This is a genomic window from Citrobacter sp. Cpo089, from assembly GCF_030332695.1.
Taxonomy (GTDB): Bacteria; Pseudomonadota; Gammaproteobacteria; order Enterobacterales; family Enterobacteriaceae; genus Citrobacter; species Citrobacter portucalensis.
In genome coordinates this window covers 1-51,736 of the sequence record NZ_JAOWHJ010000034.1, presented here as the reverse complement: position 1 = coordinate 51,736, position 51,736 = coordinate 1, and the positions used below count along the sequence as shown (strand labels likewise).

Annotated in this window: 41 protein-coding genes and 2 pseudogenes; 30 read left to right on the top strand and 13 right to left on the bottom strand. The window is 54.0% G+C overall.

Annotated elements, in window-relative coordinates:
* The first annotated feature begins 104 nt into the window (after positions 1-104).
* On the top strand, positions 105-1,136 hold the full coding sequence (locus OGX92_RS05510; protein ID WP_001395480.1) for an IS630-like element ISEc33 family transposase: 1,032 nt from the start codon (positions 105-107) through the stop codon (positions 1,134-1,136).
* A gap of 17 nt (positions 1,137-1,153) precedes the next feature.
* Here OGX92_RS05510 and OGX92_RS05505 read toward each other — a convergent pair.
* Both OGX92_RS05505 and OGX92_RS05500 read right to left on the bottom strand, forming a co-directional pair.
* Positions 1,154-1,696: pseudogene (locus tag OGX92_RS05505) on the bottom strand (fimbrial biogenesis chaperone); the annotation flags it as partial.
* Positions 1,697-1,779: 83 nt separating this feature from the next.
* Positions 1,780-2,358 carry a fimbrial protein gene (locus OGX92_RS05500; protein WP_003835260.1) on the bottom strand — a complete coding sequence of 193 codons (579 nt, stop codon included), beginning with the start codon at positions 2,356-2,358 and terminating at the stop codon, positions 1,780-1,782.
* A gap of 493 nt (positions 2,359-2,851) precedes the next feature.
* On the opposite strand from OGX92_RS05500, the gene OGX92_RS05495 reads away from it, so the two are divergent.
* Positions 2,852-4,000: a 3-phenylpropionate MFS transporter gene (locus OGX92_RS05495; protein ID WP_125112739.1), complete on the top strand. Its 1,149-nt coding sequence runs from the start codon at positions 2,852-2,854 to the stop codon at positions 3,998-4,000.
* Here the strand turns inward: OGX92_RS05495 and csiE are convergent.
* From csiE to OGX92_RS05460, 7 genes are all read right to left on the bottom strand, one after another.
* Positions 3,995-5,272, bottom strand: a complete 1,278-nt coding sequence (csiE, locus tag OGX92_RS05490) for a stationary phase inducible protein CsiE (RefSeq protein ID WP_286586311.1) — start codon at positions 5,270-5,272, stop codon at positions 3,995-3,997. The genes OGX92_RS05495 and csiE overlap by 6 nt on opposite strands.
* Positions 5,273-6,178: 906 nt before the next feature.
* Positions 6,179-6,778 (bottom strand): KpsF/GutQ family sugar-phosphate isomerase, encoded by a 600-nt coding sequence (locus OGX92_RS05485; RefSeq protein ID WP_286586309.1) that lies wholly within the window; start codon positions 6,776-6,778, stop codon positions 6,179-6,181.
* Positions 6,775-8,412 carry an FGGY-family carbohydrate kinase gene (locus OGX92_RS05480; RefSeq protein ID WP_003835250.1) on the bottom strand — a complete coding sequence of 546 codons (1,638 nt, stop codon included), beginning with the start codon at positions 8,410-8,412 and terminating at the stop codon, positions 6,775-6,777. Before OGX92_RS05480 ends, OGX92_RS05485 begins: the two co-directional genes overlap by 4 nt.
* Before the next feature lie 17 nt (positions 8,413-8,429).
* Positions 8,430-9,383, bottom strand: coding sequence for an ABC transporter permease (locus tag OGX92_RS05475; RefSeq protein WP_286586308.1), 954 nt, complete (start codon positions 9,381-9,383; stop codon positions 8,430-8,432).
* A 1-nt stretch (position 9,384) separates the two neighbouring features.
* Positions 9,385-10,374, bottom strand: a complete 990-nt coding sequence (locus OGX92_RS05470; protein WP_286586307.1) for an ABC transporter permease — start codon at positions 10,372-10,374, stop codon at positions 9,385-9,387.
* On the bottom strand, positions 10,367-11,875 hold the full coding sequence (locus tag OGX92_RS05465) for a sugar ABC transporter ATP-binding protein (RefSeq protein ID WP_008785466.1): 1,509 nt from the start codon (positions 11,873-11,875) through the stop codon (positions 10,367-10,369). The genes OGX92_RS05470 and OGX92_RS05465 overlap by 8 nt, the downstream gene beginning before the upstream one ends.
* A 103-nt stretch (positions 11,876-11,978) precedes the next feature.
* Entirely contained in the window at positions 11,979-12,962 is a 984-nt protein-coding gene (locus OGX92_RS05460; protein WP_003037665.1) for an autoinducer 2 ABC transporter substrate-binding protein, read from the bottom strand.
* A 420-nt stretch (positions 12,963-13,382) separates the two neighbouring features.
* Here OGX92_RS05460 and OGX92_RS05455 point away from each other — a divergent pair, with 420 nt between their 5' ends.
* The gene (locus tag OGX92_RS05455) at positions 13,383-14,021 is read left to right on the top strand and encodes a DUF1007 family protein (RefSeq protein WP_003835241.1); all 639 of its coding nucleotides are present in this window, start codon (positions 13,383-13,385) and stop codon (positions 14,019-14,021) included.
* Complete coding sequence (locus OGX92_RS05450) at positions 14,012-14,992, top strand: nickel/cobalt transporter (protein WP_003835239.1); 981 nt, start codon at positions 14,012-14,014, stop codon at positions 14,990-14,992. The genes OGX92_RS05455 and OGX92_RS05450 overlap by 10 nt, the downstream gene beginning before the upstream one ends.
* A gap of 103 nt (positions 14,993-15,095) precedes the next feature.
* On the opposite strand, the gene suhB is transcribed toward OGX92_RS05450, so the two are convergent.
* Positions 15,096-15,899, bottom strand: a complete 804-nt coding sequence (gene suhB / locus OGX92_RS05445) for an inositol-1-monophosphatase (protein WP_003835237.1) — start codon at positions 15,897-15,899, stop codon at positions 15,096-15,098.
* Positions 15,900-16,017: 118 nt separating this feature from the next.
* Between suhB and trmJ the strand changes: the two genes are divergently transcribed.
* The 11 genes from trmJ to sseB all read left to right on the top strand — a co-directional run bounded on the left by trmJ (position 16,018) and on the right by sseB (position 24,794).
* The gene (gene trmJ, locus OGX92_RS05440; RefSeq protein WP_003835235.1) at positions 16,018-16,749 is read left to right on the top strand and encodes a tRNA (cytosine(32)/uridine(32)-2'-O)-methyltransferase TrmJ; all 732 of its coding nucleotides are present in this window, start codon (positions 16,018-16,020) and stop codon (positions 16,747-16,749) included.
* A gap of 239 nt (positions 16,750-16,988) precedes the next feature.
* A complete protein-coding gene (iscR, locus tag OGX92_RS05435; RefSeq protein WP_003037674.1) occupies positions 16,989-17,480 on the top strand; it encodes a Fe-S cluster assembly transcriptional regulator IscR in 492 nt (163 codons plus the stop codon).
* 112 nt (positions 17,481-17,592) lie between these two features.
* On the top strand, positions 17,593-18,807 hold the full coding sequence (gene iscS / locus OGX92_RS05430; RefSeq protein WP_003835233.1) for a cysteine desulfurase: 1,215 nt from the start codon (positions 17,593-17,595) through the stop codon (positions 18,805-18,807).
* Positions 18,808-18,832: 25 nt separating this feature from the next.
* The gene (gene iscU / locus OGX92_RS05425; protein ID WP_002913991.1) at positions 18,833-19,219 is read left to right on the top strand and encodes a Fe-S cluster assembly scaffold IscU; all 387 of its coding nucleotides are present in this window, start codon (positions 18,833-18,835) and stop codon (positions 19,217-19,219) included.
* A 20-nt stretch (positions 19,220-19,239) separates the two neighbouring features.
* A complete protein-coding gene (gene iscA / locus OGX92_RS05420; protein WP_003835203.1) occupies positions 19,240-19,563 on the top strand; it encodes an iron-sulfur cluster assembly protein IscA in 324 nt (107 codons plus the stop codon).
* Between the two features lie 108 nt (positions 19,564-19,671).
* Positions 19,672-20,187, top strand: a complete 516-nt coding sequence (gene hscB, locus OGX92_RS05415; protein WP_003835201.1) for a co-chaperone HscB — start codon at positions 19,672-19,674, stop codon at positions 20,185-20,187.
* Between the two features lie 15 nt (positions 20,188-20,202).
* Complete coding sequence (hscA, locus tag OGX92_RS05410) at positions 20,203-22,053, top strand: Fe-S protein assembly chaperone HscA (RefSeq protein WP_125112734.1); 1,851 nt, start codon at positions 20,203-20,205, stop codon at positions 22,051-22,053.
* Position 22,054: 1 nt separating this feature from the next.
* Entirely contained in the window at positions 22,055-22,390 is a 336-nt protein-coding gene (gene fdx, locus OGX92_RS05405) for an ISC system 2Fe-2S type ferredoxin (RefSeq protein ID WP_003037690.1), read from the top strand.
* Between the two features lie 11 nt (positions 22,391-22,401).
* Positions 22,402-22,602: a Fe-S cluster assembly protein IscX gene (gene iscX, locus OGX92_RS05400; RefSeq protein ID WP_003037694.1), complete on the top strand. Its 201-nt coding sequence runs from the start codon at positions 22,402-22,404 to the stop codon at positions 22,600-22,602.
* 61 nt (positions 22,603-22,663) lie between these two features.
* The gene (pepB, locus tag OGX92_RS05395; protein ID WP_008785461.1) at positions 22,664-23,947 is read left to right on the top strand and encodes an aminopeptidase PepB; all 1,284 of its coding nucleotides are present in this window, start codon (positions 22,664-22,666) and stop codon (positions 23,945-23,947) included.
* Between the two features lie 70 nt (positions 23,948-24,017).
* The gene (sseB, locus tag OGX92_RS05390) at positions 24,018-24,794 is read left to right on the top strand and encodes an enhanced serine sensitivity protein SseB (RefSeq protein WP_063941713.1); all 777 of its coding nucleotides are present in this window, start codon (positions 24,018-24,020) and stop codon (positions 24,792-24,794) included.
* Positions 24,795-24,837: 43 nt separating this feature from the next.
* Here the strand turns inward: sseB and sseA are convergent, their stop codons facing one another.
* The gene (gene sseA, locus OGX92_RS05385; protein WP_063941712.1) at positions 24,838-25,683 is read right to left on the bottom strand and encodes a 3-mercaptopyruvate sulfurtransferase; all 846 of its coding nucleotides are present in this window, start codon (positions 25,681-25,683) and stop codon (positions 24,838-24,840) included.
* Between the two features lie 206 nt (positions 25,684-25,889).
* Here sseA and OGX92_RS05380 point away from each other — a divergent pair, with 206 nt between their 5' ends.
* From OGX92_RS05380 to OGX92_RS05320, 13 genes and pseudogenes are all read left to right on the top strand, one after another.
* Complete coding sequence (locus tag OGX92_RS05380; RefSeq protein ID WP_267391171.1) at positions 25,890-30,824, top strand: alpha-2-macroglobulin family protein; 4,935 nt, start codon at positions 25,890-25,892, stop codon at positions 30,822-30,824.
* The gene (pbpC, locus tag OGX92_RS05375; RefSeq protein WP_149281453.1) at positions 30,825-33,137 is read left to right on the top strand and encodes a peptidoglycan glycosyltransferase PbpC; all 2,313 of its coding nucleotides are present in this window, start codon (positions 30,825-30,827) and stop codon (positions 33,135-33,137) included.
* Positions 33,138-33,285: 148 nt separating this feature from the next.
* On the top strand, positions 33,286-33,717 hold the full coding sequence (gene ndk / locus OGX92_RS05370) for a nucleoside-diphosphate kinase (protein ID WP_003037710.1): 432 nt from the start codon (positions 33,286-33,288) through the stop codon (positions 33,715-33,717).
* 251 nt (positions 33,718-33,968) lie between these two features.
* A complete protein-coding gene (rlmN, locus tag OGX92_RS05365; RefSeq protein WP_286586306.1) occupies positions 33,969-35,135 on the top strand; it encodes a dual-specificity RNA methyltransferase RlmN in 1,167 nt (388 codons plus the stop codon).
* A gap of 283 nt (positions 35,136-35,418) precedes the next feature.
* The gene (gene rodZ, locus OGX92_RS05360; RefSeq protein WP_125112731.1) at positions 35,419-36,405 is read left to right on the top strand and encodes a cytoskeleton protein RodZ; all 987 of its coding nucleotides are present in this window, start codon (positions 35,419-35,421) and stop codon (positions 36,403-36,405) included.
* A 26-nt stretch (positions 36,406-36,431) separates the two neighbouring features.
* Positions 36,432-37,550 carry a flavodoxin-dependent (E)-4-hydroxy-3-methylbut-2-enyl-diphosphate synthase gene (gene ispG, locus OGX92_RS05355; RefSeq protein WP_003037720.1) on the top strand — a complete coding sequence of 373 codons (1,119 nt, stop codon included), beginning with the start codon at positions 36,432-36,434 and terminating at the stop codon, positions 37,548-37,550.
* Between the two features lie 110 nt (positions 37,551-37,660).
* Positions 37,661-38,935: a histidine--tRNA ligase gene (hisS, locus tag OGX92_RS05350; protein ID WP_003835173.1), complete on the top strand. Its 1,275-nt coding sequence runs from the start codon at positions 37,661-37,663 to the stop codon at positions 38,933-38,935.
* Between the two features lie 13 nt (positions 38,936-38,948).
* On the top strand, positions 38,949-39,569 hold the full coding sequence (locus OGX92_RS05345) for a YfgM family protein (protein WP_003835172.1): 621 nt from the start codon (positions 38,949-38,951) through the stop codon (positions 39,567-39,569).
* A gap of 10 nt (positions 39,570-39,579) precedes the next feature.
* The gene (gene bamB / locus OGX92_RS05340) at positions 39,580-40,758 is read left to right on the top strand and encodes an outer membrane protein assembly factor BamB (protein ID WP_008785453.1); all 1,179 of its coding nucleotides are present in this window, start codon (positions 39,580-39,582) and stop codon (positions 40,756-40,758) included.
* Between the two features lie 117 nt (positions 40,759-40,875).
* Positions 40,876-42,348 carry a ribosome biogenesis GTPase Der gene (der, locus tag OGX92_RS05335; RefSeq protein ID WP_063941707.1) on the top strand — a complete coding sequence of 491 codons (1,473 nt, stop codon included), beginning with the start codon at positions 40,876-40,878 and terminating at the stop codon, positions 42,346-42,348.
* A gap of 300 nt (positions 42,349-42,648) precedes the next feature.
* Positions 42,649-44,190: a peptide MFS transporter gene (locus tag OGX92_RS05330; RefSeq protein ID WP_003835166.1), complete on the top strand. Its 1,542-nt coding sequence runs from the start codon at positions 42,649-42,651 to the stop codon at positions 44,188-44,190.
* 63 nt (positions 44,191-44,253) lie between these two features.
* Positions 44,254-45,335: pseudogene (locus OGX92_RS05325) on the top strand (Gfo/Idh/MocA family oxidoreductase).
* A gap of 52 nt (positions 45,336-45,387) precedes the next feature.
* A complete protein-coding gene (locus tag OGX92_RS05320; RefSeq protein ID WP_003835160.1) occupies positions 45,388-45,603 on the top strand; it encodes a zinc ribbon domain-containing protein in 216 nt (71 codons plus the stop codon).
* On the opposite strand, the gene xseA is transcribed toward OGX92_RS05320, so the two are convergent.
* Positions 45,600-46,973, bottom strand: a complete 1,374-nt coding sequence (gene xseA, locus OGX92_RS05315; RefSeq protein WP_125112728.1) for an exodeoxyribonuclease VII large subunit — start codon at positions 46,971-46,973, stop codon at positions 45,600-45,602. The two genes, OGX92_RS05320 and xseA, sit on opposite strands and share 4 nt — an antisense overlap.
* Positions 46,974-47,133: 160 nt before the next feature.
* On the opposite strand from xseA, the gene guaB reads away from it, so the two are divergent.
* On the top strand, positions 47,134-48,600 hold the full coding sequence (gene guaB, locus OGX92_RS05310) for an IMP dehydrogenase (protein ID WP_003037756.1): 1,467 nt from the start codon (positions 47,134-47,136) through the stop codon (positions 48,598-48,600).
* Between the two features lie 63 nt (positions 48,601-48,663).
* On the top strand, positions 48,664-50,241 hold the full coding sequence (guaA, locus tag OGX92_RS05305) for a glutamine-hydrolyzing GMP synthase (protein ID WP_003835152.1): 1,578 nt from the start codon (positions 48,664-48,666) through the stop codon (positions 50,239-50,241).
* Positions 50,242-50,329: 88 nt separating this feature from the next.
* Here guaA and OGX92_RS05300 read toward each other — a convergent pair.
* Positions 50,330-51,687, bottom strand: a protein-coding gene (locus OGX92_RS05300; protein WP_174785198.1) for an IS3 family transposase whose coding sequence is annotated in 2 segments (ribosomal slippage) — positions 50,330-51,225 and positions 51,225-51,687 — 1,359 coding nt in all. Because the reading frame shifts where the segments join, the coding sequence is not laid out codon by codon here.
* Positions 51,688-51,736: the final 49 nt, after the last annotated feature.

Here is a 51,736-nt window from a genome sequence, read left to right as displayed (position 1 = left end):
CTAAATAGCTGCGCGGAATAGTAGATCACTGAAAGGGAACTCAGCCCGGATTGTGCGATCTGATCAATCGCCAAACCAACCAAAATCACCAACCGGACTGAGCGATGCCGATCATAGTACCAATACCCCGTGGCGAACGACGCCTGATGCAGAAAGCTATTCATAAAACGCGTGATAAAAATCATGCCCGCAGACTCACGGCCATGCTGATGCTTCATCGGGGTGAACGGGTCAGCGATGTTGCCAGAACTCTCTGTTGTGCCCGTTCATCCGTTGGTCGCTGGATTAACTGGTTTACGCACTCAGGTATTGAAGGCCTGAAATCCTTACCCGCAGGGCGCTCCCGACGCTGGCCTTTTGAACATATCTGCACCCTGTTACGTGAGCTGATAAAGCATTCTCCCGGCGATTTTGGTTATCAACGTTCACGCTGGAGCACCGAATTACTGGCAATAAAAATCAATGAGATAACCGGTTGCCAGTTACATGCAGGAACCGTTCGCCGCTGGTTGCCATCTGCGGGGCTTGTATGGCGCAGGGCCGCGCCAACTCTGCGTATCCGTGACCCACATAAAGATGAAAAGATGGCGGTAATCCACAAAGCGCTGGATGAATGCAGCGCAGAGCATCCGGTATTTTATGAAGATGAAGTGGATATCCACCTTAATCCTAAAATCGGTGCGGACTGGCAGTTGCGCGGACAGCAGAAACGGGTAGTGACGCCGGGGCAGAACGAAAAATACTATTTGGCCGGCGCACTGCACAGTGGCACGGGTAAAGTCAGCTACGTGGGCGGCAACAGCAAAAGTTCAGCGCTGTTTATCGCTCTGCTGAAGCACCTGAAAGCCACTTACCGGCGGGCGAAAACAATCACGCTGATCGTTGATAACTACATTATCCATAAAAGCCGCGAAACACAGCGCTGGTTGAAAGCAAATCCCAAGTTCAGGGTAATTTACCAGCCGGTTTACTCGCCGTGGGTGAATCATGTGGAACGGCTATGGCAGGCACTTCATGACACGATAACCCGTAATCATCAGTGCCGCTCAATGTGGCAGTTACTGAAAAAGGTCCGCCATTTTATGGAAACCGCCAGCCCATTCCCCGGAGGAAAACATGGTCAGGCAAAAGTGTAGCGGTATTAGGCGCAGCTATTTAGCGCAAGACCGGCGAATACGACGTGATAAGCCGATGGGTTATATATATCTAACTCATTATTGCTATATTTATATTCAAGAGATTTATAAGCGTCGTAAGGCTTGCCGACTAAATTTGTCGGGCGATAAAATAGTTTTATTCGTGTTTTAAATACCAGCGTTAGCGTATTATTATTCGCATCGGTGGTTTGGTTTTTGGCAGGAATAGCGCGCACATTAATAAAGAACAACGATTCTTTATCGTTAGCAATGTTTTCAGATGATTTTATAATTCGTAATGATGAATTGTTATCAGCATCGAGGCGAAAAAGCGGCGGCGTAATAATAAAGGGGCCTCGTGCGGTTCCCTGTGCATTGTCGACCCACGACTGCAATAAATAAGGCAGACCTTCACTGCGGTTAGCCACCGGCAGCGCGGCCTCTTTTTTCCCGGCATCGTAGATGACACGGGTTCTCTGTAGCACAATACCGCCAGCGAGGCTTTGGCTGACCCAACTGCCCAGCACCAATGCCAAAGCGAGCGCGGTGTTTTTTTTCATCGCTGTAATCCTTAACCTGATGTCAAAAAACGTCTCTTTCCATCTCAGCGGGAAGAAGGGATGGAAAGAGACGGTATACGGGATTAGCGGTAGTCGATGGTGACGTCAACGCTGGCGTTGGCTTCGCCTGGGGAGATCTCTTTAGAATCTACAGTGGAGACGTAATAGGCTTGTAGCCCTACGATAGTGGTGCCATCGGCTTCCGGGGCAAAGCTGATTTTTGAATCAGCCGCGGGCAGCTTATTCAGGACCATCGTTGCGTTGTCGCTGGCTCTTGCGATACGGATGCCCACGCCGGTTGCGGCGGTATCCATGCTGCTAACGGCGACCAGATCGTCGTGATCGGCTACGGTGCCGCCAGCGCGCGTTTCCAGCCACAGTTGGAACGAGTTGTCCGTTGTGCCATCAACGTGCTCCCACGGGGTGGCTGGGCAGTTTTCCAACGGAATATTAACCGGAATCGCCGGGCTGGTATCACCGACAGTTTTAAACTGCGCGGCGGCGTAATGACCCAGTTCCACGTTGATGACGTCACCATCGGCGAATTCACAGGTGCTGGTTAGAATTTCACCCGTAAATTCAATTTTACCGTCCGTCGCCCATGCGCTTCCCGCAGAAAGCGCCAGCAAGCTAACCGCTATAGATTTTGCAATTTTGTTCATTAAAGTCCCTCTTATTTGATAAACCTGTTAGCAATTAAATTAATGAAAAGACAAAGAGCAAAATTAATTGCTGGGCAATGGTATTCGATATGCGCTGGCAGTCATATTAATAAGCGAGATTTTCAGATTATATTTATTAAAAATGAACGAGCTAACTGCTATTACATTTAAATAATTTTAAATTGGTGGGGAGTCAAAATATTGTAATCACGAATATTGGCTGTTAAGTGATATACTTGCGATGATATTAAGGCTTTTGTTATTCATCTGAGTATTTTTCGCAAAATCCATTCAATTACTTGCATTACTGTTTATTCATCCCAGCATGTTCTCTGCTGTAAAATCATACAGATGTAAACGATTGCGGATGCGGATGACCAATCGTGTTGGTTAAAGGTGATGTTTGTCACAATTATTTCGTAAATGTGAACGGTAGTACTCTTCAGAATGTGGTTTGAGTCATTAGACTAGGGCTTCCAAAACAGGAGGACCCATGGCTTTGCATTCCACGCGCTGGCTGGCGCTCGGTTATTTCACCTATTTCTTTAGCTACGGTATCTTTCTGCCTTTCTGGAGCGTCTGGCTCGAAGGGTTAGGGCTGACGCCGGAAACCATCGGTTTACTGCTGGGCGCGGGGCTGATTGCCCGTTTTCTCGGTAGTTTGCTGATTGCGCCGCGTGTGAGCGATCCCTCCCGGCTGATCTCAGCGTTACGTATTCTGGCTCTGTTGACGCTGGTGTTTGCGCTGGCCTTCTGGGCGGGAACCAACGTGGCGTGGCTGATGGTGGTGATGATCGGCTTTAACCTTTTTTTCTCACCGCTGGTACCGCTGACCGACGCGCTGGCCAACACCTGGCAGAAACAAATCACCATGGATTACGGTCGGGTACGACTATGGGGATCCGTGGCTTTTGTGATCGGCTCCGCGTTAACCGGCAAACTGGTGAGCCTGTTTGACTATCGGGTGATCCTGGTCCTGCTATCGCTTGGCGTCGCCTCGATGCTGCTGGGCATGATGATTCGCCCGAGCGTGCAGCCAGCGGGTGAAAACCGTCAGCAGGAGAGTGCGGGATGGCCCGCCTGGCGCGCGCTGATAACCCAGAGCTGGCGTTTTCTTGCTTGCGTGAGTCTGCTACAGGGGGCGCATGCTGCGTATTATGGTTTCAGCGCCATCTATTGGCAGTCTGCTGGATATTCCGCTTCGGCGGTGGGCTATTTATGGTCACTAGGTGTGGTGGCGGAGGTGATTATTTTCGCGCTTAGTCACAAGCTGTTCCGTCGCTTTAGCGCCCGCGATCTGCTGCTGCTTTCCGCCGTTTGCGGGGTGGCGCGTTGGGGATTGATGGGCTGGAGCACCGAGCTGCCGTGGCTGATCGTGGTGCAAATCCTCCATTGCGGAACCTTTACCGTCTGCCACCTGGCGGCAATGCGTTATATCGCGGCACGCCAGGGGAGCGAAGTTATTCGTTTGCAGGCGGTGTATTCCGCGATAGCGATGGGCGGCAGTATCGCCATCATGACCGTATTCGCGGGCTATCTGTACCAGAATCTGGGCAGCGGCGTGTTCTGGGTGATGGCGCTGGTGGCGCTCCCGGCAATCGTTCTGCGCCCGAAGGTGGTCGCGCAGCCTGCAACGTTATGATTCGAGAATTTTGCGGATCTGCTGCTGCTGATGCGGCGTAAGCGCCAGATCCGCATGAATCAACGGGGGTGAAAATAGCGGTAGTGGCGTGGTGTACGGCGTAATAATCAGCGTTACACCGCGCGGAGCACCCTCTTTTTGAAAGTCCTGCATCGGCATATGTTTTACGTTGAGCGGCAGCAGCGTCAGTTCGCGTAGCTGTTGCTCTATTTGCACTTCAAGTTGTTCATTACTACCGGTCAGCAGGATTATCTGCTTTTCGTGTAAATCCTTCTCCTGCATCAGCCAGGCGCCGAAAATAACGGCCACCAGCCCGATCTCTTCTTCGGAAAATTGCACATCGTATTCGGCCTCGAAGCCGTGAATCGCCTCGCGGGTAGTACGAACCAGCCGGGGATAAAGGCGGCTGAACTCCTCCGGCAGCGTGTTATCAATGCCGATGGCAAACACGCTGCGGTTCAGTGCCTGAGCCAGGTGGATATACAACTGGTCATTTAGCCCTTGCTCATCGCTGAAGCGCACATTGCCATACTCGCGAAAACGTAGCACCAGCCGCGCAATAGCAAGACGCAGGCGGCGATCCTGATTGTGATTATCGCGAATCGGGTCGGGGATACGAAGCATTGAGAACAGCAACGCCATAAACAGCGATTCGCCCAGTGGTGCACTCTGCATGACGTGGCGCTGCCAGTGACGGCCAATTTCCTCTGCGAGCGGATATTCCGCGCAGGATTGCGCCCAGCGTTGCTGGAGTGGGTTAAACTCCGGGGTGATCCCCGCGTGGTGCTGTAGCAGGCAATACTGTAAATACAGACGCAGGAACTGGATGTCACGACACTCAAACGGTTTCTGCAAGCGCCGGGAACACAGATTAATGAGCGCATGCAGATTGGTGTCGTCATACAGCGTACGTGCGATCCCCCTTTGTTTAAGTTCTGCTTTTAACGCCGGGGTAAACTGCTGAGCGATAAAGGCAGGGCAAATCCGCAGGCCACGGCGCAGCCACTGCAACAGACACAGACGTTGATTTAGCGGGGTTCCTTCGATCGTATAGCCACCATTCTGCGCGGTGGCTATCGCGAGCCGGTGATAGCGCTGGATTTCGAGTCCTGCGCCAATAATATCTTCCTGAACCGTGGCATCATCGACGCCGTTGAGGCTGCTGAAGGTTTGTGTAGTCGCGATTTGCCCCGGCAGGAAAAGCGTCAGCAGCACCTGGCAACGGCGCTGGGGAGCGGAAAGTACAGATGGTGGGGCAAGCGTTGACATCATCTGTAGGATCTCCCGTGAGTATGTTTGATAAGAATAGCTAAAGTTTGCTCATAGATTTTGAGAATGGAATGCTTTCCACCAGGAATGCTGGAGAGCGTCACAGAATTTTTAACGTGCGGAACAGATAGCGGTAGTGGAACGCAGCGCGTTAATCCGCTTTTTCACTGTTTTATCTTTAGTTGGGATATAAAAAATGCCAGAGGGGGGAATGCTGGCGGAGGGAGGTATAAACATGCTATCGCAGAGAAAGGGTTCCGTTCACCTCATGTTCATCGTTTCTCTGTACACTGAACGCCAGTGAACGTGTTAAGGGTGCTATCGCGCACCCTTAACAATCCCGGCTCCCGGCGGGAAAATTGCCGCTCCGCGGTGCCCTCCGCTTATTCCTCCAGGCTACCGGGCCGGGCGCGATGTAACGTCCCTGTAAAGCGCGCCCTGAGCCAGCATCCATGCTGGCTCTCCCAGCCTTACGGAAACACGTCGGCAATTTTCAGCCGGACCAGCCGCGCCTGACCATCTGTATTTTTATTTGAACATGTTTGAACAGCAAAACAGATTTAACTGAAAATCAGAGAGTTGAAGCGATACCCTCCGGTCCGGCTGAAAATCGATGAGGCGTTGACGGCTGACCGGGTCTGCCTGCATGGATGCAGGCTCGGCCCCGGCCCGACAGGCAGACGGAATAAGACGAATAACTCGCGTAGCGACGATTTTCCCGCCGGGAGCCTGGGTTGCAAGGGAGGCGGCGGTGAGCCTCCCTTGCACGTTCACGTGTATAGCGATATCAGAGAAGCGATGCACATAAGGTGAACGGAAACTTATTCAGAGTAAAACGTTCTCCCTACATGTTTAACTGACCGCCATTACACCTGCAAATAGGGGGGTTAAAAAGAGCGTTGTCTGGCGTTACTTACCACCGCTCAGCGTTAATCCCACATCACCACCTGGATGCACAGACAACAGCGTCTCCTTTGAGTAACCGCTTTCGCTCATCAGGCAGGCGCAGGCGGCGTCAAAGATAGCCAGCACCAGTAAAATAGAGGTGGTGGCTAACATGTTCAGCGGGTCGGCCTCACGCTGGACGCCGGTGGAAATCACCAATCTCGACGCTTTAGCAATGGCTGAATCGGCGTTTTCAGTCACGCTCAGAATCGGCACATTTCGCGCATTCAGCCCGGGCAACAGCCGGGTGAGTTCGTCCGAATTCCCCCCACGCGACAGCATAATCACCAGGTCGTTGTCGCGTAAAAAACCGAGATCGCCATGCGCCGCGTCCGTCGCGTTGAGGTAGATCGCCGGGCGTTCCACGCACGCAAGCATATGCGCCACTTTACGCGCCGCAATGCCGGAGGTACCGACGCCAGTGACAACGATTTTGCCCCGGCAACCGCGCAGCTCCGCCATTAGCGACTGCCAGAGCGGTTCAGTCAGATGCTGCCCCAGACCCGCCAGGGCATCGCTATAGAGCTGAAATACGCCGGTAGCCTGAGACCAGGAGTTACTCATGCTTCCTCCTGCATCAACTGGCGATATTTCATATGATCCTGATACATCTCGTGGAATACCCGATATTTGCGATCGTAGTACTGCTTAATGCGATTTGTTTGCGGGGTAACCGTTTTACCAATCCGACTCATCGCCGACATCGCTTCCGGGAAGGTTTCGAATACGCCCGCGGCGATAGTTCCCATCATGGCGCCACCCAGCAGCATGGCCTCGCTCTCTTCAGGCAGCAGCATGGCGCAGCCGGTGGCGTTGGCATGTTCCTGAACGAAGATCGGGTTTTTCGTCCCGCCGCCGCTGGCCATTATCGTATCGATGGTGTAGCCGCTTTGATTCATCGTTTCAATGATATGGCGGGTTCCCAGCGCAATGGCCTGGATGGTCGCAAGGTACTGTAGCGCCATATCTTCCGGCGTACGTGACAGCTTCAGTCCGGTGATTGCGCCCGTGAGCGTTGGGTTAGCGCGCGGCGAGCGGTTGCCGTGGAAATAGGGCAGGATGTGCATGTCGCGGGTTAAAAACGCGATATCTTCCGGCTCACCGGCCATTTTACGCAACAGCGCATTCAGCACTTCGTAAATGGTTTGCCCCTGAGATTTAGCCTGTGCCAGCAGGGTTTCGTAGCAAGGATGCGACTGAATAACGTGGTCGATTAACGCCCCGGTTGCCGACTGCCCACCTTCGTTAAGCCAGTATTCTGGCAGTACGGCTGAGTAGTAAGGACCCCAGACGCCGCCGATAAAACGTGGCTCTTTGGAAATTGCCATGTGTCCGGTAGAGGTGCCGCCAATCAGCGCGATACGACGGTCAAAATCCGCCACCTCGCCGGAAACACCGCTTGCCCCGAGCGTGCCGAGGGTACCGGCGTGGGCATCGATGATCGAGACGCTGACAGCTGTCCCCGGAATCAGCCCCATTTCGCTGGCGGCGCGCGCAGACAGCCCGTGACCGAGCGGTTCGCCCATGGTTTTCACGTAGCGACCAATTTTGGCGGCATCATGCTCCAGCAAATCTTCCAGCCCAATCTGGCGGAAATAGCTGGCATCCCATTTGTCTTCATGGCCCATATAGGTCCATTTACACACCGTCGAACACAATGAGCGCGTGTCATCGCCCGTTGCGCGCCAGGTCAGGAAATCGGGCAGGTCAAAGTAGTATCCCGCATTGGCCCAGGTGTTGGGCATATGTTGCTTCAGCCATAGCAGTTTTGGCGTCTGCATTTCCGGGGAGATAATGCCGCCAACGTAGTCCAGCACCCGATGATGCAGGGCGTTGATGCGCTCGGCCTGAGTAATGGCGCGGTGATCCATCCACACAATGATGTTCTGTTCGCTGCGCCCGGACGGGCTAATGGTCAGCGGTTTACCTTCTTTGTCCAGCACCACCAGTGAACAGGTCGCGTCAAAGCCCAGACCTTTCACCTGGATAGGGTTGATATCCGACTGGTTAATCGCATCGCGAACCGCGTTACACACCGCCTGCCAGATGTTATCGGAAGACTGCTCAACAAAATCGGCCTGCGGGCGGTAAATCTCGATGGCCCGACTGGCCTGACCGACCATTCTGCCGTTGAGATCAAACACGCCAGCACGGGCGCTTCCGGTTCCGACATCCACACCAATAAAGTAACTTGCCATAATTTTTTCTCCTGAAATCAGGCTTTACGATTCTGTAATGCGATAAAGAGGATCAGCACCGCGCCCCACAGCGCCATCGTCAGATAGCTGCTGACCCCCAGCAAGTTAAGGCCGCTTTCCAGCATTTGCAGCACAATCAGTGCCAGCACCAGGCCGATAATGCGCCCGAAGCCGCCATCCGGGTTGATACCGCCGAGGACGGAGGCAAGGATGGTGACCAGCAGGTAGGATTCACCGTATCCGGCTTTAGCTGAGTTGAATTTCGCCATCATCAAAATGGCGGCGACCCAGCCGAGCAGGGCAGAAATCACGTACACCGAAATTTGTACCCTCACGGTATTCACGCCGCTGTAGCGGGTAGCCTGTTCATTGGAACCAACGAGATACAGGCTGCGCCCAAGCGTGGTGTGTTCCAGCAGTACCCACAGCAGGATTGCCACCAGGAAAAAGAGCAGTAGCGCCACCGGAACACCGGCAATCGTGGCGTTACCAAGGTACTGAATGGCGGTCGGGAAACCGGAAATCACCGTCCCGTTGGAAAGCAGAATATTCAGCCCGGAGATAAGCGTCATCGTGCCGAGCGTGGCGAGAATAGGCGAGACCCCGACCCAGGCAATCAGCACACCGTTGAGCGTGCCGATAGCCACCGCCACGGCAGCGCCTGCCAGCAGCGCCAGCACCAGAAACAGCGGGTTATCCGGATGGGTGACGATAATCGCCGCCATCACCAGCGAGCAGGCGTTCGCCCCGGCAATAATCGACAAGTTAATGCCGCCGGTCAGCATGGTCATGCCCATCCCGAGGGCCAGCATGCCGAGGATTGGTAGCTGTGAGCCAATCGACTGGAAGTTAGCGACGCTAAAGAAACGGCTGCCGAGCAGGGCCGAGAAGACCAGGGCGACGACCACAATAATCACGCATTGCAGACGAATGATGGCATCACCGGGTAAAAATCTGGCGATTGTTTTCATCTCAAAGCTCCCTTGCCAGTTTGCGTTTTTCGTTCCAGGCCGTGGCGCTAATGCTGACCAGGATAATGGCGCCGCTGAACACGGTGTGCCAGTAAGAGGAGACGCTGAGCAGCGTCAGGCCATTTTGTAAGAAGGCCAGCAGAACCACGCCGAGCAGGGTTCCGGTCAACGTACCGCGCCCGCCGCTCATGCTGGTTCCGCCGAGTACTACCGCCGCCAGCACCGTCAGCTCAAAGCCGAGCAGTGAATTGGGCGCAACTGACTGGGTGATTTGTGCCTGAACCACGGCGGCAATGCCTGCCAGAATGCCCATGTAGCCATAGACGTAAAAATGCAGCTTCAGCAGATTCAGCCCAAGGCGCGAGGCCGCGTCGCGGTTGCCGCCCATGGCGTAAACCTGACGGCCAAGACGGGTATAGTTCATCAGCACGGCGGTAAAGATGATCACCGCCGCCAGGCACAGCAGGGGCAGGGTCAAACCGTAGTCGTAGCCATCCGCTGCGGTGAACGAGAACCAGTTAATGCCGTTCATAAACCAGTCCGGGAAGCCGTACAGCCAGGTGCCTTTGGTGGCGTAAACCAGCAGACCGTAGTAGACGTTCAACGTCGCGATGGTAATGATGATTGCCGGAACGCGTAGCCAATAGACCAGAAAACCGTTGATCAGCCCAAGCAGCAGGCCCACCGCAATGGCGATGATTAACGCCAGCGCGAAGTTGCCGCCGTGACCGATAACCCAACTGGCCATTGCATACTGGGCTATCGCGGTCATCGCCGGAAATGAGATGTCGATCCCGCCGGAAATCAGCACTACAAACAGCCCACAGGCCAGGATGCCGAGAATCGCGTAGCTGGTGGCCACATCCGTCAGGTTCCCCAAAGACAAGAACTCGTCGGTGCTGATGCTCAGCCCAACGGCAAGGGCTACAACCAGCAGGCACAGCCAGAACTCATGTTGCCCGATTAAACGGGAGAGATGCATCTTATTCATTGATTACCTCGACCACTTCAGCAATCTCCTCTTCACGGCATTGATGAGGATTAAATTCCGCCACCAGCTTGCCGCGACGCATTACCAGCACACGGTGGCTGTTGTAATACGCTTCCGGGATTTCATCGCAAATCATCAGCACCGCCATACCTTGTTCAGCCAAATCGCGGGCTATCTGGTAAATACCCTCTTTGTTGGCGATATCCACGCCGACGGTAGGCGAGTCGAGGATCAGGATGCGGGGATTGGTCGCCACCCATTTGGCAATGGCGATACGCTGGGCATTACCGCCGGAAAGGGTTTTGACCGGCAGGTGCGGATCGGACACTTTGATATTCAGTTCGCGGATTAAATCGGCGACCAGCTTTTGCGCTTTACGATGATCGAGCAGGCCGCTACCGGTGTGCAGTTGATCAAACACCGTGACGATGGTGTTGTCATAGATCGACTGCTCCATGATCAGCCCCTGCGTCAGGCGATCTTCTGAGACATAGCCGATCCCGTGTTGGATGGCGTCATGGTTATTGCGCAGAGTAACCGGCTGACCGTTAATGCGAATCTCGCCGCTTTCCGGGTGCGTCATACCAAACAGGCTCAGACAAAGCTCAGTGCGCCCGGCACCCAGCAGACCAACAATGGAGACGATCTCGCCGCCGTGCAGCGACAGATTAATGTTTTGGTATTTGCCTCTGCGGCTCAGATTGCGCAGCTCAAGCAGCGGCTCTTGCTCAATCGCGGGCCTTTCCGGCAACGGGCTGTAGTGGAAGCGTTGTCCGGTCATCAGGAAGGCCAGCTCGTGGCTGTCGAGTTCGCTGGCAGGGTATGTGCCCACCAGTTTACCGTCGCGCATTACGCTGATGCGGTCAGCCACTTCCATCACCTCATCCAGACGATGGCTGACAAACACGACGCAAATTCCGGCCGCTTTCAGTTCATTAACTACCCGCAGCAGGCCATTAACCTCCTGGCGGGTTAGCGAGGCGGTGGGCTCGTCCATAATCACCAGACGCGCATCGGCGGCAATCGCCCGGCAAATGGCGACCAGCTGTCGATCCGCAATTGAGAGTTTTTCAACTTTTTTATCGGGATCGATATTCACCCCAATACGTTTCATGGCTGCCAGCGCCTGCTGTTTCATGGCGCCACGACGCACCCAGATATCGCCACCCGGCAGATAGCGGTTGACCGCGATATTTTCTGCGACGCTAAAGTTGGGGAACAACGACAGGTCCTGATAAATAACCTGAATGCCATAATGGGAAGAGAGCTGCGGCGTCAGATGATGGAACAGTTTTCCGTCGAGTAAAATCTGCGCGCCTTTTTCCGGATGATAAACCCCGGAGATCACTTTAATAATGGTACTTTTACCACAGCCGTTTTGACCCGCCAGACAGTGAACTTCGCCTTTTCTCAGCGTCAGATTCACGTTATCCAGCGCCAGCACGCCCGGGAATTGTTTGCTGATATTCTCAAGAGTGATAAATGCGGTGGTGTCTGCCATGGACAATACCCCTGCGCGCGTCCGGGGGGACGCTGAGTGTTAGTTTGGTTGATAGCGCCGACCAGACGGTCGGCGTTAAGGTTCCCTGGTGTTGGCTAAAGCCTTAGAAACCAAGTGATTGTGCGTTGTCTTTGGTGACTTCGAGGATCTTGTTAAAGCGGATCACTTTCTTCTCCGTGTCGATATCGGCTTTCCCTAAACCATCGATACTCAGATCGGCGTTCACTTCTTTGCCCTGCAACAGCTGATCGGCAACGGTGACCAGCGCGTAGCCCGCGTCTTTTGGATCCCACAGCAGCGCTTTTTTGATATCACCGCGCATCAGATAAGGCGCCGCCTGTGCTGGCATGGCGATCCCGACGACGGCGATCTTGTCTTTGGCGCGTTTTTTCTGCACAGCCTGACCCGCACCGATTGGACCCAGTGAACCGAAGCCGATAATGCCCTTCATCTGCGGGTAGGTTTTCATCAGATCCAGCGTTGTGGCGTAGGATTTATCGATGCTTTCCGCGACCGGCAGACGTGAAGTGACCTCGAACATTTCCGGATATTTTTCTTTCTGGTACTTAATTGCATAATCCGCCCACGCGTTATGTAGTGGGACTGTCAGCGAACCAACATAGATGGCATATCCGCCTTTGCCGCCCATATTTTTCGCTAACTCATCGACGTTGGCCTGGGCGTATTTTTCACTGTCGATGGTTTCGATATCCCACTGGCCAATTTGCTCATCCGGGGATTCGTGCGTCAGCACCACGATGCCTTTATCGCGCGCTTTTTTCAGTACCGGCTCAAGGACCTTGGCATCATTCGGCACCACGATGATCGCATTAACGTTTTTGGCGATCAGATCCTCAATCACTTTCACCTGCTGCGCCGGGTCCGGCGTTGAAGGCCCGGTCTGGTAAGCATTCACATCCAGTTTTTTTGCTGCTTCATTTACGCCGGTTTCCATCCGGTTAAACCATGGGATCCCGGTGACTTTGGCAACCACAGCAATTTCATATTTTTCCGCCGCAAAGGACGTGCCGGACAACATGCATGCAGAAACCAGGGTTGCACTGAGTAATGCGAGTTTGAATTTCATAGTTGTACCTTTCGTAGGGGGCAGGACATGTCACGGCGTGAAGTTAACAATGAATGGAAGAGGGAATGAATCATAAGTTTTACGAATGTGATCTATGCCCATTATTGTGAATTTATGGAAATAAAATAGTTAACAATTGGTTAAATTTGCATAGTTTTACATTCAGGTTTTCAAATTAAGTGTTAATTAAATATTAAAATGAAACCATCAATTAACATTTTGTTATCATTTGACTTAAGTTTTGACGCCTAAAAGGTGTTTGGGGGGAATTTCCTGAAGAAGAAATTATCGAAATTGAGAACTGAATCGATACCGGAAAAGGGTGCTCAATATTTTTTCGTTCAATGGTATCCTCAGCACACTTTCGCCAAACCCGGCATCATTATTTGTGGCGGTGTAGATTTTCATCGTGGAGAACTCATGCAAGGCGTTAAACGTATCATTATCACGTTGTTTCTCGCTGTCCTGTCCTTTGGCGCAGGCGCGCATCCCCACAGCTTTATCCATCTGAAAACTGAGATAGTGAGCGAGAATGACCAGTTCGTCGCGCTGAAAATGCGCTGGACGATGGATGAAATTACCTCGGCGGATCTGCTTTACGATGCGGGAAATGCCAAACCTGGTGATGAGATCTGGAAGAAACTGGCGGCGGAAGTGATGGCCAACGTTCTCGGGCAGCACTATTTCACCGAAGTGTGGCACGACGGGAAAAAGGTAAAGTTTAAAAACAGACCGACGGAATATGGCATGGAGCGTGAGGAACATCAGGCGGTGCTGACGTTCGTTCTACCTCTGGCCGAAGCTCAGCCGCTGAGTGGTCAAAAATATACCCTTTCAACCTTCGACCCGACCTACTACGTTGATATGAGCTATGACAAAGACAGCGACGTCAGGCTGGGGCAGGCCATAAGCCAGAAATGCCGTATTTCAGTACATACGCCGACGCCGAATGAACAAACTCTGAGCTTTGCGCAGTCGCTGGATAAAGAAGACGCCCCGCCGGAGGATATGGAGTTGGGTAAACAATTTGCACAGACGGTGACGCTGCAATGTCAGTAGTTTATCAACAACGCGCAGCCAGACGTCGCTGGCTGACGCTATGGCCGCTGGCGGTCTTTTTGCTGCTGGCGGCAGGCGGCATACTGTGGTTATGGCAGGCCTGGCCACAGGTGATGATGAAAAGTGTCGTCTGGCAGCGCGATGTTAACCAACAGATGAGTGGATTGCTGAAAGCGGTTGCCGCCAGTCCGACCCAGGCCGGGGGATCGCTGTTGTTGTTTAGTTTTCTCTACGGCGTTCTTCATGCGCTGGGGCCGGGACATGGAAAAATCGTCATTGCTACCTGGCTGGCAACGCATCCCTCGAAGCTGAAGTCGAGTATTGGTCTGACGCTGGCCTCATCTTTATTACAGGGGCTGGTCGCCATCGGACTGGTGGTTGTGGTGCTTACCATCTTGCAGTTGCCTGCACGACAGCTACATATGAGTAGTTTCTGGCTGGAGAAAGGGAGTTATGCTCTGGTTGGCGTGTTGGGTGTTTTATTGTGCGTCCGTGCGCTGAAGAAATTGCGCCAGCTGCTGCGCCGTCCAAAATTCACTGCCTTCACGCCGCATCATGTGCATCACGAGGGTTGCGGCTGCGGGCATCAGCATTTGCCCGATCCTGAACAGTTGCGAAGCGGGGATGACTGGCGCGCCCGGCTGATGATCGTGCTGTCTATGGGGATGCGCCCGTGCTCGGGGGCCATTATGGTTTTACTGTTCAGCAAAGTGGTTGGCGTGTTTAGCTGGGGTATGGCGTCGGCGCTGGCGATGGCGGCAGGAACCTCTTTGACGATTACGTCACTGGCTCTGCTGGTACACAGTTTCCGCTCGCTGGCGGTGAAACTTAGCGGGCATAAAGCGCCGGTATTGTGGCGACAGATTGGCTGGACGACGCTGGCATTAGCCGGTGGTGCGGTGCTGATCGCTGCTGCGGTAGTGATGTGGATGAGTGCGGTGCCGGTAGGGCGAGGGATAAGACCGTTTTAGCACTGTTGTAGGATGAATGCCTGATGGCGCTTCGCTTATCAGGCCTACGGGGAACTTCCCTGGTAGGCCGGATAAGGCGCTAGCCGCCATCCGGCATCAACGATTAGCGCTTCAGCGCATCGCTCAGTTCGTCACGCATGTTAGCCAGCATGGCTTTCACTACGCGCGGGTTACCTGCAACGATGTTGCCGGTCGCCATGTAGTTATGACCACCGGTAAAGTCGCAAACCAGTGCGCCAGCTTCACGGGCAATCAGCTCACCTGCGGCGAAATCCCACGGGCGCAGGCCAATTTCGAAATACCCGTCAACTCGGGCTGCGGCAACGTAGGCCAGATCCAGCGCAGCAGAACCGGTGCGGCGGAAGTCCGCGCATTCGGTAAACATGTTGCCAAGAATTTTCATGTAAGAAGCGGCGTGCTGTTTGGCTTTGAACGGGAAACCGGTGGCGATGATGGTGCCATCCAGATCGCGGGCGGTGCTGCCACGCAGACGGTAGCCGTTCAGCTGTGCGCCCTGGCCACGGGTTGCGGTGAACAGTTCGTTACGCATTGGATCGTAAACAACGGCGACTTCAGTACGGCCTTTGATGCGTACTGCGATGGATACCGCGAAGTGCGGCAGACGTTTTACGAAGTTGGTGGTGCCATCCAGTGGATCGATAACCCATTGAACATCCAAATCTTCACCAACATGTTCACCGCTTTCTTCGGTGATGATGGTGTGCTGTGGGTAAGATTTGCGAATCGTTTCGATAATAATCGCTTCGGCGGCTTTATCGACGTTAGTCACGAAATCATTGCTGCCTTTCTGGCTGGTTTCTACAGAGTCTGGGGTTTCGTAGTGTTTGGCAATTACATTACCCGCCTTGCGCGCTGCGCGCACGGCGATGGTCAGCATCGGATGCATCGGTCTCTCTCACTGGATGTTAAAGAACGGGAAAACGGCGCAGAGTATAGCAGCGAGTTCGGAATATGTCTTCGTTTTATGATAATATGCCCGAATAATCTTTAGCCGAAGAAATACAATGCTGCAAAATATTCGAATCGTGCTGGTGGAAACCTCTCACACTGGCAACATGGGCTCTGTAGCCCGCGCAATGAAAACCATGGGTTTAACCAATCTGTGGCTGGTAAATCCACTGGTTAAACCGGACTCCCAGGCCATCGCCCTGGCAGCGGGTGCCAGTGATGTGATCGGCAGCGCGCAGATCGTCGATACGCTCGATGAAGCGCTGGCGGGCTGTAGCCTGGTGGTAGGCACCAGTGCTCGTTCCCGCACGCTGCCGTGGCCGATGCTGGATCCGCGTGAATGCGGTTTAAAAAGTGTCTCTGAGGCGACGAACTCGCCGGTGGCACTGGTGTTTGGCCGCGAACGTGTTGGTTTGACCAACGAAGAGCTGCAGAAGTGCCATTATCACGTCGCCATTGCCGCGAACCCGGAATACAGTTCGCTCAACCTGGCGATGGCGGTGCAGGTTATCTCTTATGAAGTGCGCATGGCCTGGCTGGCGACGCAGGAAAGCGACAAGACCGTAGATTACGAAGAAGCAGAGTATCCGCTGGTCGATGATTTAGAGCGTTTTTACGGTCATCTGGAGCAAACGCTGCTGTCAACCGGGTTTATCCGTGAAGGGCACCCGGGGCAGGTGATGAATAAGCTGCGCCGTCTGTTTACCCGTGCGCGTCCAGAAAGCCAGGAGTTGAACATCCTGCGCGGGATTTTAGCTTCAATCGAGCAGCAGAATAAAAGCAAGTAACTGTACTAATGCCGGATGCGCTTCGCTTATCCGGTCTACAGGCCGCACGATTCGTAGGCCGGATAAGCGAAGCGCATCCGGCAAGTGAAAATGGCACTGAAGGTTAAATACCTGACTAAATTAGTCAAGTAAATAGTTGACTGATTTAGTCGGGAATGTCAGACTTGCCCCTGCTATGCAATACCCCCATTTTACAATAAAAAACCCCGGGCAGGGGCGAGTTTGAGGCTAAGTAAGACATGAGACTGACATCAAAAGGGCGTTATGCCGTGACCGCAATGTTGGACGTTGCGCTCAACTCCGAAACGGGCCCGGTACCGTTGGCTGATATTTCTGAACGTCAGGGAATTTCCCTGTCATATCTGGAGCAGCTGTTTTCCCGTTTGCGTAAAAACGGTCTGGTTTCCAGCGTACGTGGACCAGGCGGCGGGTATCTGCTGGGTAAAGATGCCGGCAGCATCGCAGTAGGTGAAGTGATTAGCGCTGTTGACGAGTCTGTAGATGCGACCCGTTGCCAGGGCAAAGGCGGTTGTCAGGGCGGCGATAAATGCCTGACCCACGCGCTGTGGCGCGATCTGAGCGATCGTCTGACCGGTTTCCTCAACAACATTACGTTGGGCGAACTGGTAAATAATCAGGAAGTCCTGGATGTGTCTGGTCGCCAGCATACCCATGACGCTCCACGCACTAATCGTGCTCAAGACGCGATCGACGTTAAGTTACGCGCATAATAAAAGTATTTTAGAATCAGGCCGGGGTGCTACACACCCCGTTAACTCGGTCGTACATCCAGCCGGTTGCCTGATTCCTTGCATTGAAGCGATGTACGGAGTTTATAGAGCAATGAAATTACCGATCTATCTCGATTACTCCGCAACCACGCCGGTGGACCCGCGTGTTGCCGAGAAAATGATGCAGTGTCTGACCCTGGACGGAAACTTTGGTAACCCAGCGTCTCGTTCACACCGTTTCGGCTGGCAGGCTGAAGAGGCGGTAGATATCGCCCGTAACCAGATTGCCGACCTCGTGGGCGCTGACCCGCGTGAAATCGTATTTACTTCCGGTGCGACTGAATCCGATAACCTGGCGATTAAAGGTGCAGCCAACTTTTATCAGAAAAAAGGCAAGCACATCATCACCAGCAAAACCGAACACAAAGCCGTGCTGGATACCTGTCGTCAGCTGGAGCGCGAAGGGTTCGAAGTTACCTACCTCGCCCCGCAGCGTAACGGCATTATCGACCTGAAAGAACTTGAAGCGGCAATGCGTGACGACACCATCCTCGTGTCCATCATGCATGTGAACAACGAAATCGGCGTGGTGCAGGATATCGCGACTATCGGCGAAATGTGCCGTGCTCGCGGCATCATCTATCACGTTGATGCGACCCAGAGCGTGGGCAAACTGCCTATCGATCTGAGCCAACTGAAAGTTGACCTGATGTCCTTCTCCGGCCACAAAATCTATGGTCCGAAAGGTATCGGTGCGCTGTACGTTCGTCGTAAACCGCGTATTCGTATTGAAGCGCAGATGCACGGCGGCGGTCACGAGCGCGGTATGCGTTCCGGTACGCTGCCTGTGCACCAGATCGTCGGTATGGGTGAAGCTTACCGTATCGCTAAAGAAGAGATGGAAACCGAGATGGCGCGCCTGCGCAGTCTGCGTAACCGTCTGTGGAATGGCGTGAAAGATATGGAAGAGGTGTACCTCAACGGTGACCTCGAGCAGGGCGCACCAAACATTCTCAACGTCAGCTTCAACTTTGTTGAAGGCGAGTCGCTGATTATGGCTCTGAAAGACCTGGCTGTATCCTCCGGTTCTGCATGTACTTCTGCAAGCCTGGAGCCATCCTACGTGCTGCGCGCGCTGGGGATGACCGACGAGCTGGCACACAGCTCAATTCGTTTCTCTTTAGGTCGTTTCACTACCGAAGAAGAGATTGACTACGCCATCAATCTGGTTCGCAACTCCATCGGCCGCCTGCGCGACCTTTCTCCGCTGTGGGAAATGTTCAAACAGGGCGTGGATCTGAACAGCATTGAATGGTCACATCACTAATCGGTACCGATAAGGAGAATTCAGCATGGCTTACAGCGAAAAAGTAATCGATCATTACGAGAATCCACGTAACGTGGGCTCTTTTGACAACAGCGACGAGAACGTGGGCAGCGGCATGGTGGGTGCACCGGCCTGTGGCGACGTGATGAAGTTGCAGATCAAAGTCAACAATGAGGGTATCATTGAAGACGCGCGTTTCAAGACTTACGGCTGCGGTTCCGCTATTGCTTCCAGCTCTCTGGTTACCGAATGGGTAAAAGGGAAATCTCTGGACGAAGCACAGGCGATTAAAAACACCGATATCGCCGACGAGCTTGAACTGCCACCGGTGAAAATTCACTGCTCTATTCTGGCTGAAGACGCGATTAAAGCCGCGATTGCGGATTACAAAAGCAAACGTGAAGCAAAATAATTAAGAGTTGAGGTTTTATTATGTCGATTACCTTAAGCGACAGTGCAGCAGCGCGTGTAAATACCTTCCTGGCAAACCGCGGTAAAGGGTTTGGTCTGCGTCTGGGCGTGAGAACCTCCGGCTGCTCAGGTATGGCCTATGTACTGGAATTTGTTGACGAGCCGGCGGCTGAAGATACCGTGTTTGAAGACAAAGGCGTAAAAGTCGTGATCGACGGTAAGAGCCTGCAATTCCTCGACGGTACGCAGTTAGACTTCGTCAAAGAAGGTCTGAACGAAGGGTTTAAGTTCACTAACCCGAACGTGAAAGACGAATGTGGATGCGGCGAAAGCTTCCACGTGTAACGCGCTTACTGATAACCCCACCGTGGTCGCCTGCGCGTGGGGTTTGTTTTACCTGACTCTCTGGTTTTGCCTCATCGAACAACAGAGAATCGATGCCCTGAGAATGTTATGGACTACTTCACCCTCTTTGGCTTACCGGCCCGTTATCAGCTCGATACTCAGGCGCTGAGCCTACGTTTTCAGGATCTACAACGTCAGTATCATCCTGATAAATTCGCCAGCGGTTCCCAGGCGGAACAACTTGCTGCGGTTTCGCAGTCCGCCACTATCAACCAGGCCTGGCAAACGCTGCGTCATCCTTTGATGCGCGCCGAATACTTATTGTCTTTACACGGTTTTGATATCCGCAGCGAGCAGCACACGGTGCGCGATACCGCGTTCCTGATGGAGCAACTTGAGCTGCGTGAAGAGCTGGACGAGATTGAACAGGCAAAAGACAGTCAACGTTTAGATGCGTTTATGAAACGCGTCAGCGAAATGTATAACGTTCGCCATCAACTGATGGTGGAACAGCTGGATAGCGAGACGTGGGACGCAGCAGCAGATACCGTGCGTAAGCTGCGTTTTCTCGATAAACTGCGAAGCAGTGCAGAACAACTCGAAGAAAAACTGCTCGATTTTTAATTTCCGGAAGCGAAAATGGCCTTATTACAAATTAGTGAGCCTGGTCTGAGCGCCGCGCCGCACCAGCGTCGTCTGGCGGTAGGTATCGATTTAGGCACTACCAACTCCCTGGTTGCGACCGTACGCAGCGGCCAGGCCGAAACGCTGGCAGACCATGAAGGTCGCCACCTGTTGCCGTCAGTGGTTCACTATCAGCAGCAGGGCTACTCTGTCGGTTACGATGCCCGCGCCAATGCAGCGTTGGATACGGCAAACACCGTCAGCTCGGTAAAACGCATGATGGGCCGCTCTTTGGCGGATATCCAGGCGCGTTACCCGCATCTGCCATATACGTTCCAGGCGAGCGAAAACGGTCTGCCGATGATTGAAACCGCTGCCGGTTTGCTTAATCCGGTGCGCGTCTCCGCTGATATTCTGAAAGCGCTGGCCGCGCGGGCTACCGAATCGCTGTCCGGCGAACTGGACGGCGTGGTAATCACCGTTCCGGCTTACTTTGACGATGCACAGCGTCAGGGGACCAAAGACGCCGCGCGTCTGGCGGGCCTGCACGTATTGCGTCTGCTGAACGAACCGACCGCAGCGGCGATCGCGTATGGTCTGGACTCCGGTCAGGAAGGCGTGATCGCAGTCTACGATCTTGGCGGCGGTACGTTTGATATTTCTATTCTACGCCTGAGCCGTGGCGTGTTTGAAGTGCTGGCGACCGGCGGTGATTCCGCGCTCGGCGGCGATGATTTTGACCATCTGCTGGCCGATTACATTCGCGAGCAGGCGGGCGTGGCCGATCGCAGCGATAACCGCGTACAGCGTAAACTGCTGGATGCCGCGATTGCAGCGAAAATCGCACTTAGCGACGCTGATTCTGTAACGGTTAACGTGGCTGGATGGCAGGGTGAAATCACCCGTGAAACCTTTAATGAACTCATTTCCGCACTGGTCAAGCGTACGCTGCTGGCCTGCCGTCGCGCGCTGAAAGATGCGGGCGTGGAGCCGCAAGATGTGCTGGAAGTTGTGATGGTTGGCGGTTCAACGCGCGTGCCTCTGGTACGTGAACGCGTCGGTGAATTTTTTGGCCGCACGCCGCTGACCTCTATTGACCCGGACAAAGTGGTCGCTATCGGTGCGGCAATTCAGGCGGATATTCTGGTCGGGAATAAGCCGGACAGCGAAATGCTGCTGCTGGACGTTATCCCGCTGTCCCTGGGACTGGAAACCATGGGCGGTCTGGTGGAGAAAGTGATCCCGCGTAACACCACTATCCCAGTGGCGCGCGCGCAGGACTTTACCACCTTTAAAGATGGCCAGACCGCGATGTCCATTCACGTGATGCAAGGCGAGCGTGAACTGGTGCAGGACTGCCGTTCTCTGGCGCGTTTTGCGCTGCGCGGCATCCCGGCATTGCCAGCAGGCGGCGCGCATATCCGCGTGACCTTCCAGGTGGATGCCGATGGGCTGCTGAGCGTCACCGCCATGGAGAAATCCACCGGCGTTGAGTCCTCAATCCAGGTTAAACCGTCCTACGGTCTGACCGACAGTGAAATCGCCTCCATGATTCAGGATTCGATGAGTTTTGCCGAGCAGGACGTAAAAGCCCGTATGCTGGCAGAACAGAAAGTCGAAGCGGCACGCGTACTGGAAAGTTTATCCGGTGCGCTGAACGCTGATGCCGCGCTGTTAAGCGCCGCAGAACGTCAGGCTATCGACACCGCCGCCGCGCACTTGAGCGAGGTTGCACAGGGTGACGATGTTGACGCGATAGAACAAGCCATTAAAAACGTAGACAAACAAACCCAGGAATTCGCCGCTCGCCGCATGGACAAATCCGTCCGTAGCGCGCTGAAAGGCCATTCCGTGGACGAGGTTTAATATGCCAAAGATTGTTATTTTGCCTCATCAGGATCTCTGTCCCGATGGCGCAGTTCTGGAAGCTGAGACCGGCGAAACCATTCTCGACGTTGCCCTGCGTAACGGGATCGAGATTGAACACGCCTGTGAAAAATCCTGTGCCTGCACTACCTGCCACTGCATCGTGCGTGAAGGTTTTGATTCTTTGCCGGAAAGCACAGAAGAAGAAGACGACATGCTGGATAAAGCCTGGGGACTGGAGCCGGAGAGCCGTTTAAGCTGTCAGGCGCGGGTAACCGAGGACGATTTAGTGGTCGAAATCCCACGTTACACAATCAATCATGCGCGTGAGCATTAACAGAGGGTAGTATGGGACTGAAGTGGACCGATAGCCGCGAAATCGGCGAGGCGCTGTATGACGCTTTCCCCGATCTCGATCCCAAGACCGTTCGTTTCACCGATCTGCACCAGTGGATCTGTGACCTGGAAGAGTTCGATGATGATCCTCAGGCATCGAACGAAAAAATCCTTGAGGCCATTTTGCTGGTCTGGCTGGACGAAGCCGAATAAGTCAACGGGCTGCCCACGGGTGGCCCGTTTTCCTGTATGCGCGAAAATAAGGATAAATAAAATGACAGAAGCCATGAAAATTACGCTTTCCACGCAACCCGCCGATGCCCGCTGGGGTGAAAAGGCGACATACAGCATTAATAATGACGGCATTACCCTGCACCTGAACGGAAAAGATGACCTCGGCCTTATCCAGCGTGCCGCGCGTAAAATCGACGGCCTGGGCATTAAACACGTTCAACTGGATGGTGAAGGCTGGGATACCGAACGTAGCTGGGCGTTCTGGCAGGGCTACAAGGGACCAAAAGGCACCCGCAAAGTTGAGTGGGCCGCTCTGGACGAAGCGCAGCGCAAAGAGCTGGATAGCCGTCTGAAGATTATTGACTGGGTGCGCGATACCATTAACGCCCCGGCAGAAGAGCTGGGCCCTGAACAGCTGGCGCAGCGCGCTGTTGATCTGCTGTGCTCCGTCGCGTGCGATAACGTCTCTTACCGCATCACCAAAGGTGAAGATCTGCGCGAGCAGAACTACATGGGTCTGCATACCGTGGGTCGCGGCTCTGAACGTCCGCCGGTGCTGCTGGCGCTGGACTACAACCCAACAGGCGACAAAGAAGCCCCGGTTTATGCCTGCCTGGTTGGTAAGGGAATTACTTTTGATTCCGGTGGTTACAGCATCAAGCAAAGCGCATTTATGGACTCAATGAAGTCCGACATGGGCGGTGCGGCAACGGTCACCGGCGCGTTGGCATTTGCCATCACCCGTGGTCTGAACAAGCGCGTGAAGCTGTATCTGTGTTGCGCGGATAACCTGATTAGCGGCAACGCCTTTAAGCTCGGCGATATCATTCACTATCGCAACGGTAAAAAAGTTGAAGTGATGAATACCGATGCCGAAGGACGTCTGGTGCTGGCCGATGGCCTGATCGATGCCAGCGCGCAGAAACCGGAGCTGATTATTGATGCTGCCACGCTGACCGGCGCGGCGAAAACCGCGCTGGGCAATGATTACCACGCGCTGTTTAGCTTTGATGATCAGCTGGCTGCTCGCCTGCTGGCAAGTGCGGCGCAAGAAAACGAACCGTTCTGGCGTCTGCCGCTGGCAGAGTTCCACCGTAGTCAGTTGCCGTCTAACTTTGCCGAACTGAATAACACCGGCAGCGCGGCTTACCCGGCTGGTGCAAGCACCGCGGCGGGCTTCCTGTCCCATTTCGTGGAAAACTACCAGCAGGGCTGGCTGCATATCGACTGCTCCGCAACCTATCGCAAAGCGCCGGTTGAGCAGTGGTCTGCGGGCGCAACCGGTCTGGGTGTGCGCACGATTGCGAATCTGCTGACCGCATAATTTATTACTGTATTGCCGGATGGCGCTACGCTTATCCGGCCTACATGTATTCATCCAATTTGTGATACTTATGTCCGAAACAAAAAACGAATTAGAAACGTTGCTGGAGCAAGCGGCAACAGAGCCTGCGCATCGTCCGGCATTTTTCCGTACTTTACTGGAATCCACAGTCTGGGTGCCGGGTACTGCATCAGAAGGCGAGGCGGTGGTTGAAGACAGCGCTCTCGACCTGCAGCACTGGGAAAAAGAAGACGGCACGACCGTGATCCCGTTCTTCACCTCTCTGGAAGCCCTGCAGCAGGCGGTGGAAGATGAGCAAGCATTTGTCGTTATGCCGGTGCGTACGTTGTTTGAAATGACGCTCGGCGAAACGCTGTTTCTCAACGCGAAACTGCCGACCGGCAAAGAGTTTATGCCGCGTGAAATCAGCCTGCTGATGGGGGAAGAGGGGAATCCGCTCAGCACCCAGGAAGTACTGGAAGGCGGTGAATCGCTGATCCTCTCTGAAGTCGCTGAACCTCCGGCGCAAATGATTGACTCGCTGACTACGCTGTTTAAAACCATTAAGCCGGTAAAACGCGCGTTTCTCTGCTCAATCAAAGAAAGCGCGGAAGCCCAGCCGAATCTGCTGATTGGTATTGAAGCAGAAGGGGATATTGAAGAGATCATCCACGCTGCTGGCAGCGTCGCGACCGATACGCTGCCGGGCGATGAACCTATTGATATCTGCCAGGTGAAGAAGGGTGAGAAGGGCGTGAGCCACTTTATCACTGAGCATATCGCACCGTTCTACGAACGCCGCTGGGGCGGTTTCCTGCGCGACTTTAAACAGAACCGGATTATCTAAATTGTAGGCCGGATAAGCGAAGCGCTATCCGGCTTTTCCAGCTTTATAATTGCGGTTCTACCGGTAAATCGTTGCGTGCTCCCCATTCGCTCCATGCGCCGTCATACAATGCGACGTCAGAAACGCCCAGCGTGGCAAGTGCCAGCACCACGACGGCAGCCGTTACGCCGGAGCCGCAGCTGGCGATAATAGGGCGGTCAAAGCTCACGCCGTGGCTGAAGAAAATAGCATCCAGCTCATCGGTGGTTTTCAGTTCGCCGTCACGAACCAGTTCTGTCCACGGTACGTTAAGCGCACCCGGCACATGACCACGTTTCAGACCAGGACGCGGCTCGTCAACTTCGCCATTAAAACGCGCAGCCGGACGGGCATCGACGATCTGCGCCGTTTTTTCATGACTGGCCAGCAGTACATCGGTAACGCGCACTACTGCGTCAGGCGTAAAGGCCACGTTAAATTCACCTTCAGGTAAATCCTCATCGCCTTCCTTGAGCATTAGCTCATCGCGCTTCCAGCCTGCCAGACCTCCTGCCAGAATGGAGACATTTTCGACGCCAAATGTCCGCAGCATCCACCATGCGCGTGGCGCGGAAAACAGATTACCGTCATCGTAGATAACCAGATGCTTATCCTGATCAACGCCCAGCTCGCGCATCGCAACGGCAAAGGCTTCGGGGCGTGGCATCATATGCGGTAGCGGTGAGGTATGATCGGAAAGCGCTTCAATATCAAAAAATACTGCGCCAGGAATATGGCCCTCACGATACTCCTCGCCAACATCGCGATCTTCCTGTCCTGGAGGTGCCATCCGGGCATCAAGAATTTGTATTTCCGGGTCGTCAATGTGTTCGGCAAGCCAGTCGGCAGCGACAAAGAAGGCGGTGGTCATAGGCATCTCCATTTTTACCAGGTTTTGGCAAATTGTCGGATGTTTACCGTAAAGCGACAAGTAAAACAGGCTGATTTGTCAGGTGAATCCACATTAATCACTTAAATTAAGACAACGTTGTTCAGTTACTGACTTCCACAGCCGGAAATCTGACGCATAATAGTTGTTCTACGTAGCTAACGGGCCACTACGGCCAGGGATGAAAAATGAAACATTTACGCGTAGCGGCCTGCATGCTGATGCTGGCACTGGTCGGGTGCGATAATAATAACGAAAAATCACCGACGGCTGCGAAACCTGATGCACCTGCGCCACAGACTGCGCCAGCAAAAGATAAAGCTCAATTACAAAAGCTGGTGCAGCAAAGCCAGGGCAAGTCGCTGACGCTGCTGGATGCCTCAGAGGTCCAGCTCGACGGTGCGGCAACGCTCGTTTTGACCTTCTCCATTCCCCTCGATCCAGAACAAGATTTTTCCCGCGTCGTGCACGTTGTTGATAAAAAAAGCGGCAAAGTGGATGGTGCCTGGGAGCTGGCGCCAAATCTGAAAGAGCTGCGCTTACGCCATCTGGAACCTAACCGGGAACTGGTGGTGACCATTGAGCGTGATTTGCTGGCGCTGAATAAAGCGACGTTCGCTATTGATTATGAAAAAAACATTACCACCCGCGATGTACAGCCAAGCGTAGGGTTTGCCAGTCGCGGCTCGCTGCTGCCGGGAAAAGTAATTGAAGGCCTGCCGGTAATGGCCCTCAACGTTAACAGCGTGGATGTGAACTTCTTTCGCGTGAAGCCTGAATCGCTCGGCGCATTTGTCAGCCAGTGGGAATACCGCAATTCGTTGACGAACTGGGAATCTGACAATCTGCTGAAAATGGCGGAACTGGTGTATACCGGACGCTTTGATCTCAATCCTGCGCGTAACACCCGTGAGAAGCTGCTGCTGCCGTTGAGCGATATCAAGCCGTTGCAGCAAGCAGGTGTTTACATCGCGGTGATGAATCAGGCTGGACAATACAACTACAGTAATGCCGCTACGCTGTTCACGCTCAGCGATATTGGTGTGTCTGCGCACCGTTACCATAATCAACTGGATGTCTTTACACAGAGTCTGGAAAATGGCGCTGCGCAGCAGGGTATTGAGGTCACGTTACTCAACGAAAAAGGACAGACGCTGGCGCAGGCTACCAGCGACGCGCAGGGTCATCTCAAACTGGAGACTGATAAAGACGCGGCTTTATTGCTGGCCCGCAAAGACGGGCAAACCACGCTGCTGGATTTGAAACTCCCGGCGTTGGATCTGGCTGAATTTGATATTGCCGGTGCACCGGGATACAGCAAACAGTTCTTTATGTTTGGTCCCCGTGACCTCTATCGTCCTGGCGAAACGGTGATCCTCAACGGATTACTGCGTGACAGCGACGGCAAAACGTTGCCCGACCAGCCGGTGAAGCTGGAGGTCGTAAAGCCCGACGGGCAAGTGTTACGTTCGGTGGTTAGCCAGCCGGAGAACGGTCTGTACCGCTTTAGCTGGCCGCTGGACACCAACGCGCCAACCGGTATGTGGCATATTCGTGCTAATACGGGCGACAACCAGTCACGGATGTGGGATTTCCACGTCGAAGATTTTATGCCTGAGCGGATGGCACTCAATCTCTCCGCTAATAAGATTCCGGTAGCTCCGGCTGATGAAGTGAAGTTCTCGGTAGTGGGCTACTACCTGTACGGCGCGCCCGCTAACGGCAATGCTCTGCAAGGACAGCTTTTCCTGCGCCCGCTGCGCGAAGCGGTGCAGGCATTGCCGGGGTTCCAATTTGGTAATATTGCCGAAGAAAACCTGTCCCGCAGCCTCGATGAAGTTCAGCTTACGCTGGATGAACACGGTCGCGGCGAAGTGACCACCAACAGCCAATGGCAGGAGACGCATTCTCCGTTACAGGTGATCCTGCAAGCCAGCCTGCTGGAATCTGGTGGCCGCCCGGTGACGCGTCGGGCTGAACAAGCCATCTGGCCTGCGGACACGCTGCCGGGTATTCGTCCGCAGTTTGCGGCAAAAGCCGTCTATGACTACCGCACTGATACCACTTTGAATCAGCCTATCGTTGATGAAAACAGCAACGCCGCTTTCGACATTGTTTATGCCGATGCGCAGGGCGAGAAAAAAGCGGTGTCCGGTTTGCAGGTGCGTTTGATCCGCGAGCGCCGGGATTACTACTGGAACTGGTCTGAAGGCGAGGGCTGGCAATCTCAGTTCGATCAAAAGGATCTGGTTGAAGGTGAGCAGACCCTGGATCTTAAGGCCGATGAAACCGGTAAAGTCAGCTTCCCGGTTGAGTGGGGTGCCTATCGTCTGGAAGTGAAAGCCCCGAATGATGCGGTGAGCAGCGTACGCTTCTGGGCAGGTTATAGCTGGCAGGATAACAGCGACGGCAGTGGGGCTGTGCGTCCCGATCGCGTGACTCTGAAACTGGACAAACCCAGCTATCGTCCTGGCGATACCATGAAGCTGCACGTTGCCGCTCCCGCTGCTGGCAAAGGTTATGCGATGGTGGAATCCAGCGAAGGCCCGCTGTGGTGGCAAGAAATAGACGTACCGGCGGATGGTCTCGATATCTCCATCCCAATCGATAAAACCTGGAATCGCCACGATTTGTATCTCAGTGCGCTGGTGGTTCGTCCTGGCGACAAGTCCCGTTCGGCCACGCCAAAACGGGCGGTCGGTTTACTGCATTTGCCGTTAGGTGATGAAAACCGTCGTCTGGCGCTGGCGCTGGAAAACCCGGCGAAAATACGGCCAAACCAGCCGTTGACCGTCAAGATTAAAGCCAGCGTCAAAAATGGCGACGTACCAAAACAGGTTAACGTGCTGGTCTCTGCTGTTGATAGCGGAGTGTTGAACATTACCGATTACGCCACGCCAGATCCGTGGCAGGCGTTTTTCGGGCAAAAACGCTATGGCGCGGATATTTATGATATTTACGGCCAGGTGATCGAAGGGCAAGGGCGGCTGGCGGCGCTGCGCTTTGGTGGAGATGGCGATGAATTAAAACGCGGCGGTAAGCCACCGGTTAATCACGTCAATATCGTGGCGCAACAGGCGCTGCCGGTTACGCTCAACGAGCAGGGCGAAGGTACGGTGACGCTACCGATTGGTGATTTCAACGGCGAGCTACGGGTAATGGCACAGGCCTGGACGGCGGATGACTTTGGCAGCAGTGAAAGCAAGGTGATTGTTGCCGCGCCGGTAATTGCTGAACTGAATATGCCGCGTTTTCTGGCGGGAGGCGATACCTCGCGCCTGACGCTGGACGTGACTAACCTGACTGACAAACCGCAAACGCTGAATATTAAGCTCGCGTCCAATGGCTTACTGGAGCTGATGGGGCAAGATCCTGCTCCGGTAAATCTGGCACCAGGCGTACGGACTACGTTGTTTATTCCAGTGCGTGCGCGGGAGGGGTTTGGCGATGGCGAAATTCAGGCAGAAATTAGCGGTCTGACTTTACCGGGTGAAACGCTGCCAGTTCAGCATAAACAGTGGAAGATTGGCGTGCGTCCGGCGTTCCCGGCGCAAACCGTTAATAACGGTGTCGCACTTCAGCCGGGCGCAACCTGGCAGCTTCCGGGCGAAGAACTGACCAATTTCTCCCCTGCAACGATGCAGGGACAACTGCTGTTCAGCGGTAAGCCGCCGCTAAATCTGGCGCGTTATATCCGCGAACTGAAGGCTTACCCTTACGGTTGCCTGGAGCAAACGGCGAGCGGGTTGTTCCCATCCTTATACACCAATGCTGCGCAATTGAAGGCGTTAGGTATTGTGGGCGACAGCGATGAAAAACGCCGTGCGGCAGTCGATATTGGGATTTCTCGTTTAGTGCAGATGCAGCGTGATAACGGCGGTTTCGCGCTGTGGGATAAAAACGGGTCGGAAGAGTACTGGCTGACCGCGTATGTCATGGATTTCCTCGTTCGGGCAAATGAACAGGGCTACAGCGTCCCGGTAGAAGTCATTAACCGTGGCAACGAGCGGCTGCTGCGCTATTTGCAGGATCCAGGAATGTTGTCGATTCGCTATACCGACGACTCTTCAGCAAGCCGGTTTGCCGTACAAGCATACGCCGCGTTGGTTCTGGCGCGTCAGCAAAAAGCCCCGCTCGGCGCATTGCGTGAGATCTGGGAGCGTCGTGCGCAAGCGGCCTCTGGTTTACCGCTGTTACAACTGGGAATCGCGCTGAAAAATATGGGCGATGCTAACCGCAGTGAACAGGCGTTGACGCTAGCGCTGAATACGCCGCGCCGCGATACGCAACAGTGGATGGCGGATTACGGCAGTGCGTTGCGGGATAACGCGTTGATGCTGGCCTTGCTCGAAGAGAACAAGCTCAAACCTGACGTGCAGAATACGTTGCTGAACACGTTGTCAGAACAGGCCTTTGGGCAGCGCTGGCTCTCGACTCAGGAAAATAATGCGTTGTTCCTTGCCGCGCGTACGTTACAGGACTTGCCAGGCACATGGCAGGCGCAAACGTCATTCTCGGAGCAACCGTTAGCCGGGGAGAAATCACAGACGCGTAATCTGGATGCCGATGCGCTGTCTACGCTGAGCGTCACCAATACCGGTAATCAACCGCTGTGGCTGCGTCTGGATGTGAGCGGTTATCCGCAAACCTCACCGACGCCTGCCAGCAACGTTCTGCATATTGAGCGTCAAATCCTGGGGCTCGACGGAAACAGCAAATCGCTGGATTCGCTGCGCAGCGGCGAGCTGGTGCTGGTCTGGCTGGAGGTGAAAGCCAGCCAGAATGTGCCGGATGCACTGGTGGTTGACTTACTGCCAGCAGGACTGGAACTGGAAAACCAGAATCTGGCCAACGGCAGCGCCAGCCTGCAGGATAGCGGCAGCGAAGTGGCGAATCTGCTTAATCAGATGCAGCAGGCAGATATCCAGCACGTTGAGTTCCGTGACGATCGCTTTGTCGCTGCGGTGGCGGTCAATGAAGGACAACCGGTTACGCTGGTGTATCTGGCGCGAGCGGTGACGCCGGGGACCTACCAGGTTCCCGTCCCACAGGTGGAATCAATGTATGTTCCGCAGTGGCGCGCGACCGGTGCGACAGAGGGACTTTTGATTGTCAGACCGTAAATGATGCGCGGGTTGGGTAAACGCGGCTGCTGGCTCTGGCTGGCAGCCGTTGCGCTATTGATTGTGGCGGCAGTTTGGGCGGCAGATAAAATCTGGCCGCTGCCCTTGCACGAAGTCGATCCTGCGCGGGTCGTGGTGGCACATGATGGTACGCCACTCTGGCGCTTTGCCGATGCCGAAGGTATCTGGCGGTATCCGGTAACGATTGATGAGGTGTCGCCCCGCTACCTTGAGGCGCTAATTAACTACGAAGACCGCTGGTTCTGGAAGCATCCCGGCGTTAATCCGTTTTCAGTACTGCGCGCAGCATGGCAGGACCTCTCCTCTGGGCGTGTGGTTTCGGGCGGCAGTACGCTCACCATGCAGGTCGCACGATTACTCGATCCTCATCCGCGAACCTTTGGCGGCAAGTTTCGCCAGCTCTGGCGCGCATTGCAGCTGGAATGGCATCTCTCCAAACGCGACATCCTGACACTGTATCTCAACCGTGCGCCGTTTGGCGGTACGCTGCAGGGTGTGGGGGCGGCAAGCTGGGCCTATCTTGGTAAATCACCCGCGCAATTGAGTTACTCCGATGCCGCGCTGCTGGCTGTTTTGCCACAGGCACCGAGTCGCCTGCGCCCGGACCGTTGGCCGGACCGTGCTGAAGCGGCGCGTAATAAAGTGCTCGAACGTATGGCGACCCAGGGCATTTGGCCTGCCAGACAGGTACAGGAGTCGCGTGAAGAGCCAGTCTGGCTGGCGCCCCGGCAAATGCCGCAGTTAGCGCCGTTATTCTCGCGCATGATGCTGGGAAAAAGCCGGAGCGATAAAATCGTGACTACCCTTGATGCCGGATTGCAGCGTCAACTGGAAGAGCTGGCGCAGAACTGGAAGGGGCGCTTACCTGCACGCAGTTCGCTGGCAATGATTGTGGTCGATCACACCGATATGAGCGTGCGTGGTTGGGTGGGGTCGGTAGATATGAATGACGACTCCCGCTTTGGTCATGTGGATATGGTGAATGCGATCCGTTCGCCAGGCTCGGTGCTGAAGCCGTTTGTTTACGGTCTGGCGCTGGATGACGGACTCATTCATCCCGCTTCGTTGTTGCAGGATGTCCCGCGGCGAACCGGAGATTATCGACCGGGGAATTTTGACAGCGGTTTTCATGGCCCGGTGAGCATGAGCGAAGCGCTGGTAAGGTCGTTGAATTTACCCGCCGTGCAGGTGCTCGAAGCCTATGGTCCGAAGCGCTTTGCCGCATCGTTACGTAACGTCGGCTTACCGCTGTATCTGCCCGCAGGGGCTGCGCCAAATCTGTCGCTGATTTTAGGTGGCGCGGGGGCAAGGCTGGAAGATATGGCCGCAGCGTACAGCGCCTTTGCCCGCCAGGGAAAAGCGGGAAAACTGCGTCTGCAGCCGGGTGACCCACTGCTTGAACGCCCGTTGATGTCGGCGGGCGCGGCGTGGATTATTCGCCGTATTATGGCCGACGAAGCCCAACCGCTGCCGGATAACGCGCTGAGTAGAGTGGTTCCGCTGGCGTGGAAAACGGGCACCAGCTATGGCTATCGCGATGCCTGGGCGATTGGCGTTAACGCCCGTTATGTGATCGGTATCTGGACTGGCAGACCAGACGGAACGCCGGTGGTGGGCCAGTTTGGATTTGCCAGCGCCGTGCCGCTGCTCACTCAGGTCAACAATCTTTTGCTCTCTCGCGGGACCAATCAGCCGGAAGATCCACGCCCTGGTTCCGTGAGTCGCGGCGTGGTGTGCTGGCCGGGCGGGCAATCCCTTGCCCCAGGAGACAGCAACTGCCGTCGCCGTCTGGCAACCTGGTTACTGGATGGCAGTCAGCCGCCAACGTTATTATTGCCCGAGCAGGAAGGGGTTAATGGCATTCGTTTTCCTGTCTGGCTGGATGATGAAGGCAAACGTGTGGCGGCGGATTGCCCGCAGGCGCACGAGCAAACGTTAATCGTCTGGCCGTTGCCGCTGGAGCCATGGCTACCGGAATCAGAACGCCGTGGGGCGAGATTACCGCCAGTTTCTGCCACGTGTCCGCCGCTGGGACAAGACGCTTCACAGCCGTTGCAGTTGACAGGTATTCGTGATGGCGCGATTGTGAAGCGTTTACCCGGTTCTGCTCAAGCCTCATTGCCGGTGCAAACCAGTGGTGGGAGCGGTGAACGCTGGTGGTTTCTTAACGGTGAAAGGCTGGAAGAACGTGGACGTCGTCTTACGCTACGGCTGGCGACTAAAGGGGATTATCAACTGCTGGTGATGGATGACGCTGGTCAGGTAGCGACGGTGAGATTTTCGATGCAGTAGACCAGTTGGTGACTGTTTGTTGCTAAAATTCATCTTATTTTAAAGAAATGTTACCTTCATCAATAGTCAATTGCCGGGATGCTCTTTATAATCCGCGCCAGGTCGTACATCTATATAGACAACAACAGAACACATTACAGAGGTTATCATGGCTATTGAACGTACTTTTTCCATCATCAAACCAAACGCGGTGGCAAAAAACGTTATTGGGAGCATCTTTGCGCGCTTTGAAGCAGCAGGGTTCAAAATTGTCGGCACTAAAATGCTGCACCTGACCGTTGAGCAGGCACGTGGCTTCTATGCTGAGCACGATGGCAAACCGTTCTTTGACGGTCTGGTTGAATTTATGACCTCCGGTCCGATCGTTGTTTCTGTTCTGGAAAGCGAAAATGCCGTACAGCGTCATCGCGATCTGCTGGGCGCAACCAACCCGGCGAATGCGCTGGCCGGTACTCTGCGTGCAGACTATGCTGACAGCTTCACCGAGAACGGTACTCACGGTTCCGACTCCGTTGAGTCAGCGGCGCGCGAAATCGCCTATTTCTTTGGTGAAGGCGAGGTTTGCCCGCGTACGCGCTAATAAGCTCGTCCTGTAGGCCGGATAAGCGTTTGCGCATCCGGCTCTGCTTTGCCTGGTGGCGACGCTGATGCGTCTTATCAGGCCTACGATCTTCCTTTACATATTATTTTCGCTAATGCTTCGTGCAAACGTGGCATCCCTGCGCCAGACTTTGTACAATGCAACGCCCCGGAAGAGCAGATCGCTTGCCGGGGCGTTTCTTTTTAACCCTCCACGGGCCACAACGTGTAACAACGAGGCCGGAAAAAATTATGTCTGAATTAGTTAACACCTCTGAAGTCGTCATTCCTGCGGTTCCAAATAAAAATGGAAAAATTAACCTGCTGGATCTGAACCGTCAGCAAATGCGCGAATTCTTCAAAGAGATGGGCGAAAAACCGTTTCGTGCCGATCAGGTCATGAAGTGGATGTACCACTATTGCAGCGACAACTTTGATGACATGACTGACATCAACAAGGTGCTGCGTAACAAGCTGAAAGAAGTGGCTGAAATTCGCGCCCCGGAAGTGGTGGAAGAGCAGCGTTCTTCTGACGGTACGATCAAATGGGCTATCGCGGTTGGCGATCAGCGCGTTGAAACGGTGTATATCCCGGAAGACGATCGTGCGACCCTGTGTGTTTCTTCACAGGTCGGGTGCGCATTAGAGTGTAAATTCTGCTCTACGGCGCAACAGGGCTTTAACCGTAACCTACGGGTATCGGAGATCATTGGTCAGGTCTGGCGCGCGGCGAAGATCGTTGGTGCGGTGAAGGCTACGGGCGTGCGTCCTATTACCAACGTGGTGATGATGGGGATGGGCGAGCCGTTGCTCAACCTGACCAACGTGGTTCCGGCGATGGAAATCATGCTCGATGACTTCGGTTTTGGGCTGTCCAAGCGTCGCGTCACGCTCTCCACCTCAGGCGTTGTCCCTGCGCTGGATAAGCTGGGTGATATGATTGACGTCGCGCTGGCGATTTCTCTGCATGCGGCGAACGATGAAATTCGTGACGAAATTGTACCTATCAACAAAAAGTACAATATCGAAACATTCCTTGGTGCGGTTCGTCGTTATCTGGAGAAGTCCAACGCTAACCAGGGTCGTGTAACCATTGAGTATGTGATGTTAGATCACATCAATGATGGCACTGAACACGCGCATCAGCTGGCAGAACTGCTGAAAGATACGCCGTGTAAGATCAACCTGATCCCGTGGAACCCGTTCCCGGGCGCGCCGTATGGCCGTAGTTCTAACAGCCGTATCGATCGTTTCTCCAAAGTGTTGATGAGCTATGGTTTCACTACCATCGTGCGTAAAACACGTGGTGATGACATCGATGCAGCCTGCGGTCAGCTGGCGGGCGACGTTATCGACCGTACCAAGCGTACTCTGCGTAAGCGTATGCAGGGCGACGCTATCGACATTAAGACCGTTTGATGTTGGCGCACTACGGTATAATTCCTGTACCGTAGTGCAACGTAAGCCATATGAGGTTTTTTGTTGTCGTCGTCAGGTCAATAATAACGGTGCGTTTTTGTCGACTTTAAGGCAGTATGTAACGGCGTAACAAGTGTTTAGCCCTCAGGTTTACGCCGTTTTGTCATTGATAGTCTGACCGTTTTATACTGTCTGACGAAGGTTAACTGACCAGATGTTTCGCGGTGTGGGTGAGCATTGTGGCTCGCCGGCATCAGAACCCAAATTTACGCAGCTGTAGCGAATGAATACTGAAGCCACGCACGACAAAAATGAAACACTATCCACCGGCGTTCGTCTGCGCAATGCCCGTGAACAACTCGGATTCAGCCAGCAGGCAGTCGCGGAGCGACTTTGCCTGAAGGTCTCCACGGTACGCGATATTGAAGAAGATAAGGCGCCAGCCGATCTTGCTTCAACATTCCTGCGCGGGTATATCCGTTCTTATGCGCGTCTGGTGCATATTCCTGAAGAAGAACTGTTGCCAGGGCTGGAAAAACAGGCTCCGATTCGACCAGCTAAGGTCGCACCGATGCAGAGCTTTTCGCTCGGTAAGCGTCGTAAGAAACGTGACGGCTGGTTAATGACCTTTACCTGGCTGGTGCTGTTTGTCGTTGTCGGACTGACAGGCGCCTGGTGGTGGCAGAACCATAAAGCGCAGCAGGAAGAGATCACCACCATGGCCGATCAATCCTCTGCTGAGCTGAATGCCGGTAAAGAGGGTGCGCAGAACGTACCGTTAGATACCAGCGCAGCAGCAGGGCAGGATACCCCTCCGGCTCCTGACGATGGTGCGGTGGCGGACGCAGCGCCAACGCCAGACGTTGCTGCGACCCCGGCACCCGCCGCTGATGCGCAACAGAACGCCGTTGTTGCCCCTTCTCAGGCTAACGTCGATACCGCAACCGCGCCAGCTACATCGGCCCCTCTGCCGACCGATCAGGCAGGTGTGACTACACCTGCAGCCGATCCTAACGCGCTGGTGATGAACTTTACCGCCGATTGCTGGCTGGAAGTAACCGATGCGACCGGTAAAAAACTGTTCAGCGGGATGCAGCGTAAAGACGGCAATCTAAACCTGACCGGTCAAGCGCCGTACAAACTGAAAATTGGCGCCCCGGCGGCAGTGCAGATTCAGTTCCAGGGTAAACCTGTCGATCTGAGTCGTTTTATCAGAACTAACCAGGTTGCGCGTCTGACCGTTAATGCCGAACAATCACCGGCTCAGTAACAGACGGCAATGCGGGAGATTTTTTAATGCATAACCAGGCTCCAATTCAACGTAGAAAATCGACACGCATTTACGTTGGGAACGTGCCGATCGGCGATGGTGCGCCCATCGCCGTACAGTCTATGACTAATACGCGTACCACGGATGTGGAAGCGACGGTTAATCAGATTAAAGCGCTGGAACGCGTAGGCGCAGACATTGTTCGTGTCTCTGTACCGACAATGGATGCCGCAGAAGCGTTCAAGCTTATCAAACAGCAGGTTAACGTCCCGCTGGTTGCCGATATTCACTTCGACTATCGTATCGCGCTGAAGGTAGCGGAATACGGTGTTGATTGCTTGCGTATTAACCCAGGTAATATCGGCAGTGAAGAGCGTATTCGCATGGTGGTGGATTGCGCTCGTGATAAAAATATTCCTATCCGTATCGGCGTCAACGCCGGATCGCTGGAAAAAGATCTGCAGGAAAAATACGGTGAACCGACGCCGCAGGCGCTGCTGGAATCCGCTATGCGCCACGTGGATCACCTCGATCGTCTGAACTTCGATCAATTCAAAGTCAGTGTTAAAGCGTCTGACGTTTTCCTCGCCGTAGAATCCTATCGCCTGCTGGCGAAACAGATCGATCAACCGCTGCATCTGGGGATCACCGAAGCCGGTGGCCTGCGTAGTGGTTCGGTGAAGTCCGCGATCGGCCTTGGCCTGCTGTTATCTGAAGGGATCGGCGATACGCTGCGTGTTTCTCTGGCAGCCGATCCGGTGGAAGAGATCAAAGTGGGTTTCGATATCCTGAAATCGCTGCGCATTCGCGCGCGCGGGATCAACTTCATCGCTTGCCCAACCTGTTCGCGTCAGGAGTTTGACGTTATTGGTACGGTTAACGCGCTGGAGCAACGCCTGGAAGATATCATTACGCCAATGGACGTTTCGATCATCGGCTGCGTGGTAAACGGTCCTGGTGAAGCGCTGGTTTCTACGCTGGGCGTGACGGGCGGTAACAAGAAAAGCGGCCTGTATGAAGACGGCGTGCGTAAGGACAGACTCGATAACGACGACATGATTACGCAGCTTGAAGCCCGCATCCGCGCTAAAGCGAGTATTCTGGACGAAGCGCGTCGTATCGACGTGCAGCAGCTTGAAAAATAACAACGTGATGGGAAGCGGCGTGCTTCCCGTGTATGATTGAACCCGCATGGCGCCCGCATTGTTCGGGTTAGCGCTGAGGGTTCATTTTTATATTCATAAAGAGAATAAACGTGGCAAAAAACATTCAAGCCATTCGCGGCATGAACGATTATCTGCCTGGCGAAACCGCCATCTGGCAGCGCATTGAAGGCACTCTCAAAAACGTGCTCGGTAGCTACGGTTACAGTGAAATCCGCTTGCCGATTGTAGAGCAGACCCCGTTATTCAAACGCGCGATCGGTGAAGTTACCGACGTGGTTGAAAAAGAGATGTATACCTTTGAGGACCGTAATGGCGACAGCCTGACGTTGCGTCCTGAAGGGACTGCGGGCTGCGTACGCGCCGGCATCGAACATGGTCTCCTGTACAATCAGGAACAGCGTCTGTGGTATATCGGGCCGATGTTCCGCCACGAACGTCCGCAGAAAGGACGCTATCGTCAATTCCATCAGCTGGGTGTCGAAGTATTTGGCCTGCAAGGCCCGGACATCGATGCGGAGCTGATTATGCTGACCGCTCGCTGGTGGCGCGCGCTGGGTATTTCTCAGCATGTTAGCCTTGAGCTGAACTCAATCGGTTCGCTTGAAGCCCGCGCTAACTACCGTGATGCGCTGGTCGCCTACCTGGAACTGCACAAAGAGAAACTGGACGAAGACTGCAAGCGTCGTATGTACACCAATCCGCTGCGCGTTCTCGACTCCAAAAACCCGGAAGTACAGGCGCTGCTCAACGACGCGCCTGCACTGGGCGACTATCTTGATGACGACTCTCGCGAGCACTTCGCGGGCTTGTGCAAACTGCTGGAATCCGCAGGCATTGCCTATACCGTCAATCAGCGTCTGGTTCGTGGTCTTGATTACTACAACCGCACCGTATTTGAGTGGGTCACCAGCAGCCTGGGCTCTCAGGGCACCGTGTGTGCCGGTGGTCGTTACGACGGTCTGGTAGAGCAACTTGGCGGTCGTGCAACGCCTGCCGTGGGCTTTGCTATGGGTCTGGAACGACTTGTTTTGTTAGTTCAGGCAGTTAATCCGGAATTTAACGCAGATCCTGTTGTCGATATATACCTGGTTGCTTCAGGGGCGGACACGCAGTCGGCGGCAATGACGCTTGCAGAACGTCTGCGCGATGAAGTTCCTGGTGTGAAACTGATGACAAACCACGGTGGCGGCAACTTTAAGAAACAGTTTGCCCGTGCCGATAAGTGGGGCGCCCGCGTTGCACTGGTACTGGGCGAGTCCGAAGTGGCTGACGGTACTGTTGTAGTGAAGGATTTGCGCTCTGGTGAGCAAACGGCAGTTGCGCAGGATAGCGTTGCCGCGCATTTGCGCACTTTACTGGGCTAAGGAGAAGGACAGCGTGGAAATTTACGAGAACGAACACGACCAGGTTGATGCGGTAAAACGCTTCTTTGCTGAAAACGGCAAGGCGCTGGCTGTTGGGATCATTTTAGGGGTTGGCGCGCTGGTTGGTTGGCGTTACTGGACCAGCCATCAGACGGAGTCCGCACGCTCTGCTTCTCTGGCGTATCAAAATACGGTGACTGCGGTTAGCGCGGGTAAACCGGACAGCATTCCTGCCGCTGAGAAATTTGCTGCAGAGAATAAAAATACCTACGGCGCGCTGGCTTCACTGGAACTTGCGCAGCAGTTTGTTGACCAAAATGAACTTGAGAAAGCTGCAAGTCAGCTGCAACAGGGCTTGGCCGCAACCAGCGATGAAAATCTCAAAGCGGTGATTAACCTGCGTCTGGCTCGTGTTCAGGTTCAGCTTAAACAGGCTGATACCGCGCTGAAAACGCTCGACACTATTAAAGGTGAAGGGTGGACGGCCATTGTTGCCGATCTGCGCGGTGAAGCGTTGCTGAGCAAAGGCGACAAACAAGGTGCGCGTAGCGCATGGGAAGCGGGTGTGAAAAGCGATGCCTCTCCTGCTCTGAGCGAAATGATGCAGATGAAAATCAATAATTTGTCCATCTGAGAGGGACCCGATGCAATTGCGTAAATTACTTCTGCCAGGGCTGCTTTCCGTTACCCTATTGAGCGGCTGTTCACTGTTTAGTGGCGAAGAAGATGTCGTTAAGATGTCCCCATTACCGGTGGTTGAAAACCAGTTTACTCCGTCTACGGAATGGAGCACCTCCGTAGGTAACGGTATTGGTGATTTCTATTCCAATCTTCACCCTGCGCTGGCGGATAACGTTGTCTATGCAGCCGATCGCGCTGGTGTAGTGAAAGCATTGAACGCAGGCGACGGTAAAGAAGTCTGGTCTGTGAATCTGGGTGAGAAAGACGGCTGGTTCTCCCGTGCATCTGCACAGCTTTCTGGCGGTGTAACCGTGTCTGGCGGACATGTTTACATTGGCAGCGAAAAAGCACAGGTTTATGCGTTGAATACCAGCGACGGTACCACCGCATGGCAGACGAAAGTCGCCGGTGAAGCGCTGTCTCGTCCTGTTGTGAGCGATGGCGTAGTACTGATCCACACCAGCAACGGCCAGTTGCAGGCATTAAACGAAGCTGATGGCGCCATCAAATGGACCGTTAACCTCGACATGCCTTCCCTGTCTCTGCGTGGTGAATCCGCTCCGGCAACTGCCTTTGGCGCAGCTATTGTCGGCGGTGATAACGGTCGCGTGAGCGCCGTGCTGATGCAGCAAGGCCAGATGATTTGGCAGCAGCGTATCTCTCAGGCGACAGGCCCAACGGAAATCGATCGTCTGAGCGACGTTGATACCACGCCGGTTATCGTCAATGGCGTTGTTTACGCGCTGGCTTATAATGGTAACCTGACGGCGCTGGATCTGCGCAGCGGTCAAATTATGTGGAAACGCGAACTAGGCTCGGTGAATGATTTCATCGTCGACGGTAACCGTATCTACCTGGTTGACCAGAATGACCGCGTACTGGCGCTGACCACCGATGGCGGCGTGACGCTGTGGACGCAAAGCGATCTGCTGCACCGTCTGCTGACGTCCCCGGTATTGTATAATGGCAATCTGGTCGTCGGTGATAGCGAAGGCTACCTGCACTGGATTAACGTTGACGATGGTCGTTTTGTTGCCCAGCAGAAAGTCGACAGCTCAGGTTTCCTGACCGAGCCGGTCTCTGCTGATGGTAAACTGCTGATCCAGGCGAAAGACGGTACGCTGTACTCCATTACGCGTTAATCGTCCCGGCCGCTCGCTTTGAAAAACGGCTCCTGGTGCAGGGGCCGTTTTACTGTTTTTAACAACGGCGCAAAAATGTGCCCGTTGTCTGATGATTTTTTAAATGAGGCTTTAAACATGGTACCTGTGGTCGCGCTTGTCGGGCGCCCTAACGTTGGCAAATCCACGTTATTTAACCGTCTAACTCGCACCCGAGATGCGCTGGTTGCGGATTTCCCGGGTCTGACTCGTGACCGTAAGTACGGTCGTGCGGAAATTGAAGGCCGTGAGTTTATCTGTATTGATACCGGCGGTATTGATGGCACCGAAGACGGTGTTGAAACCCGTATGGCGGAACAGTCGCTGTTGGCTATCGAAGAAGCAGACGTTGTGCTGTTCATGGTGGATGCGCGTGCTGGCCTGATGCCTGCGGATGAAGCTATTGCTAAACATCTGCGTTCGCGCCAGAAACCGACGTTCCTGGTCGCCAACAAAACTGACGGACTCGATCCTGACCAGGCGGTTGTTGATTTCTACTCATTGGGTCTGGGTGAAATTTATCCTATCGCGGCGTCACATGGTCGTGGCGTTCTCAGCCTGCTGGAGCATGTTCTACTGCCGTGGATGGATGACGTTGCTCCTCAGGAAGACGTGGATGAAGACGCAGAATACTGGGCGCAGCTTGAAGCTAAAGAAAACGGCGAAGAAGAGCCTGAAGACGATTTCAACCCGCAGGATTTGCCGATTAAACTGGCAATCGTCGGCCGTCCGAACGTAGGTAAGTCCACGCTTACTAACCGTATTCTCGGCGAAGACCGCGTAGTGGTTTACGACATGCCGGGAACCACGCGTGACAGTATTTATATTCCGATGCAGCGCGATGAACGCGAATATGTGCTCATCGATACCGCGGGTGTACGTAAGCGCGGCAAAATTACCGAAGCGGTAGAAAAATTCTCAGTAATCAAAACGCTGCAGGCAATTGAAGATGCCAACGTGGTGATGCTGGTGATTGACGCGCGTGAAGGAATTTCCGATCAGGACCTGTCGCTGCTGGGCTTTATTCTCAATAGTGGGCGCTCACTTGTTATCGTTGTGAACAAGTGGGATGGCCTGACGCAGGAAGTAAAAGAGCAGGTCAAAGAGACGCTGGACTTCCGTCTGGGCTTTATTGATTTTGCGCGCGTACACTTTATCTCTGCACTGCACGGTAGCGGCGTGGGTAATCTGTTTGAATCGGTCCGTGAAGCATACGATAGCTCTACACGTCGCGTGAGCACCGCGATGCTGACGCGCATCATGACCATGGCAGTAGAAGATCATCAGCCGCCGCTGGTGCGTGGTCGTCGTGTGAAGCTGAAATATGCCCACGCTGGTGGTTATAACCCGCCAATCGTGGTGATTCACGGCAACCAGGTCAAAGACCTGCCGGATTCCTACAAGCGCTATCTGATGAACTATTTCCGCAAGTCTTTGGACGTGATGGGGACGCCGATCCGTATTCAGTTCAAAGAAGGGGAGAACCCGTTTGCGAACAAACGTAATACATTGACGCCGACTCAGATGCGTAAGCGTAAGCGCTTGATTAAGCACATCAAAAAAAGCAAGTGATCGTTGCTGATGCAGATGAAAACCCGCGCTTGTCGCGGGTTTTTTTTCGTTATTCCAACGCCAACCTCAGCCCGTGCGATGTCAATCACTATTCGTTTTTTGCCAAGTTTAAATCTAAGAAAGTAGACATTTGTCGAGTTTTCATCTTAAAGTCCGGGGGCTGGTACTAGACAAAACTAGCCTTAGGTTATCAAATGGTTAAATAACTTTTCGCCGCATGTAAAAAATCGGTCAGATACGTAACTGGCTGGCGTACATCGCGGTGTTTACACGCACGACGACATAACTTTCGGGAGAATTATGCAATCCTCTGTTAATCAAAAAGAAAGCCGAACTTTCTTCGGTCATCCTTATCCGCTCGGCTCGCTATTCTTCACAGAGATGTGGGAGCGTTTTTCGTTTTACGGCATTCGCCCGTTACTGATCCTGTTTATGGCTGCTACCGTTTATGACGGCGGCATGGGGCTGGCGCGTGAAAATGCCTCGGCGATTGTGGGTATCTTTGCCGGTACGATGTATCTCGCCGCGCTGCCTGGTGGCTGGCTGGCGGATAACTGGCTCGGCCAACAGAAAGCGGTGTGGTACGGTTCCATTTTGATTGCGCTCGGTCACTTGTCGATCGCGCTCTCGGCCATTATGGGGAACAACCTGTTCTTTATCGGCCTGATGTTTATCGTGCTCGGTTCCGGTCTGTTTAAGACCTGTATCTCAGTGATGGTTGGCACGCTGTATAAAAAAGGCGATGCGCGTCGCGACGGCGGTTTCTCGCTGTTCTATATGGGCATCAATATGGGGTCGTTTATCGCGCCGCTGATCTCCGGCTGGCTGATTAAATCCCACGGTTGGCACTGGGGCTTTGGCATCGGTGGTATCGGGATGCTGGTGGCGTTGATCATCTTCCGCGTGTTTGCCGTTCCATCGATGAAACGTTATGACAGCGAAGTGGGTCTGGACTCAACCTGGAACAGTCCGGTAGTGAAACGTAACGGTGTGGGCGCGTGGCTGCTGGCGCTGGCCGTCGGCGTAGCCGTTATCGTTACGCTGATTGCGCAGGGCGTGATTGTGATAAATCCGGTCGCGGTTGCCAGTATGCTGGTGTATGTGATTGCCGCCTCTGTCGCGCTCTATTTTATCTACCTGTTTGTCTTTGCTGGTCTGAATCGCAAAGAGCGCGCCAGACTGCTGGTCTGCTTTATCCTGCTGGTTTCCGCCGCGTTCTTCTGGTCTGCGTTTGAGCAGAAGCCAACCTCGTTCAACCTGTTCGCTAACGACTACACTAACCGTATGATCGGCGATTTTGAAATCCCGGCGGTCTGGTTCCAGTCGATAAACGCGCTGTTTATCATTCTGCTGGCACCAGTATTCAGCTGGGCGTGGCCGAAACTGGCGAGCATGAACATTCGTCCGAGCAGCATCACCAAGTTCGTTATCGGTATTCTCTGTGCCGCTGCAGGCTTTGGTCTGATGATGCTGGCAGCGCAAAACGTTCTCAGTAACGGTGGTGCAGGTGTTTCCCCATTCTGGCTGGTGGGTAGTATCCTGATGCTGACACTTGGTGAGCTGTGCCTGAGCCCGATCGGTCTGGCGACCATGACGCTGCTGGCCCCGGAAAGAATGCGCGGGCAGATGATGGGCCTGTGGTTCTGCGCCAGCGCGCTGGGTAACCTGGCCGCAGGTCTGATTGGTGGTCATGTGAAGGCCGACCAACTGGATATGCTGCCGGATCTCTTCGCTCGCTGCTCGATTGCATTGCTTATCTGCGCTGCGGTACTGATCGTCCTCATTGTGCCGATCCGTCGCATGCTGGAGAATACGCAAACTAAACCGGCTACTAGCGCCTGATAACACCTCGATTGTGCCGGGGCAGACGTGATGTCCCGGCCAATTCATTTACGAGGTGAGAACATGCTGTTAGGGTTTGTTGGGCTTGGCGCAGTCGTTGAAACGGCATACTTGCCCGCATTGCGTAAACTTTACGGTGATTCCCTGTGCTGTGTGGGATTTGACGTGCAACCTGCAAAACAGCCCGCTGGTGTGACACGCTGTGCATCGCTCGCTGAACTTCTTGCAACACCGCTTGATACCCTGTTTATCACCACCGCATCCTGCATCATCTCGATGTGCTTGAACAGGCGCTGGCCGCTCCCATCGCACGAATCGTGGTTGAAAAACCGATTGTTGCCACGCTTTCCCAAATTGAAAAACTGAAAACGCTGCTGGAGCAACCCGACGCTGCCGACCGTGTGCTGGCGCTCGACCACTGGATGGCGCGCAATGGCGCAATGGAGCTGGCATTGGGAAAACTCGGTACGCAGTGGCAGGGCGATAACCCACAACAGGCACTTGTCTCTCACTTTTCAGACGTTGTTAAAATCGACGGTTTTTTGCAGGAGCCAAGCGGATTTAACGCTACAGGAGAGCCGATCGCGCTCAACTTTGCCACTGGTGAGCCAGATACGCGTGAGCTTCGCCACCCGGACGGTGTGATTCTGGACATTGGCGCACACGTACTGGCCATGCTGCGTGAAACGGTGCGTTACCTGGGTGGTAATGACAGCATGACCCTGCAGGTGAAGAGCGCTAAAGACCGTCTTGGACATAACATCATCCAGGGTGACCTGACCACGCCTGAAGGAGAGGCGCATCTGCAAGGGCTGATTAGCGGTGTACCGCTGGATATCTGGCTGAATAAATACGCGGGGCCCGCTGGCGGACAAAAAGGTCTGCGCCTTTATCTGCGTGATGGGCGTATCATCAGCTATGACCGACGGGGTGCCGACGATGTGCTCGAATTGATTGACGGTGATGTTGTGCAACGCTGGTGTCTGCCAGGTACGATTTATGCCCATTGTCTGGCGGAACATATTCTGGGGGCGCAAAGTCTGTTTGAGCGCAGCCCGCAGGAGGTGAGTCGCACGACGCAGCGCAGGCTGGAGGAGGTCGAACGATTACTGATCCTACAGCAACAGTTGCGTGGTTCACACTAAGCGTATCATGGTAAAATTAGCGCAGAATTGAACGCCATTTAAAGGAGTCACCATGTCGATGACCTGCCCGGATTGTCACGCAGAACTGGAACCACAAAACGGTGTGGCACACTGTGAAAACTGTAAAAAAGATATTCCGTTAGAAGCGCGCTGTCCGGAGTGCCATCAGCCACTCCAGGTGTTAAAAGCCTGCGGTGCGGTGGATTACTTCTGTCAGAATGGCCATGGTCTGATCTCGAAGAAACGTGTGGAATTTGTGCCGGTTTAATCTGGCTTTTTCTTACGCGTTTTCTTTGCCGTCGTTACGCCTTTCACTTCGCTCTCTACCCAGCCGTCTGACAGGCGGGTAGTGAGCACATCACCGGTTTTTACCTGTTTGGTCTGCTTCAGCACTTTGCCGTCGGTCGCGGTAGTGACGCTATAGCCGCGAGCGAGCGTCGAGAGAGGACTCACCGCTTCAAGATGCGTCACCACATTACCGAAGCGTTCTCGCTGTGCACTTAAACGCGCGCGGATATTCTCTGCCAGACGGTACTCCAGTTGCTGAATACGGGTTTGCGCCCGATAAATGCGCGGCTGTGGGTTTTGCTGGCTCAGGCGTTGACTTACGCGCTGTTGGCGCTGATTGGCCTGCTTAATCTTATTCTCAAGGGCGAAATTCATCCTCTGACGCAGCCGCTCCAACACGGTCTGCTGACGGGCCAGACGCAGTTGTGGATGTTGCTGTTGCAAACGGTGATGAAGCTGGGTAAAGCGACGAGTACGGTTGGCGATGTAGTAGTCCATCGCCATCTCCAGACGCTGCTGGCCATGCTGAATTTGACGCAGCAGTTCCAGTTGATTGCGGCTAACAATTTCCGCCGCTGCTGATGGCGTAGGCGCCCGTAAATCTGCAATAAAATCGGCAATAGTGACATCTGTTTCGTGGCCGACGGCGCTTACTACCGGAATGCGGCTGGCAAAGATTGCCCGTGCTACGCGTTCGTCGTTAAAACTCCACAAATCTTCCAGAGAACCGCCGCCGCGCCCGACGATAAGCACATCGCACTCGCCCCGCGCGTTCGCCAGCTCAATGGCGCGAACGATCTGTCCTGGCGCATCGTCGCCCTGGACCGCGGTCGGGTAGATAATAACGGGCAGGGATGGGTCACGGCGCTTCAGCACGTGGAGAATGTCGTGCAACGCAGCCCCGGTTTTCGAGGTAATGACCCCAACGCAGTGAGCCGGAGAGGGTAGTGATTTTTTGAACTGCTGATCGAATAGCCCTTCAGCCTGCAGTTTGGCCTTGAGTTGCTCATATTTTTGCTGCAACAAGCCTTCACCAGCTGGCTGCATGCTCTCAACAATTATCTGGTAGTCGCCACGCGGTTCGTACAACGTAATGTTGGCGCGTACCAGGACCTGCTGACCGTGCTGCGGGCGGAACATTACCCGTCGATTGCTGTTGCGAAACATCGCGCAGCGTACCTGGGCGGAGTCATCTTTGAGCGTGAAATACCAGTGACCGGAGGATGGCTGAGTGAAATTCGAGATTTCACCGCTGATCCAAACTTGTCCCATTTCCTGCTCAAGCAGCAAACGAACCGTCTGATTTAGGCGGCTTACGGTAAAAATTGAGGTGGTCTGAGAGGATAACATGTGAGCGGGATCAAATTCTAAATCAGCAAGTTATTCAGTCGAAAGTAACATGCTCACAGAGGAGCGCAAGGTTTTTTTGCAAAAAAGTGTGGATGCAATCGGTTACGCTCTGTATAATGCCGCGGCAATATTTAATAACCTCCCAGGTGAGATATTGCCCATGCTACGTATCGCAAAAGAAGCCCTGACGTTTGACGACGTCCTCCTCGTTCCCGCTCATTCTACCGTTCTGCCGAATACTGCTGACCTCAGCACCCAGTTGACGAAAACCATTCGCCTGAACATTCCTATGCTCTCCGCAGCAATGGACACCGTGACGGAAGCGCGCCTGGCAATTGCCCTGGCCCAGGAAGGCGGCATCGGTTTTATCCACAAAAACATGTCCATCGAGCGCCAGGCTGAAGAAGTTCGCCGCGTGAAGAAACACGAATCTGGCGTGGTAACTGACCCACAGACCGTACTGCCAACCACTACTCTGCGCGAAGTGAAAGAACTGACCGAGCGTAACGGCTTTGCTGGCTACCCGGTAGTGACTGAAGATAACGAACTGGTCGGCATCATCACCGGCCGTGACGTGCGTTTTGTGACTGACCTGAACCAGCCGGTTAGCGTATATATGACGCCAAAAGAGCGTCTGGTGACCGTTCGTGAAGGCGAAGCGCGCGATGTCGTTTTTGCCAAAATGCACGAAAAACGCGTTGAGAAAGCGCTGGTTGTTGATGACAGCTTCCACCTGCTCGGCATGATCACCGTAAAAGATTTCCAGAAAGCAGAACGTAAACCTAACGCCTGTAAAGACGAGCATGGTCGTCTGCGCGTTGGTGCAGCGGTAGGTGCTGGCGCAGGTAACGAAGAGCGTGTAGACGCGCTGGTTGCCGCTGGCGTAGACGTTCTGCTGATTGACTCCTCTCACGGCCACTCTGAAGGCGTTCTGCAGCGTATTCGTGAAACTCGCGCTAAATATCCTGACCTGCAGATCATCGGCGGTAACGTTGCTACGGGCGCAGGTGCTCGCGCGCTGGCTGAAGCTGGCTGCAGCGCAGTTAAAGTGGGTATCGGCCCTGGCTCCATCTGTACTACCCGTATCGTGACCGGCGTCGGTGTTCCGCAGATCACTGCCGTTTCTGATGCCGTTGAAGCGCTGGAAGGCACCGGTATTCCGGTTATCGCCGACGGCGGTATTCGTTTCTCCGGCGACATCGCTAAAGCGATTGCTGCTGGTGCTGCCGCAGTGATGGTTGGCTCCATGCTGGCGGGTACTGAAGAATCCCCGGGCGAAATCGAACTGTACCAGGGCCGTTCTTACAAATCTTACCGCGGTATGGGTTCTCTGGGCGCGATGTCCAAAGGGTCTTCTGACCGTTACTTCCAGAGCGATAACGCCGCTGACAAACTGGTCCCGGAAGGTATCGAAGGTCGCGTTGCCTATAAAGGTCGCCTGAAAGAGATCATTCACCAGCAGATGGGCGGCCTGCGCTCCTGTATGGGTCTGACCGGCTGTGGTACTATCGACGCGCTGCGAACGAAAGCAGAGTTTGTACGCATCAGCGGTGCGGGTATTCAGGAAAGTCACGTTCACGATGTGACCATCACCAAAGAGTCCCCTAACTACCGCATGGGCTCCTGATAAGTTTCCGCGCCCGGCTATATGCCGGGCGAATTTGTTTCACTTGCCTCGGAATTAGCGTCAATGACAGACAATATTCATAAACATCGCATTCTCATCCTCGATTTCGGCTCGCAGTACACTCAACTGGTTGCACGTCGCGTACGTGAACTGGGCGTCTACTGTGAACTGTGGGCATGGGATGTTACGGAAGCACAAATTCGCGAATTCAACCCAAGCGGTATCATTCTTTCCGGTGGTCCGGAAAGTACCACCGAAGAAAACAGCCCGCGTGCGCCGGAATACGTTTTCAATGCGGGCGTGCCGGTGTTCGGCGTGTGCTACGGCATGCAGACCATGGCAATGCAGCTCGGTGGTCATGTTGAAGGTTCTAACGAACGTGAATTCGGCTATGCGCAGGTTGAAGTTCAGACCGACAGCGCGCTTGTCCGCGGTATTGAAGACTCCCTGACCGCGGACGGCAAACCGTTGCTGGACGTGTGGATGAGCCACGGCGACAAAGTGACCGCCATTCCGGAAGGTTTCGTGACCGTTGCCAGCACCGACAGCTGCCCGTTCGCTATTATGGCGCACGAAGAAAAACGCTTCTACGGCGTGCAGTTCCACCCGGAAGTTACCCACACCCGTCAGGGTATGCGCATGCTGGAGCGTTTTGTGCGCGACATCTGCCAGTGTGAAGCGCTGTGGACGCCGGCAAAAATTATCGATGACGCCGTTGCCCGCATTCGTGAGCAGGTTGGCAATGATAAAGTTATCCTCGGCCTGTCCGGCGGCGTTGACTCCTCCGTCACCGCGATGCTGCTGCACCGTGCTATCGGCAAAAACCTGACCTGCGTGTTCGTTGACAACGGTCTGCTGCGTCTCAACGAAGCTCAGCAGGTGATGGATATGTTCGGCGACCACTTTGGCCTGAACATCATTCACGTGGAAGGCGAGCAGCGTTTCCTGGACGCGCTGAAAGGCGAGAACGACCCAGAAGCTAAACGTAAAATCATCGGCCGCGTATTCGTGGAAGTATTCGATGAAGAAGCGCTGAAGCTGGAAGACGTTAAGTGGCTGGCGCAGGGCACCATCTACCCGGACGTGATCGAATCCGCGGCATCTGCCACGGGTAAAGCGCACGTTATCAAATCTCACCACAACGTGGGCGGTTTGCCGAAAGAGATGAAGATGGGTCTGGTTGAGCCGCTGCGTGAGCTGTTCAAAGACGAAGTGCGTAAGATTGGTCTGGAGCTGGGCCTGCCGTACGACATGCTGTACCGTCACCCGTTCCCGGGACCGGGGCTGGGCGTACGTGTGCTTGGCGAAGTGAAGAAAGAGTACTGTGACCTGCTGCGTCGCGCGGATGCTATCTTCATTGAAGAGCTGCACAAAGCTGACCTGTACAACAAGGTAAGCCAGGCGTTCACCGTGTTCCTGCCGGTTCGTTCCGTTGGTGTGATGGGCGATGGCCGCAAGTACGACTGGGTTGTTTCCCTGCGTGCGGTAGAAACCATCGACTTTATGACCGCGCACTGGGCGCACCTGCCGTATGACTTCTTAGGCCGCGTCTCTAACCGCATTATCAACGAAGTGAACGGTATTTCCCGCGTGGTGTATGACATCAGCGGTAAGCCGCCAGCTACGATTGAGTGGGAATAATATCCCTTTCCGTTAGCGGTTTTTGAACCGGTAATATGTAAAAAACCCTCTGTTTATGAACTGACCCCATAATGTTGGACAGTTTATTTTAAGCGGTTATCTGGGCCTGGGTTCGGTACTCTACCGGACTCAGGCCTTTCAGTTTCTGTTTTATTCTTTCATGGTTGTAATAGTGGATGTAGTCATCGATAGCCATGCGCAACTCGCTGATATTCTTGTGTTCCGTGAGGTAAAAACACTCAGATTTCAGTGTGCCGAAGAAGCTCTCCATCACTGCATTGTCATGACAGTTTCCCTTTCTTGACATGCTCTGTTTTAGACCCGCCTCCTTTAGCCGGTTCTGATAATGCGCCATCTGATATTGCCAGCCCTGATCTGAGTGGAGCAGCGGGTATTCGTTTTTGCCCAGTACAGATATAGCCTTCGACAGCATGTTATCCACCATCGACAGAAGAGGACGGGACTCCATCTGATACGCTACTATTTCTCCGTTATACAGATCCAGAACCGGGGACAGATACAGCTTTTCTCCGCTTATTTTAAATTCCGTGACATCTGTTACCCACTTCTGGTTGGGTTTATCCACACTGAACTGCCGGTTCAGTACATTACCCGCAACTTTCCCATGCCGGCCTTTGTAAGAGTTATATTTCTTCCTTCTGATACAACAGGTTAAATCTAACACCTTCATTAACCTCTGAACCGTTTTATGGTTCAGTAAGCTTCCTTCCCGGCGGCCAGCCAGCGTGATTCGCCTGTATCCATACCGTCCTTTATGTTTATGGAACAGCGTTAAAATATGCTGCTTATCATCGGCATATTTGTCTGGTTTTTTACCGTTGGCCAGTTGCCAGTAGAACGTGCTTCTTGCCAGTCCTGCAGCTTTTAACAAGCGTGCAAGAGGGAACTTCAGCCTTAACTCATTCACGACCTGCGCTTTATCCCGCGTCCTGACGTGCTTCTTTCCCTGAGTAAGGCCTGCAGCTTTTTTAGATATGCCACTTCAGCACGCAGTTGTTCAAGTTCCTCACGTTCATCCGGAGCAAGGGGGGTCTGCAAAGGAGGGACGGGGTGATTCTCAGGGCGTTCTGGCATCGTTTTTTTCCTGCGTCGACTGTCTGTAAGGGCTTCTAATCCCCCTTCATCATACAGTCGTTCCCACTGACTAACAGTGGAAAAGGCAGGGATAGTGAATTTTGCACAGACTTCGCGAACAGACAGCTGGTGTTCACGCATATGCAGGATAACGGACTCTTTAAAAGCAGGAGAATAGGTGAAATGCCGGGTTGTAAGCCCGGCTTCGCCATGGAGCTTCCAGGCGGCAGACCATTTACGAACGGCACTGTGATCGATACCAAAACGTTTTGCAGTCGCCTCCTGTCCTTCCAGCCCGGAAAGATAGTGCTGCACAACCTCAAGCTTGAAGCTGAGAGAATACTTGCTCATAAAAAACTGCACCTTACTTCGTTGGGTGTCCAACTTTTTGGGTGCAGTT

Bases quoted from the DNA above. Each gene is read 5' to 3' on its own strand.
- iscX (WP_003037694.1), top strand. From the start codon at position 22,402: ATGGGACTGAAGTGGACCGATAGCCGCGAAATCGGCGAGGCGCTGTAT.
- OGX92_RS05500 (WP_003835260.1), bottom strand. From the start codon at position 2,358: ATGAACAAAATTGCAAAATCTATAGCGGTTAGCTTGCTGGCGCTTTCT.
- OGX92_RS05450 (WP_003835239.1), top strand. From the start codon at position 14,012: ATGTCAGTAGTTTATCAACAACGCGCAGCCAGACGTCGCTGGCTGACG.
- iscR (WP_003037674.1), top strand. From the start codon at position 16,989: ATGAGACTGACATCAAAAGGGCGTTATGCCGTGACCGCAATGTTGGAC.
- OGX92_RS05330 (WP_003835166.1), top strand. From the start codon at position 42,649: ATGCAATCCTCTGTTAATCAAAAAGAAAGCCGAACTTTCTTCGGTCAT.
- rodZ (WP_125112731.1), top strand. From the start codon at position 35,419: ATGAATACTGAAGCCACGCACGACAAAAATGAAACACTATCCACCGGC.
- iscA (WP_003835203.1), top strand. From the start codon at position 19,240: ATGTCGATTACCTTAAGCGACAGTGCAGCAGCGCGTGTAAATACCTTC.
- fdx (WP_003037690.1), top strand. From the start codon at position 22,055: ATGCCAAAGATTGTTATTTTGCCTCATCAGGATCTCTGTCCCGATGGC.
- hscA (WP_125112734.1), top strand. From the start codon at position 20,203: ATGGCCTTATTACAAATTAGTGAGCCTGGTCTGAGCGCCGCGCCGCAC.
- pbpC (WP_149281453.1), top strand. From the start codon at position 30,825: ATGATGCGCGGGTTGGGTAAACGCGGCTGCTGGCTCTGGCTGGCAGCC.
- sseB (WP_063941713.1), top strand. From the start codon at position 24,018: ATGTCCGAAACAAAAAACGAATTAGAAACGTTGCTGGAGCAAGCGGCA.
- xseA (WP_125112728.1), bottom strand. From the start codon at position 46,973: ATGTTATCCTCTCAGACCACCTCAATTTTTACCGTAAGCCGCCTAAAT.
- OGX92_RS05380 (WP_267391171.1), top strand. From the start codon at position 25,890: ATGAAACATTTACGCGTAGCGGCCTGCATGCTGATGCTGGCACTGGTC.
- sseA (WP_063941712.1), bottom strand. From the start codon at position 25,683: ATGACCACCGCCTTCTTTGTCGCTGCCGACTGGCTTGCCGAACACATT.
- pepB (WP_008785461.1), top strand. From the start codon at position 22,664: ATGACAGAAGCCATGAAAATTACGCTTTCCACGCAACCCGCCGATGCC.
- suhB (WP_003835237.1), bottom strand. From the start codon at position 15,899: ATGCATCCGATGCTGACCATCGCCGTGCGCGCAGCGCGCAAGGCGGGT.
- OGX92_RS05480 (WP_003835250.1), bottom strand. From the start codon at position 8,412: ATGGCAAGTTACTTTATTGGTGTGGATGTCGGAACCGGAAGCGCCCGT.
- ispG (WP_003037720.1), top strand. From the start codon at position 36,432: ATGCATAACCAGGCTCCAATTCAACGTAGAAAATCGACACGCATTTAC.
- trmJ (WP_003835235.1), top strand. From the start codon at position 16,018: ATGCTGCAAAATATTCGAATCGTGCTGGTGGAAACCTCTCACACTGGC.
- OGX92_RS05485 (WP_286586309.1), bottom strand. From the start codon at position 6,778: ATGAGTAACTCCTGGTCTCAGGCTACCGGCGTATTTCAGCTCTATAGC.
- OGX92_RS05455 (WP_003835241.1), top strand. From the start codon at position 13,383: ATGCAAGGCGTTAAACGTATCATTATCACGTTGTTTCTCGCTGTCCTG.
- guaB (WP_003037756.1), top strand. From the start codon at position 47,134: ATGCTACGTATCGCAAAAGAAGCCCTGACGTTTGACGACGTCCTCCTC.
- hscB (WP_003835201.1), top strand. From the start codon at position 19,672: ATGGACTACTTCACCCTCTTTGGCTTACCGGCCCGTTATCAGCTCGAT.
- OGX92_RS05465 (WP_008785466.1), bottom strand. From the start codon at position 11,875: ATGGCAGACACCACCGCATTTATCACTCTTGAGAATATCAGCAAACAA.
- OGX92_RS05510 (WP_001395480.1), top strand. From the start codon at position 105: ATGCCGATCATAGTACCAATACCCCGTGGCGAACGACGCCTGATGCAG.
- guaA (WP_003835152.1), top strand. From the start codon at position 48,664: ATGACAGACAATATTCATAAACATCGCATTCTCATCCTCGATTTCGGC.
- OGX92_RS05460 (WP_003037665.1), bottom strand. From the start codon at position 12,962: ATGAAATTCAAACTCGCATTACTCAGTGCAACCCTGGTTTCTGCATGC.
- ndk (WP_003037710.1), top strand. From the start codon at position 33,286: ATGGCTATTGAACGTACTTTTTCCATCATCAAACCAAACGCGGTGGCA.
- iscS (WP_003835233.1), top strand. From the start codon at position 17,593: ATGAAATTACCGATCTATCTCGATTACTCCGCAACCACGCCGGTGGAC.
- der (WP_063941707.1), top strand. From the start codon at position 40,876: ATGGTACCTGTGGTCGCGCTTGTCGGGCGCCCTAACGTTGGCAAATCC.
- OGX92_RS05495 (WP_125112739.1), top strand. From the start codon at position 2,852: ATGGCTTTGCATTCCACGCGCTGGCTGGCGCTCGGTTATTTCACCTAT.
- rlmN (WP_286586306.1), top strand. From the start codon at position 33,969: ATGTCTGAATTAGTTAACACCTCTGAAGTCGTCATTCCTGCGGTTCCA.
- OGX92_RS05475 (WP_286586308.1), bottom strand. From the start codon at position 9,383: ATGAAAACAATCGCCAGATTTTTACCCGGTGATGCCATCATTCGTCTG.
- bamB (WP_008785453.1), top strand. From the start codon at position 39,580: ATGCAATTGCGTAAATTACTTCTGCCAGGGCTGCTTTCCGTTACCCTA.
- OGX92_RS05320 (WP_003835160.1), top strand. From the start codon at position 45,388: ATGTCGATGACCTGCCCGGATTGTCACGCAGAACTGGAACCACAAAAC.
- csiE (WP_286586311.1), bottom strand. From the start codon at position 5,272: ATGATGTCAACGCTTGCCCCACCATCTGTACTTTCCGCTCCCCAGCGC.
- OGX92_RS05470 (WP_286586307.1), bottom strand. From the start codon at position 10,374: ATGAATAAGATGCATCTCTCCCGTTTAATCGGGCAACATGAGTTCTGG.
- iscU (WP_002913991.1), top strand. From the start codon at position 18,833: ATGGCTTACAGCGAAAAAGTAATCGATCATTACGAGAATCCACGTAAC.